Below are 54,929 nucleotides of genomic sequence, written 5' to 3'. Positions count from 1 at the left end.
CAGTGATAAGAGATGTCCTTGATCTGGGATTCCATGAACGCGCGCTTGTGCTCCACCACCAGCAAACGTTCTGTGCCACGGGCGAAATCACGCAGGCCGAGCGGCTCCAGAGGCCAGCTCATTGCCACCTTGTAAACCCCGAGGCCCAGCGCTTTGGCAAAGTCCTCGGTAATGCCCATCAGGTCGAGTGCCTGCAGCAGATCCCGGTAGGCCTTGCCGGAAGCAACGATGCCGTATTTGGGATTGGTCCTCGTTCCGAAGGTGACCCGGTCCAGACCGTTTGTCCGCACATAGGCCTGAGCCGCAGGAATACGAAGATCGCGCACCAGACGCTCTGTCTCCAGGCGGTTACCCAGAAGAAGATCGCGGTTCTGGTGATAGTCCTTGCGCGGATCGCCTTCCAGCGGACGCACCATGCGCAACCTGTTCGGAGAGATATTGATCGTTGCCGATGCATCCATCGTGTCGGCAACGCAAATCAGGGCCGTCCAGAGGCTGGTGAAGCGGGACATTTCCAGGCCGTGCAGGCCGTAGTCGAGAACATCCTGGATATCGGCCGGGTTCAGGACCGGAATTTCCGCATGCTCGAAATAGAACTCGCTCTGCGCCGGCAGGATGGAGGATTTTGCAAGGTGGTCATCACCGGCCAAGGCAAGCACCCCGCCGTTGCGGTCAGTGCCCGAAGCGTTGGCCTGACGCAGCACATCGCCGGCACGGTCGACGCCCGGCGCCTTGCCGTACCAGATGCCGAAGACACCGTCGTAAGAGGTCGCCCGTCCAACACCGCCCTCGCCGCGCAGCTTCTGGCTGCCCCACACTGCGGTCGCGCCCAGCTCTTCGTTGACGCCCGGCTTGAAGACGACGTCATACCCCTTGAGGTGGCGATGAGCCCGCATCAGCTCTGTGTCGTAACCGGCAAGCGGCGATCCCCGGTAGCCGGAAATGAAGCCGCCCGTTTTCAGGCCGGCCAACTGGTCCATGCGCGCCCGATCGAGCGCCAGCCGGACAAGCGCCTGTATGCCTGTCAGATAGACCCGTCCTTCCGTGGCGACGTATTTGTCCTCCAGGGTAACGGTTGGCATGTGCACGTTCATCCGAATTCCTCCTCAACCGACATCTGGGGCAATGTCCCCCGGCGGCAACCTCACATAATAGGTAATATCATCCTTTTCTCAGGCAATTTCTGTGCTATCGTCACGGCCAATCACCCAGAGGCAGAATAAAAATTCCTAAAATATCCAATGACAGATAAATATCTTCTCGACCCGTCGGACATACGTGTTCTGCGTGTACTGCAACGGGATGCGTCGCTCTCCATTGCCGAAGTGGCAAAGGAAGCGGGCATGAGCCAGACGCCTTGCTGGCGCCGGATCAAGCGCCTCAAGGAACAGGGAATCATCCGCCAGATCACTGCCATCATCGACCGCGAATCCGTGGGTCTTGGCTTCGTGGCCTACTCGTTCGTCAAGCTTGCGGTTCCCAGCCGCGAGAACATGGAAACATTCGACAAGCTGGTCCACCATTGGCCCGAGGTCGTGACGTGCGAGCGCATCACCGGTGCCGTCGACTATCTTATCAAGGTTGTGACGGATGATATCAAAACCTACGACAATTTTCTGCGTCTGAAGCTGCTGGACAATACGCTCGTGTCCGATGTGCAGTCTCGCATCGTCGTCAATACGGTGAAGGATACCGTCGCCCTGCCCTTGCGCGAGAGCTGACATCCGACCTTGATCGGCCACCAGGTTAGACGCTCAGGTGGCGAACCGCAACGCAGACAGCCCCGCCGGGTCCAGGAAAGGCTGCTTGCCCGCAATCATGCTGGCCAGCAGCCGTCCCGTCACCGGTCCGAGCGTGAAACCGTCATGGGCATGGCCGAAGTTGAGCCACAGGCCCGGGATCTTTGCAGACGGACCAACCACGGGCAGCGAATCCGGCAGGCACGGCCTGCTTCCCATCCACGGCTGTTCCTGTAACGCCCGTCCAAGCGGAAAAATTTCCTCGGCCCGTCGTTTCGCCAGCTTGACGATCACCGGATTGGGCGGGGCATCGCGCTCGGCCAGTTCGACGCCAGTGGTCAGGCGAATGCCATTATCCGTCGGTGTCAGGGCGAAGCCGTTTTCGACATCCACAACCGGTCGTGACAGGGACGCCCCGGATAACGGACGATAATGCATGTGGTAGCCACGCTTGACCGCAAGCGGAAAGGTTTCTCCAAGGCGTGCCAGCAGATCCGCTGACCAGGCTCCAAGGGCAACCACTGCCTGACGGGAAAACAATGTGCCGCGTTCCCCCTCGATTTGCCAGCCGCCACGCTCCTGCTTCAGCTTCATTGTATCGGCACGGAAATATCCGCCCCCGTCATGCACGAATCCCCGCCAGAAAGCATCGACCACGGCACCGGGATTGGAGACCGAACAACTTTCCGGCCAATGAACGCCTCTCAGCCCCTGCGCCGTCAGGCCAGGCTCCAGCGTTCCGATCTCGCCAGCCGACATTTCCCGATAGGAAACGCCAAACACCCGCGCGTACTGGCGTTCGGTTTCGCTTGCCTGGAAGGCAGTCTCCGAGCGGTAAAGATGCAGCCAGCCCCCTTGGCGGTAAAAGCGGTTGGCATTGGTCGCATGCGCCAGGTCCAGATGCTCCTCGACGGCGAAGGCTCTCAACGGAGCAACCGCCCGCGAATAGGCTTCAACCCCGCGGGCATTGCCTGCTGCGTGGAACTGGCGCAGCCACGGCAACATGCGCAGTACGGTGGCCATGTCCAGCGAAACGGCACTGGAGCGGCCGAAAAGGATCCCCAGAAGCGTGAGCGGATGCGTGGGCACCGCATGCGGCACGAAGCCGTTCCGCTGGACAATCCCGGCATTGCCGAAGGAAGCTTCCTCGCCCGGGTGCTTGCGGTCGATCAGCGCAACGGACAGGCCCAGCCGCTGCAGATGCAGTGCCGTCGACACGCCGACGATACCGGCGCCGAGCACCATCACGTCGAAGGATTGCGTTTGCCTGGTTTTTGCTGTCATGCCTGTTCCGGACGGTGCCCTAATACTGGCGTCCGAGGTCCGGATCCTTTAAGAGGCGCGGAAGTGCCTGCCACAACTCGCGGTTCAAAGGACAACTTAAGATGATTCGATGGTGTGGTGCAGGCTTGGCATGGATCGGGCGCAACGGAACGGCCGCCCTTGCTGTGAGTATCTTCATCGGCATGGCCTTGCCGGCGCTGTCCGCCTATCTGCGGCCCTACCTGACCGTTGCCGTCTTCAGCCTGTTGACCCTGGCTTTTCTGCGGGTCGACACCTTCGCGATCCGCATGCGCCTGCGTCGCCCCACGCTTCTGATTGCCGCCCTCCTGTGGATGATGCTCGGCGCGCCCCTGCTGACGTGGCTGCTGATCGACCTCTCCGGCCTGAAGGCTCTTGGCCCCGATGTGATGCTGGCCCTTTTCATCGCAACCGCCGCTCCCCCGGTGATGGCGGCTCCTGCCTTCATCTATTTGCTCGGCCTTGATGGCACCCTCAGTCTCGCGCTTTCTGTTGCCGCTCTGATCATCACCCCGCTGACGGCCCCCTTCATCGGCGAGTTGATGCTCGGGCCCGCCCTGCCTCTCAGCGTCGGAGGGCTAGCCATCCAGCTCTCCTTGCTGCTCACAGGCGCTTTTGCGGTCTCGGTCGCCTTTCGCAAACTGGCCGGTGAAGAGCGCCTGGCTCGCTCCTCCCACCACATCAGCGGTCTCAATGTGCTGCTGCTGCTGGTCTTTGCCATAGCTGCCATGGATGGTGTCGCCGCGAGCTTTGCCGCAAAACCACTGTTCACGCTGGGCCTTACCGCCATCACCTTCTGCCTCGCACTGGTACAGATTGCGCTCAGCCTGCTGCTGTTCTCACCGGCGAGCCGAGAAGACGCCTATGCGATCGCCCATACCTGTGGCACCAGAAACATGGGACTGATGGTCGCCGCCTTCGGTGGCACCCTGCCGGAATTCACCTGGCTCTGGTTCGCTGTCGGCCAGTTTCCGATCTACATCCTGCCCCTGTTCCTGAAACCGTTTGTACGGGTGTTCTGCCGTCTGAACGTGAAAACTGTGACGTAGCACACCTGACAGGCGAACGTGCTAGGCTTACCACTTGCCAGGTCAAACACTTCGCGTGAGGTAAGTGCCGTGCCCGTTCTGCCATCCACCGTCAAATCCCTGTGCTCATCGGCGGGCCGCAGTCTTCTGTGTGCCGCAACGCTCCTGCTTGCCGGCGCGAGCTTCGCCCCGGTTGCACAAGCCGGAGACACCGCAGAGCTTCAGCTTCTCGGCTTTTCCAGAAACGGCGACTTCTTCGCCTTTGAGCAGTTCGGCGTGCAGGACGGCTCCGGCTTTCCCTATTCGGAAATCTTCGTTGTGGACGTGATCGGCGACACCTGGGTGCCGCCGTCCCCGTTCCGCCTGCGCAAGGACGTCGACACCGGGCCGGGTGAAGCGGCCGACAATGCCCTGTCGGAGACCAGGGCGGAGAACCGTCTTGCCGCCCAGCCGCTGCTCCAGAACAAGGCCATTGCCGGTAAAGGCCAGACCGTCGGCTTCAATCCACGCACCGAATTGACATCCGATCCCCACAAGATGCTGGTTGCCACCCGTACCGCCTTCCTGTCCGGTGACGATCCAATCGACCTCACCCTGTCGGAATATCCCCTGCCGAATACCCAGTGCCAGAGCTACGGTGCCGAGACCAAGGGGTTCCGCCTGACCATGGTCCACAATGGTGTCACCCGCATCCTCAACGAGGACAACAGCGTGCCTGAAAGCCGCCGTTGCCCGCTGGCTTACCGGATTGAGCGCATCGTCACCCATTTCCCCGATGAAGCCCCGCCCGTCTTTGCCGTGCTGATCCAGATGGACAGCCTCGGCTTCGAAGGACCGGACCGCAGATATCTGGCGATAACGGGACGTCTTTGAGCTTCTAAACCGATTGAGGCCGGCTCGGGTATCTTGCCCAGTCGCATCAGAAGTGCTAGCGCGGCGGCAACATCAGAAAACGGGACGATAACGGCCCGTCTGGCCTGTCCGGGAGTTTGCCATGCCGCGCGACGTCAAGATTGCCCCCTCCATCCTCGCCTCCGATTTTTCCAAACTCGGCCAGGAAGTCCGCGACGTGGTGGAAGCGGGAGCCGACTGGATCCATCTCGACGTCATGGACGGCCACTTCGTGCCGAACATCACCTTCGGCCCGGATGTCATCGCCAAGCTGCGCCCGCACACGGACAAGATCTTCGACACCCACCTGATGATCGCTCCCTGCGATCCCTACCTGGAAGCCTTTGCAAAGGCAGGATCCGACATCATCACGGTTCATGCCGAGGCCGGCCCCCATCTCGACCGGTCTCTGCAGGCAATCCGCAATCTGGGCAAGAAGGCCGGTGTCTCGCTGAACCCGTCGACCCCGGAAAGCGTCATTGAATATGTTCTCGACCGGCTGGACCTCATTCTGGTGATGACGGTCAACCCGGGTTTCGGCGGTCAGAAATTCATCCAGTCGCAGGTCGAAAAGACCCGCCGCATCCGCCAGATGATCGGTGACCGTCCGATCGACCTCCAAATCGACGGTGGCGTCACCCCCGAAACCGCCCCCCTCGTTGCAGCGGCTGGTGCCAATGTGCTGGTGGCAGGGTCCGCAGTCTTCAAGGGCGGTACGGTGGAAAGCTATGCCGGTAATATCTCCGCGATCCGCAAGGCCGCGGAAGAGGCTTGAAGGCGGCGCTAGCTCTTATCGAGTGCCCGGGTCATACGTCGTGGACTAGGCACCCCTAAGGCAACCGTTTTTATAGAGGAAACGCCGCCACAGGCTGAGCAAGCGGCCCATCCCTCGAGACAGGCCTTTGGCCTTCCTCAGGATGAGGTGGAGGGAGGCATCAAGGCTGGGAGGCTGGGAGGCTGGGAGGCTGGGAGGCTGGGAGGCATCTTGCACCTCAGACATCCCACACAAACACCCTCATCCTGAGGAGGACCGCCAGGTCCGTCTCGAAAGATGGGCCACACCCCCAACCGGCCCGTCCATTATTTGTCCAAGCCATGATATCCAGCATCGATGAAGGTTACTTTCTATATCCTCAGATGTTCGAACGGCAGCTATTACACAGGCGTCACGCGAAAGGATCTCGCGAGCCGAATTAGTGAACATCAGCAAGGCACGTACGACGGTTACACAGCGCGCTACCGACCGGTTGAACTGGTGTTCAATTGCGAGTTCGAGCAGCTCACCGACGCGATTGCCTGCGAACGCCAGGTAAAAGGATGGCGGCGTGAAAAGAAAGAAGCCTTGATCAAAGGTGAGTTCGACCTGCTTCCCGCGCTGTCTAAACGGGGTGAAACCGCATCAAAAAATTGAGCAAGTGGCCCATCCTTCGAGACAGCGCTTCGCGCTTCCTCAGGATGAGGTGGTGGGAAGCTCTGAAGCTCTGAAGCTCTGAAAGTACTTTCACTTCAGACCTCCAACAAGCACTTCCTCATCTTGAGGAGGACCGCCAGGTCCGTCTCGAAAGATGGGCTACAGATACCGTTTTCACCCACGACTTCCAGTCGCGAAGCAATTACTTCCGCAACGCGTCTTTCCGTCGAGACATTCCCTCGGTTAAGCTCTCCCCGTTAAAGACTGGGGGAATCGTCTTGGCGCATATGCAACGCAGTATCGGTCTGCTGAGCCTCACCTTTGTGGCGATCAGCGGAATTCTCGGATCTGGCTGGCTGTTCGCGCCCTTGATGGCTGCGCAAGCTGCCGGGCCGTCATCACTCATCGCCTGGATGATCGGCGGCTTCGCGATGCTGCTTCTTGCCGCGACCTTCGCCGAGATCGCGGCGATCCTGCCGGTTGCAGGCGGCATCGGCCGTGTGCCGCATTTCTCCCACGGGTCGGTCGTCTCCATGACAATGGGCTGGACGGCCTGGGTTGGCTACAACACCACCGCCACCATCGAGGTGGAGGCAGTACTGCGCTACTCCAAGAGCCTTGCCCCCTGGCTTTACGGGTCAGACGGACTGCTCAGCCCTGCCGGTCTGGCCGTTGCCTGCGTCCTGCTGGCGGTCTTCACGGTTCTCAATGCCTTTGGCGTCCGCTTCTTTGCCCGTCTCAACACGGCGCTCACCTGGGTCAAGATCCTTGTTCCGGCCGGACTGGCCGCCGTTATCCTCACGTCCGAGTTCCGATACGCCAATTTCAGCGAATACGGTGGCTTTGCCCCCGAGGGACTGAAGGGCATCCTGTCGGCGATCTCAACCGGCGGCGTGATCTTCGCCCTGATCGGGTTCCGCCACGTGATCGACATGGCCGGGGAAGCCCGCAATCCGAAGGTGAACGTGCCGCTGGCGCTGGTGATCAGCCTGGTCGTCTGCCTGCTGATCTATGGCGGGCTGCAGCTCGCTTTCCTAGGCGCCCTTGATCAGTCACAGCTCAAGCAAGGCTGGGCGGCGCTCAGCTTCCCGGGCGAGCTGGGCCCCATGGCGGCCCTTGCGACCGCCGTCGGCGCACTCTGGATCGTCAGCATTCTGGACAGCAGTGCCCGCATCTCCAGCTTTGCCTCGGCGCTTGTGTCCGTCGGCTCGAACGCCCGCCTCGGCCTAGCCATGGCCCAGAACGGTCTCTTTCCGAAGTTCATGGAAACCCTTTCGGCGCGCGGCGTGCCGCTGTTCGCTTTGCTGATCAACTTCGTTGTCTCGGCTCTGTTCTTCTTCATTCTGCCATTCAACGAAGTGCTCGCCCTCAACACGTCATCCATCGTGTTGTCTTTCGTCGTCGGCCCTGTCGCCGTGCTGGCCTTCCGCCAGCTGATGGCCGACGCGCCGCGCGCCTTCGTGCTGCCGGCCGCTCCTGTCACCGGGTGTCTTGCCTTCGTCGTCGCCAGCCTGATCATCTACTGGAGCGGCTGGGACACCATGCTGCATCTGGGCGTCTGCCTGGTCATCGGTTTCCTGCTGATGATCTACCGCAACAGCAGAGGCGGCTTCGACAGCCTGGACTGGCGCGAGGCGGCCTGGCTTGCTCCCTATCTTGCAGGTCTTGTGCTCATTTCCTGGCTTGGTTCCTTCGGCGGCGGTGCGGGCTACCTGCCGGTCGGACCGGATATCGCCGTGGTTTCTGCTCTGGCAGTCGCGGTCTACATCCTGGCAGTGCGCCTTCGCCTTCGCCAGGACAAGTTCGATCTCTACATGGCCGAGGAAAAGGCTGACGAGCGGATGGAATACGGCGACGGCGCGTGAGGCCTTTCAGGATCCAGCCTAGCTGAAACGGCGGCCCGGCACGGGTTTCCCGGCCTGCCCTGGCAGCTTGTCCTTCAAACCGGAGGGGTAGAGCTCAAGACCCTTGGCGGCCAGTTCGTCAAGCGTGATCCAGCGTGCCGTCCCGACCGTGTCATCATTCACCTCGTAAACGATGGTATCGGTCCGGTAGTAGCTGTTGTCGGTAAAATGGGCGTGGCACAGGAAAACGATCTCGTGGCCTGCGACGCCATGATGATCGTAGATGTTCTCCATGACGATATACTCGTCGAGCAGAGTGATCCTTGCTCCCAGTTCTTCCAGGAACTCGCGCTGGAGCGTATCGCGCCAGGGCTCGCCAAACTCCACGGTGCCGCCGAGCGGCCGCATGCCGGTGATACGTCCCGTATCGTTCCGCACGTCTGACAGAAGCAGCGCGTCATCCTGCCAGATCAGGGCAAGAGCCTTGACCGCAATCGTGTTAGCCGGCCGCCAGATTGTCATCCGTGTCTCCTCAAAGACAGTCGCATCGCGCTCGTGTGCACCGTAAAATTCACATTCGGGCACTTTGCTGCAAGCAAAAACCGCGTCTCCGCATTGAAGGGGCAGCGCCCCTCTGCTATTCCGCAGCCAGATTTTCCACATACGAGGTCCATTCGCCGATGATCCCGCGCTATTCCCGTCCCGACATGGTTGCCATCTGGTCGCCGGAATCGAAGTTCCGCATCTGGTTCGAGATCGAGGCCCATGCCTGCGACGCACTGGCCGAGCTCGGGGTCATTCCGAAAGAAGCGGCCAAGACCATTTGGGAAAAGGGTGGCAGCGCCACGTTCGACATCGACCGCATCGACGAGATCGAGCGCGAGACCAAACACGACGTCATCGCCTTCCTGACCCATCTGGCGGAAATCGTTGGCCCGGATGCCCGTTTCGTGCACCAGGGCATGACCTCGTCCGATGTGCTCGACACCTGCTTCAACGTCCAGCTGGTCAAGGCAACCGACATGCTGCTGGCCGACATGGACGCCCTGCTTGCCGCGATCAAGCGCCGGGCAATGGAACACAAGGACACCGTCTGCATTGGCCGCTCCCATGGCATCCATGCCGAACCGGTAACCTTTGGCCTGAAGATGGCCGAAGCCTATGCCGAGTTCGACCGCTGCAAGAAGCGCCTGCTGGCAGCTCGTGAGGAAATCGCCACCTGCGCCATTTCCGGTGCGGTCGGCACCTTCGCAAACATCGACCCGGCCGTGGAAGAACACGTCGCCAAGGCCATGGGCCTCCAGGCCGAACCGGTCTCCACCCAGGTGATCCCGCGTGACCGTCACGCGATGTATTTCGCAACCCTCGGCGTAATCGCCTCCTCCATCGAGCGCGTGGCAACGGAAGTCCGCCACCTGCAGCGTACCGAGGTTCTGGAAGCCGAAGAATTCTTCTCCAAGGGCCAGAAGGGCTCGTCGGCAATGCCGCACAAGCGCAACCCCGTCCTGACCGAAAACCTGACCGGTCTTGCCCGTATCGTCCGCGGCTTCTCCATTCCCGCAATGGAAAACGTGGCTCTCTGGCACGAGCGCGACATTTCGCATTCGTCCGTCGAGCGCATGATCGGCCCGGACGCGACCATCACCCTGGATTTCGCTCTGGCCCGCCTGACCGGCGTCATCGACAAGCTGCTGGTTTATCCGGAGCGCATGATCGGCAACATGGACCGTCTCGGTGGCCTCGTGCATTCCCAGCGTATCCTGCTCGCTCTCACCCAGGCCGGTTCGTCGCGCGAGGACGCATACCGTCTGGTCCAGCGCAACGCCATGAAGGTGTGGGACAGCTACCAGGTGGCAGGGGCCGCCTCGGTCGACTTCCTGACCGAACTTCTGAACGACGCGGATGTGCGCAAATATCTGTCCGAAGAAGAAATCCGCGACCGCTTCGACCTCGGCTACCACACCAAGAATGTCGATGTGATCTTCGAACGGGTGTTCGGCGAAGCGTAAGGCTTCCCTGAAACGCCGTGGGTTCGTCATCCCGGACGCAGCGAAGCGAAGATCCGGGATCGGAGACCCAAAGCAGAACCAACATTGGGAGAGCCACGGCAAAACCTGCGGCTCTCCGATCCCGGCTCGCACTTCGTTTGGCCGGAATGACCCCGGAAGATAAAACGAAGGCAGCGAGGACCGGAGGCATTCGCCTCCCTTTCCTCTTTGGTCGGGAGATTGCACATGTCCGGCGAAAAATCCCTTGTTGCCTGGCAGCGCATCGAAGCGCTTTTTATCCTGATTGCTTCATTGGTCCTCTATTTCTGGACAGGGGCGCCGTGGCTGACGTTTGTCATCCTCATTCTGGTGCCGGATCTGTCGATGCTGGGCTATTTTGCCAATCCACGCGTTGGCGCCCTGATCTACAATCTCTTTCACACCTACATCGGCCCGGCCCTCCTGATGGGGCTTGGCGTCCTGCTCACGGATTATGATCTGGATCCCTACGCCTTCTGGGATTTTGCTCCGATCGCGATCATCTGGACCGCCCACATTGCGTTCGACCGGGTTCTGGGCTACGGCCTGAAGAGCCCTGAAGGGTTCAAGATCACTCACCTTGGCCGGATCGGCCGTCAGGATAGCTGAATCATGAAAATCGCTGTCGTCTCGGACATTCACGGCAATGTCCTGGCCCTTGAAGCCGTGCTTGCAGACCTGAAACTGGAAGCACCGGACCTGATCGTCAATCTGGGTGACTGCATTTCCGGTCCGCTCTGGCCGGAGGAAACTGCTGCCATCCTGCGTGAGACTGCCTGGCCGACCGTTCGCGGCAACCATGACCGCATCGTCCTGGACGATCCGATCGACAAAATGGGACCGACCGACGTCTTTGCCGCTGAGCGTCTTTCCCAGGCAAGCCGCGACTGGCTGGCAACAAGCCAGCCGACCATACGCCTGACAGACGAGATTTTCCTGTGTCACGGCACCCCGGACAACGATGACCGCTACCTGACTGAAAAGGTGGATGGGCCGAAGGGACACCTGCCGGACGAACAGACCTTGCTGGACGAGTTGAAGGGCGAACCCGCTCCCGTCATCTGCTGCGGTCACACGCATATTCCCAGGGTCATCCGACTTCAGAAAACCGGGCAGATCCTGCTCAATCCGGGCAGCGTCGGCTTGCCGTCCTACGAAGACGACCATCCGCACCGGCATGTCATGGAAGCCGGCAGTCCGCATGCCCGCTATGCCCTGATGACAAACAATCACGGAGCATGGAACTTTCAGGAAAAGATCCTGACATACGATTGGGATACGGCAGCCGCCGAAGCGGAAAAGAACGGGCGTCCGGGTTGGGCCCGTGCCCTGAAACACGGATTTTACGGCCCACTTTCCTGAGATCTTCTCGATCACAAATGACGGAGCATGACCATTTTGGGGAACGAAGCCGGGCGTTCCACGTTTTATGTCCATGATTAGCATGGAGTATGTGATGTCGATCTGGAAATCCGTTTTAAGTCACGCCGCCATCGGTGGTCTTGCCGTGAGCCTGGCTTTGCCGGCCTTCGCCGCTCCGCTGCCGCTGCTCAAGACCGCGCCGGTGCCGGTTCAGACGCACTCGGAAGCCCCGGCGAACGTCCTCAAGGTCGACCACAGAAGAGGTCATAACCCGCATCGCGGCTACAACAATCGTAACGGACGTCACTATTACAACGGGCACCGGGGTTACCGGAAATATCGCCAAGGCTATCGCCAGTATAACGGCTGGTGGTTCCCGCCGGCAGCTTTTGCCTTCGGCTTCGGCGTTGCTCCCGGCCCCCGCTATGCGGCCCCACCTCGCTACGCAGCTCCCCCGCGCTACGCCGCCCCGCCTCGCTACGGCCGTGGCTACAGCCCCGCGCACTATCAGTGGTGTGGTCAGCGTTATCGGTCTTACCGCCCTGGCGACAACAGCTTCCAGCCCTATCACGGACCACGCCGTGTGTGCGTCTCGCCCTATGGGCCGTGATTTAAGCTGACGGCGACAAACATCGAGCCGGTCCTTTGGGCCGGCTCCCTTCATTTGCCTCAGCCGTCACCTCGAAGGCTTTAAATGCAAACGGCGCTGAGATCCGAAGGCCGGTAGCTTGCCGGTTGTTTCTTCCAGCCTTCCGAACATCCGGCTCCTTCCTTGCCGCGATTGACAAGCGCCCGGAAAAACTGCGAGACAGCGGCACATCTTCGACAGCCACGCAAAAGGTGTAGCCCGTGAAAATTTCAGACACCGATATTCTGCTTGTTCCAGGTTACGGTCAGTCACTGCCGGGCCATTGGCTGTTGCGCTGGCGCGACAAGATGCCGACGGCCCGCGTCGTGAAACAGGCAGAACTGCATCGTCCGAGCAAGAAGGAATGGCTGGAAACGCTGGTGAAAGCGGTTGATGCCGCCGAACGGCCGGTTGTGCTTGTCGCACACTCGCTTGGCTGCATCCTGGTTGCCCACGGTGCCCATGCGCTGAAGGACAAGATTGCCGGCGCCTATCTCGTCGCTCCTTCCGACTGGGATCGAGAGGGGCTGGTGGCGGAATTCGATGGCGGGGACTTCAAGCCCATTCCCGAACATCCGTTGCCCTTCCCCGCGCACCTTGTCGCCAGCCGGGACGACCCATATTGTGACTACGCCCGTGCCGAGCATTTCGCCAAGGTCTGGGGCACCACCTTTCAGGACGCCGGAGCCGCCGGTCACATCAACCTGGAAAGCGGCCACGGCCCCTGGCCGGAAGGCATGATGTCCTTTGCCCATTTCATGAAGAAGCTCGGCTGACGGCTGTCAGGTCCGTGCAGAGGAAGCGTCCATCAACGCTCCGAGGCGCGTGGCCACCCAATAGCTCACCGGAACGGCGATGGCGGCGCCTGTCGCCGCGCCGCCGACCAGCAGCAGAGCATTGAATGTGCCGACACCGTAGATCGATAACGGAACCAGTGCACCAAGGCCGGCAAGCGTCGGGCCGATGATGATGAACAGGATCATTGCCAGTTTCCACATGAGGATCTCCCATCGGGAAAGCGGCGGTTCTCCGTCCTGAGCAACAGCGGCAACAGTGGTTGATTATGAGACATAATCAACTTTGTCGTTGAAGCTCAGAACCGTCGCGGTTTCGATATCTGAATACTTTCGCAATATCGAAAGTATAACATTGACCCAGGTCAAGCTTCCGCAAGAAGAGCAAATCAATATCCGGCGGCAGGTCCTGTCCCCTGCTCCGCCAGCCAGGCCACTTCCTTGAGCGCAGCCCTGGCGGAATGATCAAGAAAGAGCGTATCGACGCCGTGTGACATCAACCGGAACCCCTGATTATAGGCTTCCTCGACCTTGTCGGCGTTGAGGCAGAAAATCCCGGCAAGTTTCCCGGCTGCAAGCGCCTTTTCCGCAATCTCACCGGCAACTTCGCCGGTATGTACCCCGTTCGGATCGAGCGAAGCGCCTTTCGACAACGCAAGGGAAAGATCGCTCGGACCGACAAACACGCCATCAAGACTGTCGACGCTCAAGATCTCGTCCAGCGCGTCGATCGCGTCCTGGGTTTCGATCATGGCAAAGGCAAGGGTCTGTGCATTGGCGTTTTCGAGATACTGGTCCCGCGTCTGGCCGCTCAGCATGGCTGCCCGGAACGGCGACCAGCTGCGGTCGCCGATTGGCGGATACTTGACAGCCCGCGCAAAGGTTTCCGCGTCCCGAAGAGAATTGATCATCGGCGCGATGATGCAATCGGCCCCCATGTCGATCAGCCGCCCCGCAAGGGCGTTGTCACCGACGGGAATGCGGGCAATGCGGTGCGCCCCGGCAAGAGCAATGGCTGCCATCGCCTCGCACGCCGATGCAAAATCATACATGCCGTGCTGAAGATCGAGCGTAACCGCCTCGTATCCCGAGCGCGCGAACAACTCCGGAACCATGGGCGCGGACAATTGGGACCAGCCGGTAATGACGGCTTTTCCGGAACGCAACTTGTCGGCAAGAAAGGCATTATCTGACACGGGTCGTCTCCTCCGATAGAGGAGGTATCAAATCCGTCTGCCGACACAACCGCAAGCGCTGTTTTTGCAATTCTGGGAGCTTGGTTGACGCAAAGGGAGATGGGGATTTTCTTCTTCCAGGCCGGAAAAGCGCCAACTTGCCAAACATCATGCCCGTCAAAACAAAAACGCCCACCGTTTCCGGCGGGCGTTTGAAACTGACAATCGAAGAAAGCTTCGATCAGCCTTCTTTCTGCAACTGGTCCACAGCCGTGTGCATCAGTTCGTCCATGGTGCGACGAATCTGATGATCGGACTGCTCGACCTTGTTTGCGTCGAAATCTTCGCGAAGCTTGCGGAAAACGTCTTCCTCGCCCGGCTCTTCGAAATCGGCCCGGACAACTTCCTTGGCGTATTCGTCGGCCTTCTCGCCTTCAAAGCCCAGAAGACCTGCCGCCCACAAACCCAGCAACTTGTTGCGGCGTGCGGTTGCCTTGAACCGCAGCTCCTCGTCATGCGCAAACTTGTTTTCAAACCCCTGCTCGCGCTTGTCGAATGTGCTCATACTCATCGTCTCCTGAACTGCGCTGATGCACTTCCCCCCATATGGGGCTGATTTGGTCTCTTGCATATCCCCGCAAGCCGATCAAATCAACGCAGTACGTACACTCATGCGTCAAAAGCATAACCGCCCTGCGAACTCTCCGGAAACATAAGATTGTACTTTTGCCCGGCTTCGGTTAAGTTCCGCGCCGCAAAACAGGGCCTGCTGCCTTCAAGCATCGGCCGGTTGACGACAAACGTCCCGGTGGATTTTCAGACAAGGTAAGCATGTTCCGTCAAAGGTTTCTCTAAAAGATACGGTATAGCCTATGAACCGCCGCCGGCGCATTTACGAAGGTAAGGGCAAGATCCTTTACGAAGGTCCGGAACCGGGAACCCTGGTTCAGCACTTCAAGGACGACGCAACTGCCTTCAACAACAAGAAACACGAGATTGTTGACGGCAAAGGCGTGCTCAACAACCGGATTTCCGAATATATCTTCAATCATCTGAATGCCATCGGCATCCCGACTCACTTCATTCGCCGCCTCAACATGCGCGAACAGCTGATCCGGGAAGTCGAGATCATTCCGCTGGAAGTGGTCGTGCGCAACGTCGCCGCCGGTTCCATTGCCACTCGTCTGGGCCTGGAAGAAGGCACGCAGCTGCCGCGCTCCATCATCGAGTTCTACTACAAGAACGACGAGCTCAACGACCCGATGGTCGCCGAAGAACACATCACCGCCTTTGGCTGGGCCACCCCGCAGGAACTGGACGACATGATGGCGCTTGCCATCCGCGTCAATGATTTCCTGTGCGGCCTGTTCCTGGGTGTTGGCATCCGTCTTGTCGATTTCAAGATCGAATGTGGTCGTCTGTTCGAAGGCGACATGATGCGCATCGTCGTCGCCGACGAGATTTCCCCGGACAGCTGCCGCCTGTGGGACATCGAGACCAACGACAAGATGGACAAGGACCGCTTCCGCCGTGACATGGGCGGTATGCTGGAAGCCTATCAGGAAGTTGCCAAGCGGCTGGGGATCATGATCACCAGCGAACGTCCGGCAGGCTCCGGACCGACCCTGGTCAAGTAAGACCCGCTGCTGATGCAGTATTGACACAGGCCGGCGCAATCGCCGCTAACGGCCCTAACGTCAGTATTGCAACCAAAGGTATTGCAAACTATGACGCCCCCTTGTTCAACGAGGGGGCGTCATGTCTTTTAGATTTTCTTTCATTTTCAAAGCCGTATCGATTGCACTTCTGTGCGGCTTTCTTGCAGCCTGTCAAACCACGGGCCTGAAGCCCGGCAGCATATCCTCCAGCTTTGCACCCAAGGGTTGGGCCAGCAAGCAGAACGGCAACAAGGCCGTCTATGTTTGTCTGCCATCCACCTGCAAATCGCCTGAAGTTGTCGTTGTGGGTCCGATCGAGGTCAAGGGCGACACGGAAACAGCCATCCGGCAAAACCTGATCTCTGCCGAATTGATGAATGCCGTCGGCAACATTGCGAACGTGGCCTCGAAGGGGCAGGTCCGTCTCAAAACCAATCGCCGTGTCGTCACCAAATCCTATTCCGGCTTCGATATGACTGCCAGGTACCGGACGGACAAAGGCAACGTCTATGTTGCCGCACGCATCATCATTCAAAACGACCGCGGCAGCACCGTTGCCTCCTTTGCGACATCAAGCTCCAGGGCAAAGACAAATCTCGACCGCTTCCTGAAGCAGACAACGATCAAACGCCTGCCGTAAATCGCAGGTTTTCTGCACACAGGCCTTTCGCAAATGGGGCTCCTCGTGTATGGGGAGCCCCAAAGTCATTCAACTGCAGAATCTGCAGTCTGCTGCGGGGATCCCAATCATGAAAGCACGTGTGATCGTCACCCTGAAAAACGGTGTTCTTGATCCTCAGGGAAAAGCCATCGAAGGCGCGCTCGGCGGCCTCGGCTTCGGCGACGTCGGCTCCGTTCGTCAAGGCAAGGTGTTCGATGTCGAACTGACCGGCACCGACAAGGAAGCCGCCAAGGCTGAACTGGAGCAGATGTGCGAAAAGCTGCTCGCCAACACCGTCATCGAGAACTACGCGATCGAGATCGCCTGACCGAAACTTCGACACCGGGGCACCACCGATGGATGACGATACCCGCACGGCCCTGATCTTCATGGCCACCAAAGCGGCGATATTCATCCTGGTGCCCGCAATCGCGGCCTTGATAGCCGTACTTGTTCTGCTCTGAACCGACTGGATTGCCCACATGAAAACCGCAGTCATCGTTTTCCCCGGCTCCAACCGCGACCGTGACATGTTCCACGCACTGGAACTGATCACCGGCACCAGGCCGCAGAGCGTCTGGCACACGGAAAGCACCCTGCCGGATGTGGATCTTGTGGTTGTTCCCGGCGGCTTTTCCTACGGCGACTATCTGCGCTCCGGTGCAATTGCAGCCCGCTCCCCGATCCTCAAGGACCTTGTTGCCAAGGCCGACAGCGGCGTCGCCGTACTCGGCGTTTGCAACGGCTTCCAGATCCTGACCGAGGCAGGCCTGCTTCCCGGCGCCCTGATGCGCAACGCCGGCCTCACCTTCGTCTGCCGCGAAGTCCTGATGGAAACGGTCAACACCGCGACGAGGTTTTCCTCGAAGTTCGAAAAAGGCCAGGTCTGGCGTTGCCCGGTTGCCCATCACGACGGCAACTACTTCGCCGACGCTGACACGCTGAAGCAGATCGAAGACAACGGCCAGGTCGTTTTCCGCTATGCGGGCGACACCAACCCGAACGGCTCCATCAACAACATTGCCGGCATCATGAATTCCAAAGGCAACGTTCTGGGCATGATGCCGCACCCGGAAAACCTGATCGAGCCGCTCAATGGCGGCCTCGACGGGCGCCTCCTGTTCGAAAGCCTGCTGGAAGCGGCCTGAAGCCATCTGGGAGGCGGACATGACGGACCTGACACTCGACAAGGACGCCAGAACCCGCCTCGCCTCCAAGATCAAGCATTATCTCGAAACAGACCTGGACATCGACATCGGCAACATGGATGCCGAATTGCTGATCGATTTCCTGACGCCATCCCTCGGGGCCAGATTCTACAACCTCGGCCTCAAGGACGCCCAGGCGCTGCTCGCCCGCAAGGTCGACGACATCAACGACGAATTCTACGCCCTGGAAAAACCGGTTCAAGATCGCGGTTGAGCTGCACTGGGCGACGTGGCGTTGGTTCGTACCGTTCACATCGATTTCCGCTGCGCCGGGCGCACCCTCCCCCCCAGCCTCCTTGTCATCCCCGCGAAGGCGGGGATCCAGTAACCGGCTGCCTTGGTCACATCACACTATCTTGCCAGCTCCCACGACTACTGGATCCCGGTCCTGGCGACTTGCGCCAAACCGGGATGACAAAAACGGGGGCTAGTGAGGTTCAGCGAACAAACGGTTCAGGCCGCCTGGCTGCGCTTTTGTTTGGGGGAATAGCCGAAACGGCGGGAGAAGGCCCTGGAAAAGGCCGCCGGACTTGCGAAGCCGCAGAGGCTCGCGACGGCCTTGACCTGCCTGCCGGTTTCCAGCTCCGAGCGGGCAATATCCAACCGCCAGTTCGAGAGATAACCCATGGGTGTTGTCCCGACGAGCTCCTTGAACGTCACCGCGAACTGGGTGCGCGACATGCCGGCGGTCTCGGCCAGTTTTTCCAGTGTCCAGTGTTCTCCGGGCACCTCGTGGATTGCCACCAGAGCGGCTGCGATCCGCGGGTTTGCAAGACCGTTCAGGAGGCCGGTATCGGCCTTGCCTTCTTCCATGGCATGACGCAGCAGACGGATCACCACCACTTCGCACAAACGCTGGAAGGCTGCCTGCCCACCGCACCTGGGCATAGTCGCCTCCTCGATCAGCGGCGTCACGACAGCGGTGAGATATGGATCTTCCGACATCGGCACGGAAATGCAGTCCGGCAAGGCACTGACCAGCTGCCTGCCGACACCTGATATTGTGATCCGGGCAGCGACAAGCGACGTTTCGTCGGGGGCTGCTTCCATGCCGGCACGCACGGCAGATCCGTCCCGCTCCGGGCAGAAAACCAGTCTCAGCCCTCTCTCAGGACTGTCATAGACCCTCAGGTTGGCATCGCTTTCGCTCCCGTCCGCTGCCAGTGAAATGTCCACCTGCACGCGGAGCCGGTCGATGAGCGAAGACAGCCGGTCCAGCCTTCCATTAAAGGACGTGCGATAAGGGACCGACATTTCCGTACTCCTGAGCATATTTTTTGAATGTTTATAGCGCTTGCGTTCACTACCTTACAGCCATCCGCAGGGAAATGTGAAGCCTTGCCTAGCCAAATGAGGAAAACATGCTCGTTCCACGCCAACCGGTACCCGGCCTCACGGTCGAAACCCTGAGCTCAGACACCTTTGATCTGTCCAAGGATAACGCCGACTTTGCAACGCTGGTAGTGTTCTACCGCGGCCTTCATTGTCCGATCTGCGCCACTTACCTCAAGGAACTCGGCCGTCTAACCGCCGACTTCGCGGCCAAGGGCGTCAAGACGATCGCAATTTCGTCGGACGACAAGGACCGTGCGGAAAAGATGGCGGAAAAGGTCGGCCACGCGGATCTGCGCTTTGGCTACGGCCTGCCGCTGAGTGTTGCGAGGGAATGGGGACTTTATGTTTCAACCAGCCGCGGCACTACCTCGATCGGCATCGAGGAGCCTGCGCTGTTTTCCGAGCCGGGAGTATTTCTTGTCAGACCGGACGGCACGCTCTATTTCGCCTCCGTCCAGACCATGCCTTTCGTGCGTCCGCACTTCCAGGAAATGGTCGGTGCACTCGATTTCGTTCAGAAGAACGACTATCCGGCACGCGGCGAATATACCGGTGCAGTCTGACGGCACCTTGATACGGAATTGAAAACAAGGATGCCGGACACGGGCTGCATCGTGTCCGGCATCAACAAAGACTCGCCAGGGGTAGCAGGTCCTTGTTTGGTGGGATCGCCAAAGATCTCCGCATCAATACCGGCCCTTGCGCCGGCTTTCGGTATCCCAGAAGGGGCGCATTGCCTCGGCAAGCGCAGCTTCCCGGGTCAGTCCGAGGTCCTCAAGGGCCGCGTCTGACAATTCCAGAAGTTCCAGGCGGGTCCGGCGCCTGACAAACCAATCCTTCAGATAGCTGAAAGCCGTTTTGGTAAAACCGCCGGGAATCCGGAGCCGCGATATCGGGCGCCCGGATATTGTTTCGATTGAACTCATTTGAGACATCTCCAGGGTGACAATTGCATCAATTGGGCGCATTGTTGCGCTACAATCATATGAATTGACTCCATTCGGGATGCAATATATTAAATTGTCACCATGACAAATTGGCACCCAGAGATTCCCGAGGGCCAAGGGCCCCTCTACATCCGGCTGGCGGACCGCATCGCCGAGGATATTGCCACTGGCGCGCTTGCTGCCGGTTCCAAACTGCCGCCGCAGCGCGACCTTGCGTATGATCTGGGTGTCACTGTCGGCACCATAGGACGCGCCTACGCCCTGATCCGACAGCGTGGCCTCGTCAGCGGCGAAGTCGGGCGCGGCACATTCGTGCTCGGCAGCACGTATGAACCCTCACTCGAAGAAGACACCAAACCGGACCTAGACCGGCCGGCACAGCAGACCAACGGCTCCGCCGCGCATGACATGTCTGCCTCTTCGTGGACCCAGGGTGCGATGCACATGCCTAAGGATGTCGCCTTTGGCGGCACCAGGGTCATGGTGCCTTCGCCGGAGGCAATCCGCTTCGACAGCACATCCGCTCCCGAGATCGGCCAGGCCGGTGTCATCGGACGGCTGACGGCAGACATCACCCGTGATGCGCCGTACGAAATTGCCAGCTACACCCGCTCCGTGCCCGAAAGCTGGCGCCAGGCCGGGCGGATCTGGCTGTCCCGTGCCGGCTGGCAGCCACCGGAAGGCAGCATCGTGCCGACGACAGGCGCCCAGGCGGCAATCATGGCGATCATCGCGGCAACGACAGCGCCTGGCGATCAGGTCGCCTTCGAGGAACTGACCTACAGTTCGATTGCCCGTGGCGCGGCTCTCTCCGGCCGCCGGCCGGTGCAGATCGCAAGGGACGACGAAGGTCCCCTGCCCGAAGATCTCGCAAGGGTCTGCGCGCAGAAACACCCGAAGCTGCTGTTCGTGATGCCGACCATGCATAATCCGACCCTCGGCATGATGGGTGAACAGCGCCGCGCGGACATTGTGACCATCGCCCGTCAGTACAATCTCTGGATCATCGAGGACGAGGTCTACGGTTCCTTGCGCGAAACCTCGCCGCCCCCGCTCGCCGCACTGGCACCGGAGCGTACCTTTCATGTCGGCTCGCTGTCCAAGTCCGTGACGGCAGGCGTGCGTGGTGGCTGGGTTTCCAGCCCGCTGTCTCACGCACAGCGGATCTACACCGCCCACAAGATGCTGACCGGCGGCATATCCTTTCTCCTGTCGGAACTGTCGTCCCGGCTGGTTCTGTCCGGCGCTGCCGACGAATTCCGCCAGAAAATCCTCGCGGAAGTCTCCGCCCGTTTCGAACTGGTGCAGAAATATCTCGGCGCCTACGACATGTTTGCCGCCGCCGACGCGCCGTTTCTCTGGCTGAAGCTTCCCGAACCCTGGCTCTCCGGCACCTTCAAGGCGGCGGCCGCTGCCGCCAATGTGCTGATCGACGATGAAGACGAGTTCAAGACCGGCCGATCCGGCAAGGTCTATCACCGCGTTCGCATCGGCATCACCAACCCGATGACCCGGCAGGAAACCGCGAAGGGTCTGCTTATCCTGCAAAATTTGCTGGAGGACAGCGGCGCCTGCTACGACAGTTTCGAATAGCGACCCTCTGACGGCGGAGAAACATGTCTGAAACCAGCTTGCTCTTCTTGATCCTGCCAGCCTTCGCAGTCGTCTTCGCCCTGTTCTGGTCGCTGATCGTCTTTGTCATTGCCCATACAGGTGGCTGGGCGGGACTGGCAAAAGCCTACCCGGCCAGCCAGAAGCCGGAAGGCCGCACCTGGAGCTGGCGCACCATCCGCTTCGGTCTCTTCGGCAACTACCGCAACAGCGTGGATGTGACCCTGTCCGATGCTGGGCTCCACATGTACCCGATCTTTGTCTTCAGGATCGGCCACAAGCCGATACTCATCCCCTGGACCGCAGTCTCGGACGCATATCGCCGCGATCTCTGGTTTGCGCCAACGCTGACACTTTCAGTTCCTGTGACGGGAAACGGCAATGAAAGGCGGGTGTCCTTTTACGGTGCGGAGTTCGTCGAGGCGATCGAGGGCTGCCTGAGGCGCAATGGCAAAGGCAATGCTCTCCGCAAGTAAGCAATCCGCCGGTTTGCCTGCCTCGCACCGCTTGATACCGGACACACGTTTTCCTTGTCCTGCACCGGCGCTGCTGACAATGTGAACTGACTACCGGGAGGTTGTGATGACAGGGTCTGTGCCTTTGTGGGTGAAACTGGCCGGCGTGGCAGCGGCTGTCTATTGCATCGCCGTCTTCGGAACCGTCTACCGCTACAATCAGTCCATCCTGGAAAGCGCCAGCTTCGCCGAAATCACCGGCGGTGGCTTCATCTACAACTACCGCATCGCCGACATTCGGGCGGGCATAACGGTTGGCCTCGTAAAACCCCTGCCCCTTGGCACCCGGCTCATTGCCGAGTTTGAAAGCCCGCAAGGTGGCAAGATCGAGGTCGAAAAGGCCGTTTCCCACGCCAAGCGCAACTACAGCTTCGAAACACCGTCCCTCAGCGATGTTGAAGCCGAACGCACCTATGCGGCAGTTCTTCATGTCATCGACGCAAAGACGGGTGAGGAACTAGAGCGCCACGAAAAGGGTCTCAAATCCAGCGTCGCGCCAAAGGCGATGCCGGTAAAACCGCTTACCATCGGCCCCGGGTATCACGTCAATCCGGATATCCGGCCGGCGCCAAAGGGCTAGACCGATTGCCGCCGCGGGAAGTCCTTTTGCAATCGCGCGAAAAAAGTTTGCGCGACACCTAAAGAGCCATTGTGCGGTGCAATCCGGCACACCATCTGCCAGCGACGTGTCCTCGGGATCTCCAAAATGACTGTCTTTGAAATTGCGCTCGGCCTGGTTCTCCTCGTGGCCGGTGGTGACGTGCTTGTGCGCGGTTCTGTCGGCCTTGCAAAGCGCTTCGGCATCTCCGAACTTCTGATCGGCCTGGTCCTTGTGGGCTTCGGCACGTCGACACCGGAACTGATGACGAGCGTGCTGGCGGCACTCAACGGATCTGCTGGCCTTGCGGTCGGCAACGTCGCCGGCTCGAACATCGCCAATATCCTACTCATTCTGGGGCTGACAGCCGTCATCTCTCCGCTGCTGGTCGACCCCAAAGCGTTGCTACGCGACGGTCCGGCCAACGCTCTGGCAGCTCTCGCTTTCACGGGCCTCGCATTGTCCGGCTTGATTGGACGGGAAGCAGGCCTGGTCCTGATACTCGCACTGGCGGTCTATCTTGTTGTCACCTACCGGATGGAAAAAGGCACGCATACGCCTTCGGCGGAGCTGCACAGGGGGGAAGTCCAGCTGGTCGCTCCCAAAGCCGGACAGCTGAACCTGCTGCTCAATCTGGCGATGGCATTTGGCGGACTGGTAATGATCCTGGGCGGAGCCCACTTTCTGGTGTCCGGGGCAACCAGCCTTGCGCAGGCTGCGGGCATCAGCGACGCGGTTATCGGCGTCACCATCGTCGCGGTCGGCACGTCCCTGCCTGAGCTGGTCACCTCGGTGATCGCAGCTCTCAAGCGTCAGACAGATATTGCTCTTGGCAACATCCTTGGCTCCAACCTCTTCAATATCCTGGGCATTCTGGGCATTACCGCGGTTATCACCCCCCTCCAGGTCCCGCAGGAAATCATGAGCTTCGACATCTGGGTTTTGTTGGGGGCTACAGTGATCCTTCTGGTCTTTGCCATGACGGGCGGCCGTATCTGTCGGCGCGAGGGCGCCATCATGCTCCTGGCCTATGCCGGCTATACAGGTTACGTCCTCCACAACGCCCTCGGGTAAACCTCCTCAAAAAAGCCAGCCCTACTGCAAAAGGAAGATCTTCTCCTGCCCGCCCAAGCCGGTGGAGGCTTTTGCTCCACCGGCCAGAAGGACAGTTTCAGCGACTGCTTCTGATGGGGACCGCAATCGGGCGGATCGGCGAGCCGGTGGCGCCACGCAGTTTCAGCGGCGAGGTAATGAAGGCAAATTCATGCACCTCGTCCCTTGCCAGGTCTTCCAGCCACAAGAGCTCGATAAACGAGACACCCTTCTGTGCCAGCAGATAGGAATGAACAGGTGCGAAATTGTCCGGGTTGGTGGACGGGAAACTTTCCAGACCCAGGTTATCCGCGCCCAACACCATCGCCTTTTGCTCCTCGGCCAGCCACCTTGCGGCATCAAGGCCAAGCCCTGACTGGCTGAACAGCGCCAGTTTCGACTTGTCCGGCCAATGCTGCATCTGGCCTGTCCGGATGAGCACCACATCACCTTCCTGCAAGCTGGTTCCCTGCGCATCCAGCGCGGTTTTCAGATCATCCACCGTAATGGCGTAGGACGCCGGCAGCACATCCACACTCTTGGCCTTCGCAACGTCGATCAGCACGCCGCGCGCAATGATGGGTGGATACTTGTCCGCACCCGATTTCGCCCACCCGCGCGCGCCCTGCGCCTCGTCGGCGCTAACGTTGTTCCAGATTTTCCCGTGAAGCCCGAAGTGACTGAGCGTGTCGATATGGGTTCCCGTGTGGGTATTCATCGAAATCGCTTCGCTGGAATGCGAAAGGAGCTCCTCGCTGCCATCCCCGCGCGCCGGCGCATGAAGCATCATCATCTGGTAAGTCGGATCTCCAAAGGCGGCACTGCAACAATCGGGCATGCCGACAAAGAGATCCACACCGAGATCATAAATCCTGCCGGCATCGATGCGCTGCAAGATCTCCAACCGGGAGGCATCGCTCATCATGTTGAGCGTGCCGATCTCGTCTTCCGGTCCCCATGGACTTTCACCCACCTGATCGCCTTCCGCGAAAACCGGTGAACCGGCAAGGGTCGCGGCCATGAGCGTGGCTGCAAAAAGCTTACGGGTCTGATTCATCAAGTCTTGCACCAGTGGAATTCCTTCCTCTCAAAACCCCGTGCATGCAGGAACGACCGGCAAGGCGATTCCGTTCGCGGAGGATTGCTCCTCCACGTTTCAGCAGGACGGATTGCCTGACAGGGTTTTCGGTTTTCAGAACGGGCGTATTCGAACGCGCCCGGCACGATTAGGACAATTGCCCTAAAATCGAATTAGGACAATCGTCCAAATCTGTCAAGACTGCAACCAAATGCACTGAAACACCCGCATTGCAGCCATCTCCGCTTTGCCGGTAAGACTTTTACGAACCGTATTTTCCCTTGATACCGGGCTTGAAATCGAACTTGCGCCGGTTGGAATGCACTGCGCTGTCAGGTGGAAGAACGTCTGCAAGGCCAATCGCATCGCCCGCGATCAAATTTGTCGAATTTCTTTGCACCGCAAGGCTCCCAAATTGGGGGACAATCTGCTAAACGGCGGCATCATCGTCTGCCCGTGCCGTCGCGGCCCCACCCATTGGCCAGAAACACTGGCCAAAAACAGTGAAACGTCATGATCCCGAACGACATCAAGATCACGCCCGACCTGATTGCTTCCCACGGTCTGAAGCCGGATGAATATGAGCGCATCCTGGAACTGATCGGCCGCGAGCCGACCTTCACCGAGCTGGGCATCTTTTCAGCCATGTGGAACGAGCACTGCTCGTACAAATCCTCCAAGAAATGGCTGAAGACCCTGCCGACCGAAGGTCCGCGCGTGCTTCAGGGCCCGGGTGAAAACGCGGGTGTGGTCGATATCGGCGATGGCCAGGCCGTGGTCTTCAAGATGGAGAGCCACAACCACCCGTCCTACATCGAGCCTTACCAGGGCGCTGCGACTGGTGTCGGCGGCATCCTGCGTGACGTCTTCACCATGGGTGCGCGTCCAGTTGCGGCCATGAATGCCCTGCGCTTCGGCGAACCCGATCATCCGCGCACCCGTCACCTCGTCTCCGGCGTCGTTTCCGGTGTTGGCGGCTACGGCAACTCCTTCGGCGTTCCGACCGTCGGCGGCGAAGTCGAGTTCCACGCCCGCTACAACGGCAACTGCCTGGTCAACGCCTTTGCGGCAGGCCTTGCAAAATCGGATGCGATCTTCCTGGCCAAGGCCGAAGGCGTCGGCCTGCCGGTCGTCTATCTCGGCGCCAAGACCGGCCGTGACGGTGTCGGCGGCGCAACCATGGCCTCGGCGGAATTCGACGATACGATCGAAGAAAAGCGCCCCACCGTTCAGGTCGGCGACCCGTTCACCGAAAAATGCCTGCTGGAAGCCTGCCTTGAGCTGATGGAAACCGGTGCGGTCATCGCCATCCAGGACATGGGTGCGGCCGGTCTTACCTGTTCCGCCGTCGAGATGGGCGCCAGCGGCGACCTCGGCATCGAGCTGGACCTGGACAAGGTTCCGGTGCGCGAAGAACAGATGAGCGCCTACGAAATGATGCTTTCGGAAAGCCAGGAGCGCATGCTCATGGTCCTGCGTCCGGAAAAGGAACACGAAGCCGAAGCCATCTTCAAGAAATGGGGCCTCGACTTCGCCATCGTCGGCAAGACCACCGACACGCTGCGTTTCATCGTCAAGCACCAAGGCGAAGTCGTCGCCGATCTACCGATCAAGGAACTCGGTGACGAAGCCCCCGAATATGATCGTCCCTGGGTCGAGCCGAAAAAGCGCCCCGTTCTGTCGGTGTCCGAAATCGAGGAACCGGCGGACTATGCCGAAGCTCTCAAGACCCTGGTCGGCAACGCCAACGGCTCGTCCCGCCGCTGGGTCTATGAACAATACGACACGCTGATCCAGGGCAATTCGGCCGCGACGCCTGGTGGTGATGCCGGTGTCATCCGCGTGGAAGGCACCCGCAAGGGCCTGTCTTTCTCCGTTGACGTGACACCGCGCTATTGCGAGGCGGACCCGTTTGAAGGTGGCAAGCAGGCCGTTGCCGAAGTGTGGCGCAACCTGACCGCCGTCGGCTCCGAACCGCTGGCTGCAACCGACAACCTGAATTTCGGCAACCCGGAAAAGCCTGAAATCATGGGCCAGTTCGTCGGCTGTATCAAAGGCATCGGCGAAGCCTGCCGGGAGCTAGAGTTCCCGATCGTCTCCGGCAACGTGTCGCTCTATAACGAGACCCATGGCGAAGCGATCCTGCCGACCCCGGCCATTGGCGGTGTCGGCCTGCTGCCGGACGTCACGGTGCGCGCAGGTGCGGCCTTTGCAAACGAAGGTGACGCAATCCTGCTCATCGGTGGCAAGGGCACCCATCTGGGCGCATCCCAGTATCTCGCGGATATTCTGGGTCGTGAGGAAGGCGCTCCGCCGCCGGTCGACCTGGCGGCAGAAAAGCGCCGCGGCACGCTGGTTCGCCAGCTGATCGGCGCGGCCCGTCTGACGGCTGTACACGATATTTCTTCCGGCGGCCTGGGTGTCGCTCTCGCCGAGATGGCGATGTCCGGCGGCATCGGCGCAACGGTCAAGATCGATGGGCCGGCCCATGCCGCGCTCTTCGGTGAAGACCAGGGACGCTACGTCGTCACCGTTTCCCAGGACAAGGTGGAAGCCGTTCTGGAAGACATTCTGGACGGCGGTATCGACGTTCAACAAATCGGCACCACCGGTGGCACGGATTTGACTGTTGAAGGCATACTCACCATATCCGTTGCAAACTTGAAAAAAGCGCACGAAGATTGGTTCCCGAATTACATGGCAACGGCATAAGCCGTTTGACCTTCAGGAACTTAACAACAGGACGGACGCACGATGCCGATGAACGCAAATGAGATCGAGACCCTGATCAAGGCGGCTTTGCCCGATGCTCAGGTCGAGATCCGGGATTTGGCTGGAGACGGCGATCACTATGCAGCGAATGTTGTCTCGGAATCCTTCCGGGGCAAGAGCCGCGTGCAGCAACATCAGCTGGTTTACGAGGCGCTGAAAGGCAACATGGGCGGCGCTTTGCACGCCCTCGCGCTTCAGACCAAGGCACCGGATTGAGTTGACACATTGCCGCGCAGGCAGCGCGAGCACTTGAATCTGCCGCCGGATCTCGCCAGATAGGCGGCAAAGAGACAAAGGACGGACCCATGAGCATCCAGGACTGGATCAAGAACGAAGTCGACACCAACGACGTTGTGCTTTTCATGAAAGGCACGCCGAACTTCCCGCAGTGCGGTTTTTCCGGTCAGGTCGTACAGATCCTTGACTATGTTGGCGCTCCTTACAAAGGCATCAACGTTCTGGAAGACGACGATCTGCGCCAGGGCATCAAGGAATTCACCAACTGGCCGACCATTCCGCAGCTTTACGTGAAGGGTGAATTCGTCGGTGGCTGTGACATCATCCGCGAAATGTTCCAGAACCAGGAACTGCAGGGCCTTCTCACCGAAAAAGGCATCGAGACCACTCAGCAGACCGCCTGAGCCGGCTGCAGGTTCCGATCGAGGCTTTCAAGGGGCGGTTCTACCGCCCCTTTTTCGTGTCTCAGAGGGTTCCCGCACTGGTGATAATCCGGAAATGGAACGCCGGGCTGCGGCATGAAACGACCGGGATCCCTGACCGCAGGTGACTCTCCGATCCCGGCTCGCGCTTCGCTTGTCCGGGATGACGATGGTGAGGGAGAGGATTGGGCGACGGTTCAAGATGCGCTTTTTGGCGTATTGAGTTGCGCCTCACCTTCCCGTCATTCCGGACAAGAGAGGCAACGCCGAACGCCGATCCGGAATCCAGACATATTTCGCGCCCGAGGCGCGGCATTCGATTGAAATAAAGAGTTCGCTTTGCTCGCGATGACATCTGATTTCCGGATCGGCACGCAGTTTCGCTACACTTGTTCGGAATGACGGGTGCCATAAGGCACTCCGGAACCATTCGCCGGGTAAATCAGAATGATGCCAATCGGGCTCAAACCCCGTCAAAACCACTTGGACTTGCACTTTATCCAATGTTAACCGGAATCGGTTGCGGTCGAATGCAGGCACCATCTCGGCAAAAATTGCCGAATCACCTAAGCTGAACGCAAGGTGAATGCGGATTTCAGGGTGAGTACAGGTGCGTTCCGCCATTCTCCGACCATATCGCAGGGCTCCATCAAACAACGGGGCCGGGAAATGGGACCGGGGACAATGAACAAGATTGCAGTTGCTGCCACCTCCACTTTCGTTCTGGCACTTGTCGGAGCCGGCATCGTCATGTCTGGTGGCGTAAAGACCGATGGCGAACTGCGCCGCGTCGACTGCCAGGCGCTCACCATGTTTACACCAGCCAAAGCCAAGAGTGCCGAAGAACTTTGCGCCAACTACGGCGGCGTTGCACTGAAGGATGCCGAGCCCAGCAAGGAAGGCCTCGTAATCCTTGTCCGCAACCAGCCGATGGGCGGATTTGACGGAGAACACACCGTCCGCTGAATTCCGGCGCGCTTCAGGCTGAGCGTTCACTTGCTCAGCACCTGGCAGATGGTGACAGGCATCCCCTGAAACGTTGCCGCTTCCCGAAAAGATCTCCGAAGCAAGAGTGGCAATGGTCTTTGTAAGCTGGCCGACTTGAAGAATTCAGGTCTTTTGCTCAGTCATCCCGCGTCGTGACCGCATGCGCTGCCACAGGCCCGGCGACATTGTGCAGGTCGACCGATCCGAGCGGGATTGAAGGCAGCCCAGCTTCCAGGGCCACTTCCGCCGTCGCAACGATCTCCTGCCCGATAACCTTGCCGTAATCCCCAAGTCGTGCCGCGATGTTGGCTGCATGGCCAATTACCGTGAAATCAAGCCGCTCCCTTGACCCGACATTGCCGTAGGTGACCTCACCAAAGGCGATGCCGATCGCACAGTGCATGGAGATGCCCTTTGTATCCGGGTCTGGCACCTTCAGACGGCGAACGATCTCCTCGGCACTGGCAACTGCTTGCCGGCAGGCCTCTTCCAGGCCGACGCCCGCAGGGAAAATCGCCAGCACTGCATCGCCGATAAATTTCAGGACCTCGCCTTCATGCGCGTTGACGATGTCTGTCGTGACTTCGAAGAAACGGTTGAGTTCACCGACATAGGCTTGCCGGCCAAGCTCCGTTTCGAGCCGAGTGGAATGCCTGAGGTCGCAGAACAGGATCGCCGCGTCGATGACATCACCGTCCCCACGCCGGATATCGCCGCCCAGAACCCGCGCGCCTGTCCGCTTGCCCAGATAGGTTTCCAGAAGGGATGTCGCATTGGAGGTCAGCGCAAATACCTCGAATAGCCGGCTGATAAGGGCCGAACATTCGAAAACCAGTCCGAGGTTTGCCGTGGTGAAACCGGCAGGATGATCCGAAGCGAGGGTCATCACATTGATCCGCCCGTCGGAAAAAGGCAGCGGCATGGCGACGTAGTCGGTAACGCCCTGCTGCCTGAGGTCTTCCATGATCGGGAAATTGAACTCGTCGGGGTTCGAATCGATCTTTTGCCGAATGCCTCCCAAACCGTCGGCCACATGCTGAAGCGGGCTCAGGCGAAAGGCCGGGCTCTCCAGTGTCTCGTAGGACGGAGCAAAGCTCTGCACGGTATCGTCGTCGCGCGTCCACACATAATGACGGCCGGCAATCATCGGGTGCAGTGACCAGATCAGGATGCTGATTCGGCAGACGGCTATCCCGTCCTCCACCAGTTTCCGGCCAAGGGCGGCTGTAAGTTCTTCCGGCGTTTTCGCGGCCCAGGCTTCGCGCAGCAGCCAATCGACTGTCGGCCCCGTGATGTTCCCGACAGGCAACGGATCAATCGGGGCGCCCTGAAAATCGACCCGGCTCGCCACACCCGGCATGAAGGCCACAAGGCCATCAACCGCCTTTCCTTCCGGCAACGCATTGAGATAACTCCAGGCGCCGTTCTCCAGCGTTTCATTGCCGATCCGGACGTGGCTGTAGCTAGCCGTTCCCTTGAACGGGCAGAAGGTTCTGCGCTCCGGCGCCGGTTCGAGGTCTGCCAGAACGTCGTCGCGCGGGAAATAGATCGCAGGTGCAAGCCGGGTTTCATACATCACCCGCGCCTTTGAAGACCGCGCCAGCAACTGGTCCCCCCGCCAGGCCGTCACTTCGCCGGCAAGCGGTTCCACAAGGATCCCGTAGTCGTTCGAGGTTTGCTGCGCGTGCACGGTCATAAAAAAGAGATATGGAACACATGGCGAGCTGTCCAGTGCACATGCACGCGCCCCCTCTGCTCACACCTGTGTGGCGCCTCAGTCGCCGACACTTGCAAAAAACGCATAGGTGGTACCCGGGGCAGACTTCGTGGCAAGCCACGGTTTGACCTCAATTCGCGATTACGCGCTTGTGAGTAGCCAAGGTATGGAAATTGAGACTCCTGTCGGGTACTGAGATTGAATGCGCAACGTCTTGATCACATTGTTGATCTGCTTTTTTGCCGGGGTCACAACCGCCGCAGCCTACACGCATGTTCCAAAGAGCATTCGCGCTCTGGAACGCTCTATGGCGGTGGAAACGGACCTGGCCGCAAAGACGGTGCAATTTACCGCGCATCATGCCCAATGTTGCCAACCGGACAGCCAGACCGGAAAAACCACCAAACCCTTCGGGTGCGGCCCGGATTGCCTGTCTCATTTCTCCGTTGTGGCGCTGCAATTCCAATCCGCGGTGACCGGGCCGGAAACCACGTCACCTCCCGTCCTGACGGACGCTCTGCCGTCCGCGGAAGATCAACCTCCCATTAAAGGCTGACAATCAAACGGAACACAAAGTTCCGGCTTAGCCAACACTATTGGAAGGTTGAACGACATCTTGCCGGGGCACAATTGACCGGCATGAGAACAGTTCGCCTGAAAGACAGGAAAAAATCATGAGTCTTCAGGAAAACGGTACACAGACATCCTATGCCGCGCCTGTATTTCGAACTCAAAAATATCTGAACAGGAACAATCTCTTCATGTTCGGCTGCTGCCTGCTGATGGCGGTGGTGACCGGTCTGCTGATCGTTTCCGCACCGACCGGACTGACGGCTGGTGAAGCGTTGCTGCTGGCCGTGCCGACGTTCGGCTGCGTCGCCATGCATGTGATTCTGCATCGTGTCATGGGCAAGCCATGCCATGTGCACGCACGAAAGGAGGCCGACCATGTCTAGAAGACCTTTCGCTTTTGCACTTGCCGGTGGGTTCCTGGCGTTGACCTCGGTCGCCTGGGCTGCGGAAGACACCACAATCACGGTCTACAAGTCACCCTGGTGCGGTTGTTGCGAGCTGTGGACCGAGGCTGTCGAGGCTGCCGGCTACAAGGTCGCCGTTCACGATATGGAAGACCTGAGCTCCATCAAGGCGCAGGCAGGCATTCCGGATGACATGCAGGCCTGCCACACGGCGGTGACCGGCGGTGACCGGAAATACATCATCGAAGGACACGTGCCGCTGGAAGCGGTTGAAAAAATGCTGTCGGAGCGTCCGGACATTCGCGGTATCGCGGTTCCAGGCATGCCCCAGGGGTCGCTTGGCATGGGCGACGACCCGACGGCGCAATACACGGTTTACACCCTCGGCCAGAATCCGGCCGATCCTCCCGTCCCTTATCTAGAAACAGGCCAGTAGCCTTCAAATGACGAACCTTACAAGAAGATCATTTCTTGCCGGGTCGGCGAGCCTTACAGGGCTCGCCGTCAGCGGCTGTATGACGACCGCTCCCCAGCAGCCACTTGCCCCCTGGCAGGATCCGTCCGTCCTTGCCATGTACCGTGCGATGCCGGAAGAGCAGTTTCCGATCCCTGCTCCGGATTTGAAGAAGGTACCGGAACGCTACTATCGCAAACAGGTCGACTATCAGACCAGCGAGAAGGTCGGTACGCTGGTCGTCGATACCAGCAACTACTACCTCTACCTCGTCCAGGAAAACGGCAAGGCGATGCGCTACGGCGTCGGCCTGGGTCGTGCCGGGTTCGAATGGTCCGGCCGTGCGCGGATCGCCCGCAAGGCCGCCTGGCCCAAATGGACACCGCCGGAAGAGATGATCCAGCGGCAGCCGGAACTGGAAAAATGGAGCTGGCGTAACGGTGGCATGCCCCCGGGCATCGAAAACCCGCTGGGTGCAAGAGCGCTCTACATCTTCCAGGGCAACAAGGATACGCTCTACCGTATCCACGGCACGGGCGAATACTGGACCATCGGTTCTGCCGTTTCCAGTGGTTGTGTCCGCCTGATCAACCAGGACGTCATCGATCTTTACAGCCGGGTTGCTGACGGATCCCAGATCGTCGTTTTGTAAGGTTCAAGACACGCTTGCGGAAAAGGGGCCGGCCAGCCGGTCCCTTCGCCATCTCCAGCCATCAGCAATGGCTGGTGCGTCCGCTGCCTGGTATCAGCCTGTAATGGCTTTCAGTTCCAGAAAGTCTTCCAGGCCGAATTCCCCATATTCGCGGCCATTGCCGGACTGCTTGTAACCGCCGAACGGCACATCCCAGTCCGGGCTGTTGCCGTTGATATAGACGCTGCCCGCACGCAGTTTGCGGGCTACGCGCTTCGCCCGTTCCGGATCGCCGGTCTGGATATAGGCGGCAAGGCCGTAAGGCGTATCATTGGCAATCGCGACAGCCTCCTCTTCCGTCTCGAACGGGATCATCACCAGCACGGGCCCGAAGATCTCGTTACGGGCAATCGACATCTGGTTGGTGACATCGGCAAAGACTGTCGGCTGAACGAAATATCCTGTCTCGAACCCCTTCGGTTTGCCCGGACCTCCGGCAACAAGGCGGGCACCGTCTGCCAGACCGCGCTCGATATGACCCTGGATCTTTTCGTATTGCAGGTCACTGATCACCGGCCCGATGTGACCTCCCTCCTCCGCCGGATCCCCGACCTTGGTTTCCGCCGCAATCTTTCCGGCAAGCGCAATAGCCTCGTCATAGACGCTTCGCTCCACGAGCAGACGGGTCGGTGCATCGCAGGACTGACCGGTGTTGGAAAAGCAGCCCGACAGCGACGTGCGCAGGGCCGTTTCCAGGTCCGCATCCGCAAAGAGCAGATTGGCCGACTTGCCGCCGAGCTCCAGAGCAACACGTTTGACCGTCGGTGCAGCATTCTGACTGACCGCGACGCCGGCACGGGTCGAACCGGTAAAGGACATCATGTCGATATCCGGATGCGAGGACATTGCAGATCCGACACCCGGTCCATCGCCATTTACCAGATTGAAAACACCAGCCGGGCAGCCGGCCTCATCCAGGATCTCGGCGAAGAGAAGCCCGGAGAGAGGCGCAATTTCACTTGGCTTCAGCACCATGGTGCAACCAGCAGCAAGCGCGGGCGCGACCTTTGCCGCAATCTGGTTGATCGGCCAGTTCCAGGGTGTGATCAAGCCACAAACGCCAATCGGTTCGTGCCGCAGCACGCTGCCGCCACGCGGGCTGGGACGTTCGAACACATGATGCTTCAGGGCTTCCAGTGTCGCTTCCAGGTGGCCGGATCCGGCAGGTGTCTGGCTGCCGCGCGCAAAGCTGCGCGGCGCCCCCATTTCAAGTCGGATCGCCTCGTCCATTTCCTCCGACCGGCGTTGGTAGATCGCGATGACACGCTCAAGAAGCGCGGCACGTTCCTCGACACTTGTTTCCGACCAGCCTGCAAAAGCGGCCTTGGCTGCAGCAACCGCCTTGTCCACATCGGCGGCACTGCCCAGGGAGATCACGGCAACCGGCTTTTCCGTCGCCGGGTTGATCACCTCGAGCGTTTTTGCCTCGACCGGATCGACCCAGGATCCACCGATATAGAACTGCCGCTTTTCAATCATCCGCCTGCTGCTTCCCGTCTGTTCAGTTTCATGTCGTCGCCACTTCTTGGCATAACCTCATATCCGGCTTCTTCCGGCTCCTCGTCAACCATCTCATCCGGAAAACCCGGTGCCCGGATATCAAGACCGGTTGCATCTTCAAGGCGTTTGATGATGTTGGGCGACAATTCCCGCGGACCGTAGCGGTCGATCCCGTCTGCAAAAATCCGGTTGAGAAGCGGTGACACTTCCAGCGGCACCTGATGATCGTCTGCGATTTTCTGGAACAGGCCGATGTCCTTGGCAACAAGATCCATGGTGAAGGAGATGTCGCGCGAGCCGTTGAGGATCACCTGGCTCTCCGTTTCATGGACGAACGAATTACCTGAGGAAATCCGGATTGCCTCGTAAGCCGTGCCAAGATCCATTCCGGCTGCCTTGCAGGTGGTCAGCGCTTCGACCAAAGACACCAGATTGGCCGTTGCCAGATAGTTGGTGACGACTTTCAGAACAGATGCCGAGCCGATCTCGCCGGTGTGCAGCACGCGCCGCCCCAGAACGGTCAGGAGCGGCAGCACGCGCTCGAAGGTTTCCCGCGGACACCCGGCAAAGATCGAGATATTTCCGGTAGCAGCCCTGTGGCAGCCGCCCGACACAGGGCACTCGATCGCCTCCGCCCCTCTGGCGACAACAAGCCCTGCCAGACGGCGCACTTCGCCGGCATCCGTTGTCGACATTTCCGCCCAGATCCTGCCCGGGCCAATACCTTCCAGAATACCGTCCGGACCTTCCACGACCGCAGCACAGGCTGCCGGACTGGGCAGGCAGGTGATGACGACATCGCAGCTTTCTGCAAGCTCCTTCGGGCTTTCACCGCGTCTGGCTCCCCTGGCCGCAAAGCTTTCCATAAGCAGCGGATTGAGGTCCAGCACCATGACCTCAAGACCATTGCGCAGCAGGCTGCCAGCCAGTTTGCCGCCGACATTGCCCAATCCGATGAAACCGACCCGCATGAGAGGCGCCTTTCGTGAAACAGAGTTTGATGCCTTCACTTTGCGCCTCGCCTATGAAATAGAGAAATGATATTAATTCAGCCAATTACCAAACTAATTTTATGAATGAAAAGAATGTCGGCACTCCCCAATCTCGTATGGCTGAGAAGCTTCGAAGCCGTCAGCCGGCTGGGCGGCTTCACCGCAGCGGGCGCGGAACTCGGCCTCACCCAGGCCGCTGTCAGCACGCACATCAGCGCACTGGAAAGCCAGCTCGGCCATCAGCTTTTCGAACGCACGACGCGAAAGCTGGAGCTTACCGCCAGCGGCCGGGCTTATCTGCCGTCGGTACGCAAGGCCTTGCAGGACCTTGCCGTATCCACGGACAGGCTCTTCGGCAACCGAACGGCCGGCTCCGTAACCATTCGCGCTCCGATTTCCGAAACTGTTCTCATCATCGCCCCTGCCCTGGCGGAGTTCCAGAAGACCCATCCTGAACTGGACATCCGGCTCTTGTCGGCAATCTGGGCCGACACGGCCCTTGAGACCGGCACCGACATCGAGATCCGCCTCGGCACAGGCAATTGGCCCGGTGTGCATGCAGAACCGCTGGGACCGGAAAAGATCGTGCCGGTGTGTCATCCAGCGCTGGCCGAAAGATTGAAGGAACCGGCGGATCTGATGGATCTTCCACGCATTCACATTCTCGGCTTCGACGATCACTGGCCACGTTTTTTCGAAGCTCAGTCCCTCACGCAGCCATCCGGACACTCGGGCGTCACCGTCGACACCTCCCTCGCGGCGGTTGAACTGGCGGCTGCCGGCGGCGGTGTCGCCCTGCTGCTGGGCAAGGTTGCAGCCCGGCTGGCGGGAAGCGGACGGCTGACGACCCCTCTGGCCCCGGGGCTGCCTTCCATGCGCACCCATTACCTGCTGAACCGGGACAATTCCTCTCCGCGAAAACCGGCGGTTCAACGGGTGGAAACCTGGCTGCGAGACCTGTTTGCAGCATAGGCCCGTGGCTATTCCGGTCAGGTCAAGCGCTCACCTGCGCGCTGGAAGTGGGCAAGAGGCTCATATCGTTTTCAATAGATGCACGTCTCCGCGCTCACAGGCCTCACCCCAGCGGAAAACCGATAAGATATTGAAATACATTTCTTTTTAGAAGTCCAATTACAGGGCATACTGGATCCCGGTCTTGTCGCTGGTGCGACAAACCGGGATGACAAGCCAAGGACGTGTGACAATTATGGAGCAGGCTGAGCTGCGAGATCATCCCTTTCCGTGCCACACCCTCGTCATGCCATGGCTCGACCATGGCATCCATGCCGATGCAAAACGACACGGCAACGCCTATCCATTTTGAAAGGCCAGGGAATGGATTGCCGGATCAAGTCCGGCAATGACAGGGAGCGTGGGGGGATAGGGAATGGGGCTATCTGAACGCTGTTGTTACCGCGGATACGCCTCAGAAGGTCACTCCGCTGCGAACAGCTTTGCCGTCATCGCCAGGCTTGCGCCACAGGGCTCTTCTGCTTCGCCGCTCACCTCTACCCCACCCTCGGCAGGGCGCAGGTTGACGAAGTCGTAGAGCGAGCGGTCGAGGAGATGCGACGGCCGGGTGTGGCCGAGGGCGCGGGCCATGACGCCAAGGCGACCGGGGGTTGCCTTTTCCCAGCCCTGCAGCATGCGTTTGACTTCCTCGCGCTGCAGGCCGTCCTGCGAGCCACAGAGATTGCAGGGAATGATCGGGAACTGCATGCCGTTGGCAAAGCGTGCGATGTCGCTTTCAGCAGAATAGGCAAGCGGGCGGAGCACCAGAAGATCGCCCTCGTCGTTGATCAGCTTGGGCGGCATGGAGGCCAGACGGCCACCGTGGAAGAGGTTCATGAAGAACGTCTCCAGAATATCTTCCCGGTGATGGCCGAGCACGATGGCCTCGCAGCCCTGCTCCCGTGCGATCCTATAAAGAATTCCGCGGCGCAGGCGCGAACACAGCGAACAATAGGTGCGGTGCTCGGGGATCTTGTCGGTGACAATGGAATAGGTGTCTTCGCGCACGATGATGTGCTCGATACCGTTGTCCTCGAAGAATTTCGGCAGGATGTCCGCCGGAAAACCGGGCTGAGCCTGATCCAGATTGCAGGCGATCAGGTCGACCGGCAGCAGACCACGCCATTTCAGTTCGATCAGCACCGCCAGCAGCGTGTAACTGTCCTTGCCACCAGACAGGCAGACCAGCCACTTCGGCCGCTTTTCCTGCGAAGCCCCTTCCGGCAGCATCCCGAAGTCGGCAATCGCCTCACGCGCCTGGCGCAAAAGGCGCTTTCTCAGCTTCTTGAACTCGACGCTCGCAGGTGCATTGCGAAGCAACGCGGGTACGTCGATGTCGGTACTGTCGGCAATATCGTTCATTTGAGAAGCTCGGCGGCTTGTTGGGTTCGCTGTCTTTGCGCTGACATAGCGGATCAAGGCTGCCGGGAAAAGGGAAAAGCCGTGCGTATCAGGGGATGGCAGTTCGCTCACTGGAGCTGTTCTTGCCATTTCCCAGCGTATTGCTTCAGCCGAGAGAGACGTTCGCCGCCGCGTCCGCGTGGGCCAGCCTGCGGCCGTTTTTCCGTATCACCGTCTGCTACCAGCAACGCGGCGCCGATACTGGTTCCGGTGAGCGACCCTGCCGATGCTTCAACCGGCCGCCCGGTCGCAGCCTCCAGCATGTCAAGGTAAAGCCCGTTCTGAGCGAACGGCCCCTCCACAACAATTGGACCTTCTGCTCCGGTCATCGCCAGGCACTCTGCCGTCACCAGCGCCAGATAGAAGGACAGAGCCGCAAAGCATTCGCCGTCGCTCAGGAGCGTCTCATCCACGCTCCAGTGATACTCGCTGCCCTGGAAAGGGCCGGAACGTGGGTCGACAGCGGGAAAAAGCATGATCTCGCGAGAAAGCACGGTATCAATCTGTTCTTCCGAACAGCCCTTCTCACGTCCCTTCAGGATCATGTCGAACTCACGTCCCCCCATGAACCTTGCCGAAGGCACAGGATCACCGAAAGCGTTGACGTTGATCAGCGTGTCGCGGGACGGGTCGAGGAGCACCCGGCCGCCTCCTATCGCCAGCACGATCACCCAGGTGCCGGTAGAGACGACCGAAAACGGAGGCTGTCGCAGGATCAGATGCGGATAAAGCGAAGCGTTGGAATCGTGAATGCCGCAGGCGACCGGAATATCCTTCGGCAATCCGGTCCGGGCCACAACCTCCGGCAGGACGGACCCGAGACGATCACCCGCCTTGCGCACGGGAGCCATATTCTCCTCCAGACCGAGCCGGTCCACAAGCGAGGAGAACCGGTTTTCGGACGGGCACCAGAGGTCGGTATGGCAGCCGAGCGAAGTCACCTCGTTGGAAAGAACGCCGGTGAGCTTGAAGGTCCAGTATTGCGGATAGGTCAGAACCGTCGCCACCCGGTCAAGCAGACCCGGGTCCGTTTTCAGTTGCCAATGGAGTTGCGCCCCCAGATTGAGGCCCATGCCGAGCCTGGGTGACCCGGTTTCCGCGAAGTCCGGCCGGATCACATCATAGGCGGCCGCCAGGTCGTCCGGGCCGGCGAATTCATAGTCCAGCATCGGCGCGGTAAGGTTCCCTTCCGCGTCCAGAAGAACGGCGCTGGCACCATGCGTCGTCACCGACAGGGCATCGATACCATGGGCCTTGTGCAGCTCCGCCAGCGCCTCGCAGATGAAATCCCAGTGGCCTTCCAGGTCGAAATGCGGATAGGGCGGCCCCGGCAGGACCGAGTTGGGACGCGTCAGGACGCCAAGTTCCCTGCGCTGGTCCAGATCGACCACGGCAACCTTCGCATTGGTCTTGCCGATATCGATGACGCCCACATTCCGGATCGCTGCCATCAACGCTCAATCCATGTGAAAGACGGTTGTGAGCGGTGTTGCCACTGGTTCGTTGTCCGGCTTGGTCGCCATTACATCGGCCATATGTGCCCACCATTTCCGCATCACCGGGTGGTTCGGCAGATCGTCCATCTTGTGGCCATCCTGGCGCCAAAGCACGCCGAAGAGGATGTCGGTCTCGGGATCCAGATGAATTGAATAGTCGCTGATGCCTGCGTCTTTCAACAAGGCCACCAGTTCCGGCCAGATTTCGTCATGGCGCTTCCGGTATTCCGCTTCCATGCCCGGATTGAGCTTCATCTTGAAGGCATATTTTTCCATGGTTCAGGCCTTCCGTTTTGCGAGAACCCGGTGGGCGATGCGCGGCAAGGCAATGACGGCAATCAGCAGCAGACCGATGAAGATCGACATGACGATGCCCGGTACGTTGAGCAGGCCAAACCCGAAGGTGACCATGCCCATGACGAAGGCAGCGATCACCACACCCGGAATGGAGCCGGAGCCACCGAGAATATTGACGCCGCCCAGCACCACCATTGTCACGATCTCAAGCTCCCAGCCGAAGGCAATCGATGGTCTTGTCGCCCCGAGACGCGAGGTCAGGCATATGGCGGCAACACCCGACATAAGGCCCGTGAGCAGGAAAAGTGCGAATTTGACCCGCGGCACGCGAATACCGGAAAAAAGCGCACCGACCGGATTGTTGCCGACAACATAGACCGCCCGGCCAAAGTTCGTCTTGTGCAGAATGACAGCGAAAACAATGGCCAGCAGCGCGAACAGGACGAACTCGAAGGAGATCACCCACCAGACGTAGCCCTGCCCGAAAAAGGCAAAGTCGGACGGATAGCCGGTGTAGGCCTTGTCGCCGAGCACGATATAGGAAATGCCGCGGAACAGGCTCATGGTGCCGATGGTCACAACGATGGACGGCAGGCCGAAGCCGGTCACCAGGAAGCCGTTGAAGGCACCGCACAACAGCCCTGTGCCGAGGCCGATCAACACCAGAACCGGCGTATCGGCCCCCATCTGGACGGCAAAGCCCATGGCCGTTGACGAAAGTGCAATGATCGAGGCAACCGAAAGGTCGATCTCGCCAGAAATGATCAATAGCCCCATGGCAAAGGCGATCATCGCCTTTTCGGTGAAATTGAAGGTCGCGTCGGAGAGGTTCCACGGGTCGAGGAAATAAGGCGAGGCAAAGCTGTTCAGCGTGAAGACGGCGACGGCGACCACGAGTAGCAGCAGTTCCCAGCTCACCAGAAACCGCTGCAGCGGCGACTTCAGCCTGTCCGGAATCTGACGCCCATGCGCGCCGGTGTCTGGGGTGGCGAGGCTCATGCTGCGTGCTCCGCTTTTTTCAGGATCACCCGGCCCTTGGTCCGGTTGGACGTGGCGTTGAAGGCTACGGCGATGATGATTGCGCTGCCGGAAATCGCGAGTTGCCAGAAGGGCGAGATATTGATCACCGGAAGGGCGTTCTTGACGATACCGAGGAACAACGCACCGAGCAGGGCCCCGCCGACAGACCCGATGCCGCCGGCAATCGAGATCCCGCCGATGACACAGGCCGCGACCACCTCAAGCTCGAAGCCGCCGGCGATATCGACATAGGCAACAGCATAGCGGGCAACCCAGAGATAGCCGGTGAGACCGGCAAGCGCGCCGGAAATGACATAGGCCGCGCATTGGGTGAGGCCAACATTGATGCCCGTATAGACCGCCGCGTGCGGATTGCCGCCAACGGCAAAGAAAGCCCTGCCAAGTGGTGTCCGCCCGACCAGAACGATGAACCCGATCACGACGGCGATCGCTATCCACGACAGAACCGGCAGACCGAGCACGACCTCACGCGGGAAGCCCTTGAAGGCGTCACTCATCTCATGGGCGTTGATCCACTCCCCGCCGGAAATAACGAAGATGATGCCCCGGTAGATGGTCATGGTGCCAAGGGTGACGACAATAGGCGGAATATCCAGCTTCCAGACAAGCAGTCCGTTCGCGAGCCCCATCAAGGCCCCAAGACAGATCGCCAGGGCCAGGATAACCGGCACCGGCAGACCGGGCATGGCCATGTTGAGCATGGCGACCACCATGCCGGTGAGCGCAAGGTTCGCGGCGACGGACAGATCGATACACCGGGTGAGGATCACCACCATCTGGCCGAGTGCCAGAATGATCAGCGGAGCCGTGTCGTTGAAGACATTCGCCAGGTTGGACGGCGCGACGAAGCCGGGAAAGCGAGTGGCGATCGCGAGCACCAGAACCAGGATGGCTCCGGCGAGAATGGTCTCGCGCGATTTCATCAGCGATCGGATCATGTGCGCACCTCCGTGATGCCGGCAGCTGCCCGCACCAGATGTTCCGGCGTCAGGTCAGCACCTTCAAATTCGGCGGCGATACGCCCCTCCCGCATGACAATCACTCGGTCGGACATGCCGAGAATTTCCGGAATTTCGGACGACACCATGATGACCGCCAGACCTTCGGCGGCCAGTTCCGCCATGAATTCATGCACCGCGGCCTTGGAACCGATGTCGATGCCCTTGGTAGGTTCGTCCAGGATGATCACCCGAGGTTTGGTCGCAAGCCATTTGGCGATGACAACCTTCTGCTGGTTGCCGCCTGAAAGTTCGCCGATATCCTGGTCAAGAGCTGCTGCGCGCAAGTCCAGCCGCCGCGTGTAGTCGCGGGCCAGCTTGAATTCCTCCGCAAGCCGCAGGAACCCCTTGCGTGAGGTCTCCTTGAGCGACGGCAGCGAGACATTCTGGAAAATGGGCAGGCCTTTGATGGCCCCCTGTTTGCCCCGGTCTTCCGGGACATAGACGATGCCCTGCCGGATGGCTTCGTTGGGATCGCGAATGACGGCGATCCTGTCGTCTATCCGGATTGCCCCCTTGGAAGGCCTGGTCACCCCGAACAGCGCCTGCATGAATTCGCTGCGCCCGGCCCCCACAAGGCCGTAAAACCCAAGGATCTCTCCCGCACGAAGCGTGAAACCGATGTCCTCGAATTCCGTCGGGTGGCAATAACCGACAACCTTCAGCACTTCCTCACCCAGTTGCGATGCCCGTTTCGGGAAAACCTGGTCGACCGACCGGCCGACCATGAGCTTGACCAGCTCCTGTTCGGAAACAGCCTCGATCTTGCCCTTGCCGACCATCTGGCCGTCCCGGAAAACCGTGTAGCGGTCCGCGATGCGGAAGATCTCGTCGAACTTGTGGCTGATGAAGAGGATCGCCTTGCCTTCCGCCTTCAGGCGTTCCACCAGCTCGTAGGTTTCCTCAATTTCCTTGTGGGACAGCGAGGCGGTCGGCTCATCCATGATGACGATCTTGGCGTCGATGGAGAGCGCCCGGGCAATCGCCACCAGGTGCTTGTTGGCAATACCGAGATCCTTCAGCGTGACATTCGGATCGATCCTGGCGCCGACCCGGTCGAGCAGCGCTTGTGCCTTGCGCAGCATTTCCTTGCGGTCAATCAGCCCGAAACGGGTTTTCGGCGCATGGCCGATGAAAATGTTTTCTGCCACCGACAGGTCGTCGAACAGGACGGTTTCCTGGTGGATCGCCGTCACCCCTGCCCGGCCCGCGTCCTGGGCAGTGGGAAAGGAAACCGGTGTGCCATTGATCGCGATTGCGCCCTCGTCCGGCTGATAGATGCCGGTCAGGATCTTCACAATGGTGGATTTACCCGCGCCGTTTTCCCCCACCAGGGCAGTAACTTCCCCCGGGAACAGCTCCAGCGACACTTCGGAAAGCGCCTTCACGCCCGGGAACGATTTGGAGATACCGCTGAGCGTCAGTACCGGCCCCGCGCCGTCTTCCGTTTGCGGATGCGTGTCCGCTATGCCCTGCGTGTTCGCAAGCATGACCATTTCCCGGAGCCTGGAGTTTCGTTGCTGGTTTCAAAGACCCGGTGCGCATGGCACCGGGTCTGACATGTTTCTATAGTCCGGTCCTGGCGACTAGCTTAGAAAATGTCCTTGAAGTCGTCGATGTTGGAGCTGTCATAGACGAACGGGTCCGCCATCGCGCCTTCGTTGCTGTCGTTGAGCGTCAGCGTGCCCATACGGCCCATCGGGATTTCCGCGCCCGGCTTTGCTTCCGCGGCGCCGGTGGACAGGTTGTAGGCCAGCATGGTTGCCGAATAGCCAAGGTCGATCGGGTTCCAGATAGCGAACGACTTGGATGCACCGGATGCGATGTGGCCAGCCATTTCTGACGGCAGGCCGAGCCCGGTCACGTTGACCTGTCCTGCTTTTTCAGCGTCAGAGACCGCCTGAGCTGCGGCAACGATACCCACGGACGTCGGCGCGATGATCGCCTTCAGGTCCGGATAGGTCTGCATCAGGCCCTGGGCTTCACGGTAGGACTTGTCGGCAAGGTCGTCGCCATAGACGGTAGCAACCACGTTGATGCCCGGATAATTGTCCTTCACCTTGTTCATTTCCTCGATCCAGATGTTCTGGTTTGTGGCGGTTGCGGACGCGGACAGGACGGCAACATCACCGCCATCGGGCAGATGATCGGCGGCCAGCTTGATGATCATGTTGCCGATCAGCGGATTGGACGACGGATTGAGGTGAAGCTGGCGACCTTCCGGCGCAACGCCGCTGTCCCAGGAAATAACGGTAATGCCGCGGTCCATGGCTTTCTTCAGTGCCGGAACCAGGGCGTCCTGATCGTTGGCGGAGATTGCAATGGCATCCACCTTCTGGGCGATCAGCGCGTTGATGACCTCGATCTGACCTTCTGCGGTCGTGTCGGTCGGGCCGGTGTAGATGATCTCGACATCGCCGAGTTCCTTGGCAGCCTCTTCAGCGCCCTTCGCGGCAGCTTCAAAGAAGCCGATTCCGAGCGCCTTGACGACAAGGGCGATGCGTTTTTCCGCGGCACTGGCCGGTGCGGCGATGCAGACGGCGGCGACTGCTGTTGCCGCCAGAAGTGACTTGAGCAATTTCATGGTCTTCCTCCCTAAAGTGCTGCCGGCCCCTCCCAAGGTCCGGACAGTGTGCCGGCTACCCGTTCGAGGTTGCCTTGGTCTGTGCGGCGCTTGTTTCCGCCACGATCAGATGGATGTCGGCCTGTTCCAGCATGTTGGCCGCGCTGTCTGGGATCCTGTCATCGGTGATGACGGTGGAAATCCGCTCGAGCGGGCACAGGATCAGGCTGGAACGCGCGCTGAATTTCGATGAATCCGCCAGAACCACCAGTTCATCCGCCTGGCCGATCAGCTTCTGCTCGGCCTGAATGAGCAACGGATCGGCCTCCATGAGCCCAAGCGGCCCAAGCCCCTGGGCCCCCATGAACATGCGCGTCGCGTAGAAGTTCCGGGTCACGTCATTGTCGAAGGGGCTCAGGATGATGTTCTGTTCACGATAGATCACCCCACCCGAGAGCATGATGGTGTTCTTGGAATTCTTGAGGAGATGCTCGGCAATCGGAAACGAGTTGGTGAACACCTGGCAGCGCTTGGTTGCCAGCGGATGCACCATCTGAAAGGTGGTTGTGCCGCCGTTGATGATGATGGCATCGCCATCCTCGCACAGCTCCACCGCCTTTTGCGCGATTGCGCGTTTCTGAGCGATGTTGATCGTTTCGTTGACACTGAACGGACGCCCCGCCAGCCCGACGAACTGCGGCGGATGAATGCTCTCAGCCCCACCCCGCACGCGGCGCAGCTTCTTCTGCACATGCAGCTGGGCAATGTCGCGACGGATGGTCGCTTCTGAGGAATCCGTCAACGCCACCAGCTCCTGCACCGTCACGACCGGACGATCCTGGACTGCGGACAATATGATCCTGTGGCGTTCTTTCTCGTGCATCTGGTCCTCCCATTGATCAAACGTTTCCACCAACACCGGTCAATGTCAATCATAAAAAATCAAAAATGATCATTTTGCAGCGCAATATGATTGATATTGATCGTTTTTGATTGACAACCCGATCCGTTCAAGCGAGTTTCTAGACAACGAGACGCAAGCCGTCAGGCTTACCTGGGAGGAAAAGATGTTGAATTCCGCTGCCGGTTCCCGGCTTGCAAACCTGTGGGATGACCAGAAGGCTTCCGGCATGAGCGAAGCGGAGCTGCTGCTCTATCGCTCCAACCTCCTGGGCTCCGACAAGCGCATCACCAACTACGGTGGCGGCAACACCTCCGCCAAGGCGATGGAAAAGGATCCCCTCACCGGCGATCAGGTCGAGGTACTGTGGGTAAAGGGCTCCGGCGGCGATGTCGGCACCATCAAGATGGATGGTTTTGCGACACTCTACATGGACAGGCTGCGGGCACTTAAAGGGCTCTATCGCGGTGTCGAGTTCGAAGACGAGATGGTCGCCTGCCTACCCCATTGCACCTTCAACCTGAACCCGCGCGCCGCCTCCATCGATACGCCGCTTCATGCCTATGTGCCGAAAAGCCATGTCGATCATATGCATCCGGACGCAATCATCGCCATTGCAGCGGCGAGCGACAGCAAGGCAATCACGCAGGAAATTTTCGGCGCCGACATCGGCTGGTTGCCCTGGAAACGACCAGGCTACGAACTGGGCCTGTGGCTGGAAAAATTCTGCCTGGAAAATCCGGAGGCCCGCGGGGTCGTTCTGGAAAGCCATGGCCTCTTTACATGGGCTGACGACGCCAGGACCTGCTACGAAACCACCCTGGAGATCATCAACAAGGCGATTGCCTGGTTTGAGGAAAAGACGGCAGGAAAAGATGCTTTCGGCGGCTCGAAACACCGCGCCCTGGCTCCATCGGACCGGCGTGGGGTTGCCGCCCGCCTGATGCCTGCAATCCGGGGGATGGTTTCCGGCAAGCAACATATGGTCGGTCACTTCGACGACAGCGACGCTGTGCTGGAATTCGTCTGCGCCAATGACATGGAAGCCCTTGCCGCCCTCGGCACAAGCTGCCCGGATCATTTCCTGCGCACCAAGATCCGCCCGCTCGTGGTCGATTTCGATCCCGCGACCCCGGACATCGAGGCAACGCTTGCCGGGCTCGGTCAGGCAGCGGAAGCTTACCGTGACGACTACGCGGCCTATTATGACCGTTGCAAGCACGACGACAGCCCCGCCCTTCGCGACCCGAACGCCGTTGTCTACCTGGTGCCGGGCGTTGGCATGATCACCTTCGCCAAGGACAAGGCGACGGCACGCATTTCAGGCGAATTCTATACCAACGCCATTAACGTCATGCGCGGCGCTTCCAGCGTCTCCACCTATCGCGGCCTGCCGGAACAGGAAGCCTTCGACATCGAATACTGGCTTCTGGAGGAAGCCAAGCTGCAGCGCATGCCCAAACCCAAGAGCCTTGCAGGCAAGATCGCGCTGGTCACCGGCGGCGCCGGTGGCATCGGCTCGGCCACCGCTGAACGCTTCCTGCGCGAAGGCGCCTGTGTGGTGCTGGCCGACATCGACGCGGACGCACTCGGGGCCGCTGCCGACAATCTCACCGCCCGCTATTCCAGAGACGTTGTGCGCACGGTGACGATGGATGTCACCAGCGAAGACGCAGTTGCAGATAGCTTTGCCCGAGCGGCGCTGGAATTCGGCGGTGTCGACATTCTCGTTTCCAACGCCGGCATCGCGTCTTCCGCCCCGATCGAGGACACCACGCTCGACCTGTGGAACCGGAACATGTCGATCCTGTCGACCGGATACTTCCTGGTGTCCCGTGAGGCCTTCAAGGTCATGAAGACGCAAGGGGTCGGCGGCTCCATCGTGTTCATCGGATCGAAGAACGGCCTCGCCGCGTCTCCCGGTGCCAGCGCCTATTGCACGGCCAAGGCTTCCGAACTGCACCTCGCCCGCTGCCTTGCCCTGGAAGGTGCTCCGGAGGGAATCCGCGTCAATGTCGTCAACCCGGATGCTGTCCTGCGCGGCTCCAAGATCTGGTCCGGTGACTGGCTGAAGGAACGCGCAGAAGCCTACGGCAAGGACACGTCGGAGCTAGAGGAACACTACCGCCAGCGCTCGCTGCTGAAACTGTCCGTGCTGCCGGAAGACATCGCCGAGGCAACCTACTTTTTCGCCTCCGAGTTTTCCGCCAAGTCGACCGGGAACATCATCAACGTCGACGCCGGCAACGTTCAGGCGTTCACGCGGTAGCAATCTTCAAGGTAATCGAACCACATCTTCCCTCATCCTGAGGAGGACCGTCAGGTCCGTCTCGAAGGATGGGCCACACGATCAGAGCTTGCCGCCCATCCTTCGAGACGCGAGCAAGCTCGCTCCTCAGGATGAGGAAGTGGCTTGGGGGAAGTGATCTTGGAACAAACGGATCGAAGAAAATCCGGGAAAGGATCTTCTCATGATGATCGACACATCGCTGGTTGCCGGGGAAAACGAGACCCGCACAGCCGACCTGAAGCGTGACTATGAAACCCTGGGTGAAAGGCTCGACCGGCGCGGCGTTTCCATCGATGCGATCAAGGCGAAGGTCGCCGCCTATGGCGTCGCGGTGCCGTCCTGGGGTGTCGGCACCGGCGGCACGCGCTTTGCGCGGTTTCCCGGCAAGGGCGAACCGCGCCATATCTTCGACAAGCTGGAAGATTGCAGCGTCATCCAGCAGCTTACCCGCGCAACACCAAACGTTTCGCTGCACATTCCCTGGGACAAGGCCGACCCGGCAGAGCTGAAGGCCAAGGCAAGTTCGCTCGGGCTTGGCTTTGACGCCATGAACTCCAACACCTTTCAGGATCAGGACGGCCAGCCTCTTTCCTACAAGTTCGGCTCGCTCAGCCATACGGATGCCGGCACGCGCAGGCAGGCTGTCGAGCACAATCTGGAATGCATCGAGATCGGCAAGGCCATCGGCTCCAGGGCCCTGACCATCTGGATCGGCGACGGATCGAACTTTCCCGGCCAGGCCAACTTCACACGTCAGTTCGAGCGGTATCTGGATGCGGCAAAAGCCATTTATGCGGAACTGCCGGACGACTGGCGGCTGTTCACCGAGCACAAAATGTATGAGCCGGCTTTCTATTCCACCGTGGTGCAGGACTGGGGCACCAACTACATGATCGCGCAAGAACTGGGTGAGAAGGCCTACTGCCTTGTCGATCTCGGCCACCATGCCCCCAACGCCAATATCGAGATGATCGTTGCCCGGCTGATCCAGTTTGGCAAGCTCGGCGGTTTCCACTTCAACGACAGCAAGTATGGCGATGACGATCTGGATACAGGCTCCATCGACCCCTATCGGCTGTTCCTGGTGTTCAACGAACTGGTGGACGCCGAAACGCGGAAGGCGCCAGGCTTCGACCCGGCGCATATGCTCGACCAGTCTCACAATGTGACCGACCCCATCGAAAGCCTGATGGTCTCCGCCATGGAGGTGCAGCGCGCCTATGCCCAGGCACTGCTGGTCGACAGGTCTGCCCTGGACGGTTTTCAGGACACGAATGACGCCTTGATGGCGACAACCACGCTGAAAGCCGCTTTCCGCACCGATGTCGAGCCGATCCTGGCCATGGCAAGACTGGAAAACGGCGGCGCTGTCGACCCTGTTGCGGCCTACCGGAGTGCAGGATACCGGCAGAAGGTCGCGGAGATCCGCCCGGAAGTTTCCGGGGCCGGCGGCGGGATCGTCTGACCCAGGAGTATTGACCAGAAAAGACAGGCCGGGAGGGTTTCCCCTTCCCGGTCAGACAGAGGCGCGAATGAGCGAGACCAGGGCCTCGACTTCCGGATCGAATTCATCCTTGTTCGGGATCAAAAGCCCGTATCGGCTCATGTGCTCTTCCAGCCTGACCGGCAGAATCCGGATCAGGCCGTTTTCCTGATAGTAGTCGGCAACCGATTGCGGCAGAACGGCCAGCATGTCGCTTTTTCCGACCGCCAGCGTCGTCATCAGCATCGACGACGTTTCAAGGCCGTAATGCGGTGCGGGCAGATCCGCATGAGCAAAAGCAAGCTCGATCGACATGCGCATCGGGCTGGGCCTTGGCTGAAGGATCCAGCTGAAATCACCAAGGTCCACCAGACTGAGCTGCTTGCTTGACACCAGAGGATGCGACGGCGCCGCCACGACAGCGAGCCTCTCCTGCCAGAGCGGTTCAAACCGAATGCCGGTCATGTCGAGATGTTCCACTGGCCGCCCCAGCACGATATCCAGCGCACCTTCGTTGAGCGCGGAAATGAGATTGTCGGAAGTCGACACCATCAGGCTGATCTGCGGGCCGACGTTGGTTTCCATCAGGTTCATCAGAAGCTCGGATACCTGCCCCGGCAAGGCTTCCATGATCGCGCCAAGCCGCACCTTGCCATATTCGCCGCGCTGCATCGCCGACAATTGCGCCTTCAGCCGCCCGGTCTCGGAAATGATCTGGCGAGCATGCCGGGCAACCACCACGCCATAGGCCGTTGGTTTCATGCCCCTGGAAAGACGCTCGAACAGCGTGACCCCGAGCGTGTCCTCCACTTCCTTCAAAAGTTTTGTCGCCCCGGGCTGGGAAAGGTTCAGCTCGCGCGCGGATTCGTGCAGATTGGTCGTGACTTCCAGGCTCGCCACAAGGGCAAGCTGTTTGAACCGCAGGCGAGACAGGATCGCCATGTCGAAGGTTCCATGCATATCGATCGATCCGCTCAGTCGTTGGCGTACCCGCTTGGCGGTCTCAATCGATACCGGATTTTTTCCTTTCCAGACAGTCAAATACCCGGCCTCATGTCTTTAGGTGGATCAAACGACGGCTGATCGCCCCGGAGTTCTCCTCACTGCCCCCAGCGCAAAACCAGGGGATCGAGCCGGCGCAGAAGCGTCAGTAGCCTCTCGCGGACCGGCTGCGGCAGCGGGTCGATCGGATGCCGGCAGAAATCGGACTTGATGACACCGCCTTCGACCATCGCCGCCTTGCAGGAGCGCCAGCCGCACAAGCGGTTCTCGTGATTGATGACGGGCAGAACCCGCGCATAGGCATCTGCTGCCTCGTCGGTTTGGCCCGCGTGATAGAGCTCGATGACGGGCTTGATCTGGTCGACGATCATCCCCGAGGTCATCGATCCGCGCGCGCCTGCGTCCAGATCCGCCAGCAACGTGATGCCTTCTTCACCATCAAATGGGCCTTCGATGGCAGGGCCGCCTTCAGCAATGAGAGACCGCAACTTGTTGGCAGCCTGCGGGCATTCGATCTTGAAGAGCTTCACCATCTCGATCTCGCGGGCCATCTTCACCAGAAGCGGCACCGGCAAGTCGACGCCGGACAGGGGCGCATCCTGGATCATGATCGGAATGCCGACCTCGCCAACGGCAGCGAATTGATCGAACGTCTGCTGGGCGTTCCCTTTCAAAAGAGCACCGTGATAGGGCGGCATCATCATGACAATGGCTGCGCCAAGCGACTTCGCAAGCTGCGCCCGCTCTACCGCGATCCGTGTCGCGAAATGGCTGATCGTGACGATGACAGGAACGCGGCCGTCGATATGCTCGATGCAAAGCCGTGTCAGCAACTCGCGCTCTGCATCCGACAACAGGAACTGCTCGGAGAAATTCGCCAGGATGCAGATGCCATCCGCGCCCTGGTCGATAAGGCAATCCAGCACGCGGCGCATGCCCGGTTCATCAAGCGAACCGTCTTCGTGAAAGGGTGTCGGGGCGACAGGCCAGATACCGGAATAAGAGGTCATGGGGCTACATGCTTTTGTTTTTGAGGATAATGGATGAGCTTCCTGCCCCGGCTTGCGGGTCGGAGCAGGAAACCCGAAAGGTCACTCGGCAATGTCGAAATGCTGGAGATGCTTGTCCGAGATCGTGATGCCGAGGCCGGGCAGATCGTCGTCGAGCTGCAGATAGCCGTCCACGGCTTCCTGGTCGCCTTCGAAGATGTAATAGAAGAGCTCGTTGCCGACCTCGACGTCGAACACCGGAAAATACTCGCTGATCGGACAATTCGTGTTGGCCATGGTCAGATGGTAGTTGTGCATCTGGCCCGCATGGGGAATGACCGGGATCTGGGCAGCTTCGGCAATAGCGTTGATCTTCTGGGCCGCCGTGATGCCGCCAACCCGGTTGGTATCATACTGCAGGATGCTGACGGCCTTGCGGTTGATGAGCTCCGCACAGCCGATCACCGAAAACTCGTGTTCGCCACCGGAAATCGGCACGATGTTCATAGCATTGAGTTCGGCATACCCGGCAACGTCATCCGCAATCACGGGCTCCTCTAGCCAGCGTGGCTCGTAAGGAGCAAGTTTCGGCAACATGCGCTTGGCATAGTCGAGGTTCCAGCCCATGTAGCATTCCAGCATGAGGTCATTGTCGTAGCCGATGACCTCGCGAACCGCCTCGACCCGCTTCAGGTTTTCCCGCATGCCCGGCATGCCGTCCTTGGGGCCAAAGCCAAAGCGGGACTTGAAGGCCTTGTAGCCGCCCTTCATTGCCTCCTCGGCTTCCTTCTGCATCGCCTCGATCGACCCGGCGTAGAGCTTGGAATAATAAACCGGGATCTTTTCCTTGGTGCGGCCGCCCAGAAGCTTGAAAACCGGCTTGCCGACCAGCTTGCCCATCAGATCCCAGATCGCGATATCGATGGCCGAGATAGCCGTCATGCCGATCCCCTTGCGCCCCCAGGCGTGGCTGCGCCGGTACATCTTTTCCCAGATGTAGGCATAGTCGAACGGGTCTTCGCCGATCACCAGTGGTGCATACCAGTCGTCGATGGCCTTCTTGACGACCGAGGGAGCCAAGGCGGCGTTGCCTATGCCGATGGTGCCGTCTTCCGTCTCGACTTCACATGTCAGCCACTGGTGAAAGCGGAAGGACGACATGGCATCGCCCTTCATCCACAAGGCATCGGAAGCGTTGGTGCAGAAGTTGCCCTGCGGCGGGACCGTCGGACCTTTCCAGGTCCAGACGCGCGTGCGTACGGATTTGATTTTCATATGACTGATCCACTCAATTGGAAATTCGGGAAGTCCGGCGCCGCGTTCCCATGGCGCAGGCAATGTTCCAGGCGTTGCGCATCGGGCCGACATTGGCCGTTCCCTTGCCGCGAATGTCGAAGGCGGTTCCGTGTGCCGGTGTGGTGATCGGGATCGGCAGACCGCCCTGCACCGTCACCCCCTGCCAGAAGCCCAGCAGCTTGATCGCGATCTGCCCCTGATCGTGATAGAGCGTCACGATGGCGTCGAGTTCCTTGGCGACCGCTTTCAGGAAAATGGTGTCGGAGGGATAAGGCCCTTCCACAGGCAGGCCCAGCGCCTTGGCACGTTCGACTGCGGGCGTGATGATCTCGATTTCTTCCGTTCCGAAATTGCCGTTGTCGCCATTATGCGGATTGAGGCCACAAACACCGATCCGCGGGCTCTCGAACCCGGCATCCTTCAAGGCCGAATGGATCAGCCGCGCAGCCTCGATGATCTTGTCTTCGGTGATGAGGTCGGCAACATCGCGCAGGGCGATGTGGCTCGTCACCCGGCTGGTCCATAGACCGTCCATCACGTTGAGTTCCGAGACACTGCCATTGTGGCCCAGCCGGTCGGCAAACCAGTGCAGCTCGTCCGACTGGCTCATGCCGGCCGAATGAAGTGATGCCTTGTTGAGCGGGGCGAAGACCAGCGCATCCGCCTTGCCTGCCCGAACCATGTCGACCCCCATGCCAAGCGTTTCCAGGCAATGTGCGCCACCTTCCGCGCTCACCTCGGCACGTTTCCAGCCACCTTCCGGAGCCTTGCCAACCTGCAGGAATGCCGGAACCCCGGACCCTTGCTCGGGCAACGCAGCCGATGAGACGACCTGATAGTCGAAACGGACACCGGCGATCTCCATGCCGGTTTTCAGCTCTGCCTCGTCTCCAAGGATCAGGATATCCGCCGCCTGGCGGGCTTCCTCCTCGGCGAGAAGCCGGGCGACCAGTTCAGAGCCGATACCCGCCGGGTCGCCAAGGGTCAGAACCAAACGCGGTTTGGGCGTCGTCATTGAATAAACTCCGTCAAAGCAAGGGAAACCTGGGGAACGTAGGTCACCAGAAGCAGGATCAGGGCGAGCACGCCGATGAACGGCAGGTTGGCACGGGAGGTTTCCCAAATGCCCGCCTTGGCAATCGAGCAGGACGTGATCAGCACCGAGGCGACCGGCGGTGTCTGCTGACCGATTGCAAGGTTGAGTGTCACCATGATGCCGAAATGGATCGGGTCGATGCCAACCGCATTCACCAGCGGCATGACGACCGGTACGACCAGGATGATTGCTGCCGCCCCGTGCAGGAACATGCCGAGCACCAGCAAGAGCAGGTTGAGCAAAGCCAGCACGATGAAGGGATTGGTGGTCAGTTCGGTGATCTGCGCGGCCAGTTGCTGCGGCACCTGGGCCTGCGTCAAGAACAGCCCCAGCGCGGCGGATGTTGCCACCAGCAGCATGACCACACCCGTCTGGCTGATACCTTCCAGCATGGTCTTGCGCAGGCGCCGGACATCGAGATCCCGGTAGATGAACAGGCCGATCACCAACGCCGCCAGTACCGCCAGCCCGGCGCCTTCCGTTGCCGTCACGATACCGGAGAATATGCCGCCCAGGATGATCACCGGCATGGTGAGCGCCCAGAACGCTTCCCGGAAGGTCCTGGCAACGTGGCGAAGGTCGAAGCCTTCGGCGCGCGGCAGGTTGTAGCGAACCGCCAGAATATAGGTGACGATCATCAGCAGTCCGCCGCCGAGAACGCCTGGAACGATACCGGCCACGAACAGCTTCAGCACCGAAGTTTCGGCAATTGCACCATAAAGGATCATGGGAATGGACGGCGGAATGATGATGGCAAGGGACGCCGAAGACGAGGTGATTGCCGCCGCAAGCGTCCGGGAATAGCCGCGTTTCTTCATTTCCGGGATCAGCACCGTTCCGGTGGCGGCCACATCGGCCACGGCTGACCCGGAAATTTCGGCAAAGACCATCGAAACACCGATGTTGACCATGCCCAGCCCGCCCCGGACAAAGCCGATGAGAGCAGTGACAAAGTTGATCAGCCTGACGGAAATGCCTGACGTGTTCATCAGGTTGCCGGCAAGGATGAACAGCGGGATGGCGATCAGCGGAAATGAGGTCGAACCCGAATAGAGCGCGATGGCCATGTCGTAGAGCCGGTCCGTACCCGAAGTCAGGACGAACCCGCCGAGAGCGACAATCCCGATTGCCACGGCAATCGGCACGTTGATCAGGATCAGTCCGATGAGGACGATTGTTGTCAGAAGAAGGATCATCGCGTGCCCTCCCGTGCGTGCATGGCCTGGGCCTCTTCTTCAGCCTCGGCAATTGCGTGTTCGATTTCCGCGTGTTCCCGATCAACCCCGGCGGCAGCGTCGCGCAGCGTGCGTGGCAGCGTCAGCAGCGTTCCGATGATCATGAGACCTGAGGTGATGGGGATGACCGATTGTACGATGTCGAGCGTCATCCACGGAAGGCTGAGGAGCGAATCC

General features: G+C 59.8%; 60 protein-coding genes (2 of these 60 cut by a window edge). 33 read left to right on the top strand and 27 right to left on the bottom strand.

The features are described 5' to 3' along the window. A protein-coding gene (locus tag HEP89_RS18515; protein ID WP_168692720.1) for an indolepyruvate ferredoxin oxidoreductase family protein crosses the window boundary here: on the bottom strand, positions 1–1,094 show its beginning. The gene continues 2,428 nt to the left of window position 1, outside the view; the window shows 1,094 of its 3,522 coding nt (coding positions 1–1,094); it begins with the start codon at positions 1,092–1,094; the stop codon falls past the left edge of the window. A gap of 147 nt (positions 1,095–1,241) precedes the next feature. On the opposite strand from HEP89_RS18515, the gene HEP89_RS18510 reads away from it, so the two are divergent. Beyond that, entirely contained in the window at positions 1,242–1,721 is a 480-nt protein-coding gene (locus HEP89_RS18510) for an Lrp/AsnC family transcriptional regulator (protein WP_006939550.1), read from the top strand. Positions 1,722–1,754: 33 nt separating this feature from the next. Here HEP89_RS18510 and HEP89_RS18505 read toward each other — a convergent pair whose 3' ends face one another. Then, complete coding sequence (locus tag HEP89_RS18505; RefSeq protein ID WP_168692719.1) at positions 1,755–3,023, bottom strand: FAD-binding oxidoreductase; 1,269 nt, start codon at positions 3,021–3,023, stop codon at positions 1,755–1,757. Between the two features lie 101 nt (positions 3,024–3,124). Between HEP89_RS18505 and HEP89_RS18500 the strand changes: the two genes are divergently transcribed. From HEP89_RS18500 to HEP89_RS18480, 5 genes are all read left to right on the top strand, one after another. Beyond that, the gene (locus tag HEP89_RS18500; RefSeq protein ID WP_167579591.1) at positions 3,125–4,090 is read left to right on the top strand and encodes a sodium:proton symporter; all 966 of its coding nucleotides are present in this window, start codon (positions 3,125–3,127) and stop codon (positions 4,088–4,090) included. 69 nt (positions 4,091–4,159) lie between these two features. After that, positions 4,160–4,942 (top strand): DUF2259 domain-containing protein, encoded by a 783-nt coding sequence (locus tag HEP89_RS18495; protein ID WP_168692718.1) that lies wholly within the window; start codon positions 4,160–4,162, stop codon positions 4,940–4,942. A gap of 121 nt (positions 4,943–5,063) precedes the next feature. Further along, positions 5,064–5,735 (top strand): ribulose-phosphate 3-epimerase, encoded by a 672-nt coding sequence (rpe, locus tag HEP89_RS18490; protein ID WP_023000894.1) that lies wholly within the window; start codon positions 5,064–5,066, stop codon positions 5,733–5,735. A gap of 336 nt (positions 5,736–6,071) precedes the next feature. After that, positions 6,072–6,371: a GIY-YIG nuclease family protein gene (locus tag HEP89_RS18485; protein ID WP_077292551.1), complete on the top strand. Its 300-nt coding sequence runs from the start codon at positions 6,072–6,074 to the stop codon at positions 6,369–6,371. A 287-nt stretch (positions 6,372–6,658) separates the two neighbouring features. Beyond that, positions 6,659–8,236 (top strand): APC family permease, encoded by a 1,578-nt coding sequence (locus HEP89_RS18480; protein WP_023000893.1) that lies wholly within the window; start codon positions 6,659–6,661, stop codon positions 8,234–8,236. Positions 8,237–8,254: 18 nt separating this feature from the next. On the opposite strand, the gene HEP89_RS18475 is transcribed toward HEP89_RS18480, so the two are convergent. Further along, on the bottom strand, positions 8,255–8,737 hold the full coding sequence (locus HEP89_RS18475) for an NUDIX domain-containing protein (protein WP_031269247.1): 483 nt from the start codon (positions 8,735–8,737) through the stop codon (positions 8,255–8,257). A gap of 158 nt (positions 8,738–8,895) precedes the next feature. On the opposite strand from HEP89_RS18475, the gene purB reads away from it, so the two are divergent. The 5 genes from purB to HEP89_RS18450 all read left to right on the top strand — a co-directional run bounded on the left by purB (position 8,896) and on the right by HEP89_RS18450 (position 13,008). Then, complete coding sequence (gene purB / locus HEP89_RS18470; RefSeq protein WP_023000891.1) at positions 8,896–10,224, top strand: adenylosuccinate lyase; 1,329 nt, start codon at positions 8,896–8,898, stop codon at positions 10,222–10,224. Positions 10,225–10,449: 225 nt separating this feature from the next. Beyond that, positions 10,450–10,851, top strand: a complete 402-nt coding sequence (locus HEP89_RS18465) for a DUF4260 domain-containing protein (RefSeq protein ID WP_168692717.1) — start codon at positions 10,450–10,452, stop codon at positions 10,849–10,851. A 3-nt stretch (positions 10,852–10,854) separates the two neighbouring features. Then, entirely contained in the window at positions 10,855–11,604 is a 750-nt protein-coding gene (locus tag HEP89_RS18460; RefSeq protein ID WP_168692716.1) for a metallophosphoesterase family protein, read from the top strand. 94 nt (positions 11,605–11,698) lie between these two features. Beyond that, on the top strand, positions 11,699–12,214 hold the full coding sequence (locus HEP89_RS18455) for a BA14K family protein (RefSeq protein WP_082444564.1): 516 nt from the start codon (positions 11,699–11,701) through the stop codon (positions 12,212–12,214). Positions 12,215–12,453: 239 nt separating this feature from the next. Continuing rightward, complete coding sequence (locus HEP89_RS18450) at positions 12,454–13,008, top strand: alpha/beta hydrolase (RefSeq protein ID WP_168692715.1); 555 nt, start codon at positions 12,454–12,456, stop codon at positions 13,006–13,008. A gap of 6 nt (positions 13,009–13,014) precedes the next feature. On the opposite strand, the gene HEP89_RS18445 is transcribed toward HEP89_RS18450, so the two are convergent. The 3 genes from HEP89_RS18445 to HEP89_RS18435 form a co-directional block, all read right to left on the bottom strand. Further along, positions 13,015–13,230: a hypothetical protein gene (locus tag HEP89_RS18445; RefSeq protein WP_075284786.1), complete on the bottom strand. Its 216-nt coding sequence runs from the start codon at positions 13,228–13,230 to the stop codon at positions 13,015–13,017. Positions 13,231–13,415: 185 nt separating this feature from the next. Continuing rightward, positions 13,416–14,222: an aldolase/citrate lyase family protein gene (locus tag HEP89_RS18440; RefSeq protein WP_168692714.1), complete on the bottom strand. Its 807-nt coding sequence runs from the start codon at positions 14,220–14,222 to the stop codon at positions 13,416–13,418. Positions 14,223–14,442: 220 nt separating this feature from the next. Then, positions 14,443–14,766: a DUF1476 domain-containing protein gene (locus HEP89_RS18435; protein ID WP_023000884.1), complete on the bottom strand. Its 324-nt coding sequence runs from the start codon at positions 14,764–14,766 to the stop codon at positions 14,443–14,445. A 307-nt stretch (positions 14,767–15,073) separates the two neighbouring features. On the opposite strand from HEP89_RS18435, the gene purC reads away from it, so the two are divergent. The 6 genes from purC to HEP89_RS18405 all read left to right on the top strand — a co-directional run bounded on the left by purC (position 15,074) and on the right by HEP89_RS18405 (position 17,942). Further along, positions 15,074–15,838, top strand: coding sequence for a phosphoribosylaminoimidazolesuccinocarboxamide synthase (purC, locus tag HEP89_RS18430; RefSeq protein ID WP_006932454.1), 765 nt, complete (start codon positions 15,074–15,076; stop codon positions 15,836–15,838). Between the two features lie 121 nt (positions 15,839–15,959). Then, complete coding sequence (locus tag HEP89_RS18425) at positions 15,960–16,499, top strand: hypothetical protein (RefSeq protein ID WP_062488383.1); 540 nt, start codon at positions 15,960–15,962, stop codon at positions 16,497–16,499. 106 nt (positions 16,500–16,605) lie between these two features. Next, positions 16,606–16,848 carry a phosphoribosylformylglycinamidine synthase subunit PurS gene (gene purS, locus HEP89_RS18420; RefSeq protein WP_031269246.1) on the top strand — a complete coding sequence of 81 codons (243 nt, stop codon included), beginning with the start codon at positions 16,606–16,608 and terminating at the stop codon, positions 16,846–16,848. A gap of 28 nt (positions 16,849–16,876) precedes the next feature. Further along, complete coding sequence (locus tag HEP89_RS29885; protein WP_023000881.1) at positions 16,877–16,984, top strand: phosphoribosylformylglycinamidine synthase-associated small membrane protein; 108 nt, start codon at positions 16,877–16,879, stop codon at positions 16,982–16,984. 18 nt (positions 16,985–17,002) lie between these two features. Then, complete coding sequence (purQ, locus tag HEP89_RS18410; protein ID WP_168692713.1) at positions 17,003–17,668, top strand: phosphoribosylformylglycinamidine synthase subunit PurQ; 666 nt, start codon at positions 17,003–17,005, stop codon at positions 17,666–17,668. Between the two features lie 19 nt (positions 17,669–17,687). Beyond that, a complete protein-coding gene (locus HEP89_RS18405; protein WP_168692712.1) occupies positions 17,688–17,942 on the top strand; it encodes a DUF2164 domain-containing protein in 255 nt (84 codons plus the stop codon). Between the two features lie 239 nt (positions 17,943–18,181). Here HEP89_RS18405 and HEP89_RS18400 read toward each other — a convergent pair whose 3' ends face one another. Beyond that, complete coding sequence (locus HEP89_RS18400; protein ID WP_023000879.1) at positions 18,182–18,982, bottom strand: AraC family transcriptional regulator; 801 nt, start codon at positions 18,980–18,982, stop codon at positions 18,182–18,184. A 107-nt stretch (positions 18,983–19,089) separates the two neighbouring features. Between HEP89_RS18400 and HEP89_RS18395 the strand changes: the two genes are divergently transcribed. Then, a complete protein-coding gene (locus HEP89_RS18395) occupies positions 19,090–19,626 on the top strand; it encodes a peroxiredoxin-like family protein (protein WP_168692711.1) in 537 nt (178 codons plus the stop codon). Positions 19,627–19,749: 123 nt separating this feature from the next. Here HEP89_RS18395 and HEP89_RS18390 read toward each other — a convergent pair whose 3' ends face one another. After that, the gene (locus HEP89_RS18390) at positions 19,750–19,989 is read right to left on the bottom strand and encodes a DUF1127 domain-containing protein (RefSeq protein WP_208992478.1); all 240 of its coding nucleotides are present in this window, start codon (positions 19,987–19,989) and stop codon (positions 19,750–19,752) included. A gap of 102 nt (positions 19,990–20,091) precedes the next feature. On the opposite strand from HEP89_RS18390, the gene HEP89_RS18385 reads away from it, so the two are divergent. The 4 genes from HEP89_RS18385 (at position 20,092) to HEP89_RS18370 (ending at position 23,808) form a co-directional block, all read left to right on the top strand. Beyond that, positions 20,092–21,603 (top strand): PLP-dependent aminotransferase family protein, encoded by a 1,512-nt coding sequence (locus tag HEP89_RS18385; RefSeq protein ID WP_168692710.1) that lies wholly within the window; start codon positions 20,092–20,094, stop codon positions 21,601–21,603. 23 nt (positions 21,604–21,626) lie between these two features. Beyond that, positions 21,627–22,097: a hypothetical protein gene (locus HEP89_RS18380; protein WP_168692709.1), complete on the top strand. Its 471-nt coding sequence runs from the start codon at positions 21,627–21,629 to the stop codon at positions 22,095–22,097. 106 nt (positions 22,098–22,203) lie between these two features. After that, positions 22,204–22,716 carry a hypothetical protein gene (locus tag HEP89_RS18375; protein ID WP_168692708.1) on the top strand — a complete coding sequence of 171 codons (513 nt, stop codon included), beginning with the start codon at positions 22,204–22,206 and terminating at the stop codon, positions 22,714–22,716. Between the two features lie 126 nt (positions 22,717–22,842). After that, a complete protein-coding gene (locus HEP89_RS18370; protein WP_023000873.1) occupies positions 22,843–23,808 on the top strand; it encodes a calcium/sodium antiporter in 966 nt (321 codons plus the stop codon). Positions 23,809–23,905: 97 nt separating this feature from the next. Here the strand turns inward: HEP89_RS18370 and HEP89_RS18365 are convergent, their stop codons facing one another. Further along, positions 23,906–24,883 carry a cyclase family protein gene (locus HEP89_RS18365; protein ID WP_168692707.1) on the bottom strand — a complete coding sequence of 326 codons (978 nt, stop codon included), beginning with the start codon at positions 24,881–24,883 and terminating at the stop codon, positions 23,906–23,908. Between the two features lie 534 nt (positions 24,884–25,417). On the opposite strand from HEP89_RS18365, the gene purL reads away from it, so the two are divergent. From purL to grxD, 3 genes are all read left to right on the top strand, one after another. Continuing rightward, on the top strand, positions 25,418–27,616 hold the full coding sequence (purL, locus tag HEP89_RS18360; protein ID WP_168692706.1) for a phosphoribosylformylglycinamidine synthase subunit PurL: 2,199 nt from the start codon (positions 25,418–25,420) through the stop codon (positions 27,614–27,616). A gap of 42 nt (positions 27,617–27,658) precedes the next feature. Continuing rightward, positions 27,659–27,892: a BolA family transcriptional regulator gene (locus HEP89_RS18355; RefSeq protein ID WP_006932469.1), complete on the top strand. Its 234-nt coding sequence runs from the start codon at positions 27,659–27,661 to the stop codon at positions 27,890–27,892. An 89-nt stretch (positions 27,893–27,981) separates the two neighbouring features. Further along, complete coding sequence (gene grxD / locus HEP89_RS18350) at positions 27,982–28,317, top strand: Grx4 family monothiol glutaredoxin (RefSeq protein ID WP_023000869.1); 336 nt, start codon at positions 27,982–27,984, stop codon at positions 28,315–28,317. Positions 28,318–28,566: 249 nt separating this feature from the next. Here grxD and HEP89_RS18345 read toward each other — a convergent pair whose 3' ends face one another. Continuing rightward, a complete protein-coding gene (locus HEP89_RS18345; protein ID WP_168692705.1) occupies positions 28,567–28,959 on the bottom strand; it encodes a hypothetical protein in 393 nt (130 codons plus the stop codon). A gap of 60 nt (positions 28,960–29,019) precedes the next feature. On the opposite strand from HEP89_RS18345, the gene HEP89_RS18340 reads away from it, so the two are divergent. After that, a complete protein-coding gene (locus HEP89_RS18340; protein WP_023000868.1) occupies positions 29,020–29,301 on the top strand; it encodes a hypothetical protein in 282 nt (93 codons plus the stop codon). A gap of 157 nt (positions 29,302–29,458) precedes the next feature. Here the strand turns inward: HEP89_RS18340 and HEP89_RS18335 are convergent, their stop codons facing one another. Then, a complete protein-coding gene (locus tag HEP89_RS18335; RefSeq protein ID WP_209014752.1) occupies positions 29,459–30,973 on the bottom strand; it encodes a DUF427 domain-containing protein in 1,515 nt (504 codons plus the stop codon). A gap of 268 nt (positions 30,974–31,241) precedes the next feature. On the opposite strand from HEP89_RS18335, the gene HEP89_RS18330 reads away from it, so the two are divergent. From HEP89_RS18330 to HEP89_RS18315, 4 genes are all read left to right on the top strand, one after another. Beyond that, positions 31,242–31,595, top strand: coding sequence for a hypothetical protein (locus tag HEP89_RS18330; RefSeq protein WP_062488373.1), 354 nt, complete (start codon positions 31,242–31,244; stop codon positions 31,593–31,595). A 118-nt stretch (positions 31,596–31,713) separates the two neighbouring features. Beyond that, positions 31,714–31,995, top strand: a complete 282-nt coding sequence (locus tag HEP89_RS18325; RefSeq protein WP_168692703.1) for a hypothetical protein — start codon at positions 31,714–31,716, stop codon at positions 31,993–31,995. Further along, a complete protein-coding gene (locus HEP89_RS18320) occupies positions 31,988–32,452 on the top strand; it encodes a DUF411 domain-containing protein (protein ID WP_168692702.1) in 465 nt (154 codons plus the stop codon). Before HEP89_RS18325 ends, HEP89_RS18320 begins: the two co-directional genes overlap by 8 nt. A gap of 79 nt (positions 32,453–32,531) precedes the next feature. Further along, positions 32,532–33,122: a L,D-transpeptidase gene (locus HEP89_RS18315; RefSeq protein ID WP_077292536.1), complete on the top strand. Its 591-nt coding sequence runs from the start codon at positions 32,532–32,534 to the stop codon at positions 33,120–33,122. A 93-nt stretch (positions 33,123–33,215) separates the two neighbouring features. Here HEP89_RS18315 and HEP89_RS18310 read toward each other — a convergent pair whose 3' ends face one another. Both HEP89_RS18310 and HEP89_RS18305 read right to left on the bottom strand, forming a co-directional pair. Beyond that, positions 33,216–34,640: an aldehyde dehydrogenase family protein gene (locus tag HEP89_RS18310; RefSeq protein ID WP_168692701.1), complete on the bottom strand. Its 1,425-nt coding sequence runs from the start codon at positions 34,638–34,640 to the stop codon at positions 33,216–33,218. Next, the gene (locus tag HEP89_RS18305) at positions 34,637–35,632 is read right to left on the bottom strand and encodes an NAD(P)-dependent oxidoreductase (protein WP_168692700.1); all 996 of its coding nucleotides are present in this window, start codon (positions 35,630–35,632) and stop codon (positions 34,637–34,639) included. Before HEP89_RS18305 ends, HEP89_RS18310 begins: the two co-directional genes overlap by 4 nt. 114 nt (positions 35,633–35,746) lie before the next feature. Between HEP89_RS18305 and HEP89_RS18300 the strand changes: the two genes are divergently transcribed. Beyond that, positions 35,747–36,625, top strand: a complete 879-nt coding sequence (locus HEP89_RS18300) for a LysR substrate-binding domain-containing protein (RefSeq protein ID WP_168692699.1) — start codon at positions 35,747–35,749, stop codon at positions 36,623–36,625. A 462-nt stretch (positions 36,626–37,087) separates the two neighbouring features. Here the strand turns inward: HEP89_RS18300 and ttcA are convergent, their stop codons facing one another. From ttcA to HEP89_RS18260, 8 genes are all read right to left on the bottom strand, one after another. Then, entirely contained in the window at positions 37,088–38,026 is a 939-nt protein-coding gene (ttcA, locus tag HEP89_RS18295) for a tRNA 2-thiocytidine(32) synthetase TtcA (RefSeq protein WP_023000859.1), read from the bottom strand. A gap of 107 nt (positions 38,027–38,133) precedes the next feature. Then, a complete protein-coding gene (locus HEP89_RS18290) occupies positions 38,134–39,516 on the bottom strand; it encodes an FGGY-family carbohydrate kinase (RefSeq protein ID WP_077292532.1) in 1,383 nt (460 codons plus the stop codon). 6 nt (positions 39,517–39,522) lie between these two features. Then, positions 39,523–39,837: an L-rhamnose mutarotase gene (gene rhaM, locus HEP89_RS18285; RefSeq protein ID WP_055655087.1), complete on the bottom strand. Its 315-nt coding sequence runs from the start codon at positions 39,835–39,837 to the stop codon at positions 39,523–39,525. Positions 39,838–39,840: 3 nt separating this feature from the next. Beyond that, positions 39,841–40,857 carry an ABC transporter permease gene (locus HEP89_RS18280; RefSeq protein ID WP_168692698.1) on the bottom strand — a complete coding sequence of 339 codons (1,017 nt, stop codon included), beginning with the start codon at positions 40,855–40,857 and terminating at the stop codon, positions 39,841–39,843. Then, on the bottom strand, positions 40,854–41,837 hold the full coding sequence (locus HEP89_RS18275) for an ABC transporter permease (RefSeq protein WP_168692697.1): 984 nt from the start codon (positions 41,835–41,837) through the stop codon (positions 40,854–40,856). Before HEP89_RS18275 ends, HEP89_RS18280 begins: the two co-directional genes overlap by 4 nt. Further along, positions 41,834–43,387, bottom strand: a complete 1,554-nt coding sequence (locus HEP89_RS18270) for a sugar ABC transporter ATP-binding protein (protein WP_168692696.1) — start codon at positions 43,385–43,387, stop codon at positions 41,834–41,836. Before HEP89_RS18270 ends, HEP89_RS18275 begins: the two co-directional genes overlap by 4 nt. Before the next feature lie 101 nt (positions 43,388–43,488). Continuing rightward, positions 43,489–44,481: a rhamnose ABC transporter substrate-binding protein gene (gene rhaS / locus HEP89_RS18265; RefSeq protein ID WP_023000853.1), complete on the bottom strand. Its 993-nt coding sequence runs from the start codon at positions 44,479–44,481 to the stop codon at positions 43,489–43,491. A 55-nt stretch (positions 44,482–44,536) separates the two neighbouring features. After that, positions 44,537–45,343, bottom strand: coding sequence for a DeoR/GlpR family DNA-binding transcription regulator (locus HEP89_RS18260; RefSeq protein ID WP_031269240.1), 807 nt, complete (start codon positions 45,341–45,343; stop codon positions 44,537–44,539). 184 nt (positions 45,344–45,527) lie between these two features. On the opposite strand from HEP89_RS18260, the gene HEP89_RS18255 reads away from it, so the two are divergent. Both HEP89_RS18255 and rhaI read left to right on the top strand, forming a co-directional pair. Continuing rightward, a complete protein-coding gene (locus tag HEP89_RS18255) occupies positions 45,528–47,630 on the top strand; it encodes a bifunctional rhamnulose-1-phosphate aldolase/short-chain dehydrogenase (protein ID WP_168692695.1) in 2,103 nt (700 codons plus the stop codon). A 202-nt stretch (positions 47,631–47,832) separates the two neighbouring features. Further along, on the top strand, positions 47,833–49,116 hold the full coding sequence (gene rhaI, locus HEP89_RS18250; RefSeq protein ID WP_168692694.1) for an L-rhamnose catabolism isomerase: 1,284 nt from the start codon (positions 47,833–47,835) through the stop codon (positions 49,114–49,116). Positions 49,117–49,167: 51 nt separating this feature from the next. Here the strand turns inward: rhaI and HEP89_RS18245 are convergent, their stop codons facing one another. From HEP89_RS18245 to HEP89_RS18220, 6 genes are all read right to left on the bottom strand, one after another. After that, positions 49,168–50,175, bottom strand: a complete 1,008-nt coding sequence (locus tag HEP89_RS18245; RefSeq protein WP_168692693.1) for a LysR family transcriptional regulator — start codon at positions 50,173–50,175, stop codon at positions 49,168–49,170. Between the two features lie 59 nt (positions 50,176–50,234). Next, positions 50,235–51,146 carry a dihydrodipicolinate synthase family protein gene (locus HEP89_RS18240; RefSeq protein ID WP_168692692.1) on the bottom strand — a complete coding sequence of 304 codons (912 nt, stop codon included), beginning with the start codon at positions 51,144–51,146 and terminating at the stop codon, positions 50,235–50,237. A gap of 81 nt (positions 51,147–51,227) precedes the next feature. Continuing rightward, the gene (locus HEP89_RS18235; protein ID WP_168692691.1) at positions 51,228–52,400 is read right to left on the bottom strand and encodes an L-rhamnonate dehydratase; all 1,173 of its coding nucleotides are present in this window, start codon (positions 52,398–52,400) and stop codon (positions 51,228–51,230) included. 13 nt (positions 52,401–52,413) lie between these two features. Next, positions 52,414–53,436 (bottom strand): 4-hydroxythreonine-4-phosphate dehydrogenase PdxA, encoded by a 1,023-nt coding sequence (locus HEP89_RS18230; protein ID WP_168692690.1) that lies wholly within the window; start codon positions 53,434–53,436, stop codon positions 52,414–52,416. Then, entirely contained in the window at positions 53,433–54,713 is a 1,281-nt protein-coding gene (locus HEP89_RS18225) for a TRAP transporter large permease (RefSeq protein ID WP_023000845.1), read from the bottom strand. Before HEP89_RS18225 ends, HEP89_RS18230 begins: the two co-directional genes overlap by 4 nt. Further along, a protein-coding gene (locus tag HEP89_RS18220) for a TRAP transporter small permease subunit (protein WP_023000844.1) crosses the window boundary here: on the bottom strand, positions 54,710–54,929 show its 3' portion. It continues 344 nt past the right edge of the window; the window shows 220 of its 564 coding nt (coding positions 345–564); the start codon falls outside the window, past its right edge — the gene reads right to left on this strand; its stop codon occupies positions 54,710–54,712. The genes HEP89_RS18225 and HEP89_RS18220 overlap by 4 nt, the downstream gene beginning before the upstream one ends.

The organism is Labrenzia sp. 5N (genome assembly GCF_012395805.1).
GTDB lineage: Bacteria > Pseudomonadota > Alphaproteobacteria > Rhizobiales > Stappiaceae > Roseibium > Roseibium algicola.
This window is presented reverse-complemented; position numbering and strand designations above follow the sequence as displayed.

What these genes read in the sequence shown, in the direction of transcription:
- HEP89_RS18510 (WP_006939550.1), top strand. Translation starts at nt 1,242, where the DNA reads ATGACAGATAAATATCTTCTCGACCCGTCGGACATACGTGTTCTGCGT.
- HEP89_RS18505 (WP_168692719.1), bottom strand. Translation starts at nt 3,023, where the DNA reads ATGACAGCAAAAACCAGGCAAACGCAATCCTTCGACGTGATGGTGCTC.
- HEP89_RS18500 (WP_167579591.1), top strand. Translation starts at nt 3,125, where the DNA reads ATGATTCGATGGTGTGGTGCAGGCTTGGCATGGATCGGGCGCAACGGA.
- rpe (WP_023000894.1), top strand. Translation starts at nt 5,064, where the DNA reads ATGCCGCGCGACGTCAAGATTGCCCCCTCCATCCTCGCCTCCGATTTT.
- HEP89_RS18485 (WP_077292551.1), top strand. Translation starts at nt 6,072, where the DNA reads ATGAAGGTTACTTTCTATATCCTCAGATGTTCGAACGGCAGCTATTAC.
- HEP89_RS18480 (WP_023000893.1), top strand. Translation starts at nt 6,659, where the DNA reads ATGCAACGCAGTATCGGTCTGCTGAGCCTCACCTTTGTGGCGATCAGC.
- HEP89_RS18475 (WP_031269247.1), bottom strand. Translation starts at nt 8,737, where the DNA reads ATGACAATCTGGCGGCCGGCTAACACGATTGCGGTCAAGGCTCTTGCC.
- purB (WP_023000891.1), top strand. Translation starts at nt 8,896, where the DNA reads ATGATCCCGCGCTATTCCCGTCCCGACATGGTTGCCATCTGGTCGCCG.
- HEP89_RS18465 (WP_168692717.1), top strand. Translation starts at nt 10,450, where the DNA reads ATGTCCGGCGAAAAATCCCTTGTTGCCTGGCAGCGCATCGAAGCGCTT.
- HEP89_RS18460 (WP_168692716.1), top strand. Translation starts at nt 10,855, where the DNA reads ATGAAAATCGCTGTCGTCTCGGACATTCACGGCAATGTCCTGGCCCTT.
- HEP89_RS18455 (WP_082444564.1), top strand. Translation starts at nt 11,699, where the DNA reads ATGTCGATCTGGAAATCCGTTTTAAGTCACGCCGCCATCGGTGGTCTT.
- HEP89_RS18445 (WP_075284786.1), bottom strand. Translation starts at nt 13,230, where the DNA reads ATGTGGAAACTGGCAATGATCCTGTTCATCATCATCGGCCCGACGCTT.
- HEP89_RS18435 (WP_023000884.1), bottom strand. Translation starts at nt 14,766, where the DNA reads ATGAGCACATTCGACAAGCGCGAGCAGGGGTTTGAAAACAAGTTTGCG.
- purC (WP_006932454.1), top strand. Translation starts at nt 15,074, where the DNA reads ATGAACCGCCGCCGGCGCATTTACGAAGGTAAGGGCAAGATCCTTTAC.
- HEP89_RS18425 (WP_062488383.1), top strand. Translation starts at nt 15,960, where the DNA reads ATGTCTTTTAGATTTTCTTTCATTTTCAAAGCCGTATCGATTGCACTT.
- HEP89_RS29885 (WP_023000881.1), top strand. Translation starts at nt 16,877, where the DNA reads ATGGATGACGATACCCGCACGGCCCTGATCTTCATGGCCACCAAAGCG.
- purQ (WP_168692713.1), top strand. Translation starts at nt 17,003, where the DNA reads ATGAAAACCGCAGTCATCGTTTTCCCCGGCTCCAACCGCGACCGTGAC.
- HEP89_RS18405 (WP_168692712.1), top strand. Translation starts at nt 17,688, where the DNA reads ATGACGGACCTGACACTCGACAAGGACGCCAGAACCCGCCTCGCCTCC.
- HEP89_RS18400 (WP_023000879.1), bottom strand. Translation starts at nt 18,982, where the DNA reads ATGTCGGTCCCTTATCGCACGTCCTTTAATGGAAGGCTGGACCGGCTG.
- HEP89_RS18395 (WP_168692711.1), top strand. Translation starts at nt 19,090, where the DNA reads ATGCTCGTTCCACGCCAACCGGTACCCGGCCTCACGGTCGAAACCCTG.
- HEP89_RS18390 (WP_208992478.1), bottom strand. Translation starts at nt 19,989, where the DNA reads ATGAGTTCAATCGAAACAATATCCGGGCGCCCGATATCGCGGCTCCGG.
- HEP89_RS18385 (WP_168692710.1), top strand. Translation starts at nt 20,092, where the DNA reads ATGACAAATTGGCACCCAGAGATTCCCGAGGGCCAAGGGCCCCTCTAC.
- HEP89_RS18380 (WP_168692709.1), top strand. Translation starts at nt 21,627, where the DNA reads ATGTCTGAAACCAGCTTGCTCTTCTTGATCCTGCCAGCCTTCGCAGTC.
- HEP89_RS18375 (WP_168692708.1), top strand. Translation starts at nt 22,204, where the DNA reads ATGACAGGGTCTGTGCCTTTGTGGGTGAAACTGGCCGGCGTGGCAGCG.
- HEP89_RS18370 (WP_023000873.1), top strand. Translation starts at nt 22,843, where the DNA reads ATGACTGTCTTTGAAATTGCGCTCGGCCTGGTTCTCCTCGTGGCCGGT.
- HEP89_RS18365 (WP_168692707.1), bottom strand. Translation starts at nt 24,883, where the DNA reads ATGAATCAGACCCGTAAGCTTTTTGCAGCCACGCTCATGGCCGCGACC.
- purL (WP_168692706.1), top strand. Translation starts at nt 25,418, where the DNA reads ATGATCCCGAACGACATCAAGATCACGCCCGACCTGATTGCTTCCCAC.
- HEP89_RS18355 (WP_006932469.1), top strand. Translation starts at nt 27,659, where the DNA reads ATGCCGATGAACGCAAATGAGATCGAGACCCTGATCAAGGCGGCTTTG.
- grxD (WP_023000869.1), top strand. Translation starts at nt 27,982, where the DNA reads ATGAGCATCCAGGACTGGATCAAGAACGAAGTCGACACCAACGACGTT.
- HEP89_RS18345 (WP_168692705.1), bottom strand. Translation starts at nt 28,959, where the DNA reads ATGGCGGAACGCACCTGTACTCACCCTGAAATCCGCATTCACCTTGCG.
- HEP89_RS18340 (WP_023000868.1), top strand. Translation starts at nt 29,020, where the DNA reads ATGAACAAGATTGCAGTTGCTGCCACCTCCACTTTCGTTCTGGCACTT.
- HEP89_RS18330 (WP_062488373.1), top strand. Translation starts at nt 31,242, where the DNA reads ATGCGCAACGTCTTGATCACATTGTTGATCTGCTTTTTTGCCGGGGTC.
- HEP89_RS18325 (WP_168692703.1), top strand. Translation starts at nt 31,714, where the DNA reads ATGAGTCTTCAGGAAAACGGTACACAGACATCCTATGCCGCGCCTGTA.
- HEP89_RS18320 (WP_168692702.1), top strand. Translation starts at nt 31,988, where the DNA reads ATGTCTAGAAGACCTTTCGCTTTTGCACTTGCCGGTGGGTTCCTGGCG.
- HEP89_RS18315 (WP_077292536.1), top strand. Translation starts at nt 32,532, where the DNA reads ATGACGACCGCTCCCCAGCAGCCACTTGCCCCCTGGCAGGATCCGTCC.
- HEP89_RS18310 (WP_168692701.1), bottom strand. Translation starts at nt 34,640, where the DNA reads ATGATTGAAAAGCGGCAGTTCTATATCGGTGGATCCTGGGTCGATCCG.
- HEP89_RS18305 (WP_168692700.1), bottom strand. Translation starts at nt 35,632, where the DNA reads ATGCGGGTCGGTTTCATCGGATTGGGCAATGTCGGCGGCAAACTGGCT.
- HEP89_RS18300 (WP_168692699.1), top strand. Translation starts at nt 35,747, where the DNA reads ATGTCGGCACTCCCCAATCTCGTATGGCTGAGAAGCTTCGAAGCCGTC.
- ttcA (WP_023000859.1), bottom strand. Translation starts at nt 38,026, where the DNA reads ATGAACGATATTGCCGACAGTACCGACATCGACGTACCCGCGTTGCTT.
- HEP89_RS18290 (WP_077292532.1), bottom strand. Translation starts at nt 39,516, where the DNA reads ATGGCAGCGATCCGGAATGTGGGCGTCATCGATATCGGCAAGACCAAT.
- rhaM (WP_055655087.1), bottom strand. Translation starts at nt 39,837, where the DNA reads ATGGAAAAATATGCCTTCAAGATGAAGCTCAATCCGGGCATGGAAGCG.
- HEP89_RS18280 (WP_168692698.1), bottom strand. Translation starts at nt 40,857, where the DNA reads ATGAGCCTCGCCACCCCAGACACCGGCGCGCATGGGCGTCAGATTCCG.
- HEP89_RS18275 (WP_168692697.1), bottom strand. Translation starts at nt 41,837, where the DNA reads ATGATCCGATCGCTGATGAAATCGCGCGAGACCATTCTCGCCGGAGCC.
- HEP89_RS18270 (WP_168692696.1), bottom strand. Translation starts at nt 43,387, where the DNA reads ATGCTTGCGAACACGCAGGGCATAGCGGACACGCATCCGCAAACGGAA.
- rhaS (WP_023000853.1), bottom strand. Translation starts at nt 44,481, where the DNA reads ATGAAATTGCTCAAGTCACTTCTGGCGGCAACAGCAGTCGCCGCCGTC.
- HEP89_RS18260 (WP_031269240.1), bottom strand. Translation starts at nt 45,343, where the DNA reads ATGCACGAGAAAGAACGCCACAGGATCATATTGTCCGCAGTCCAGGAT.
- HEP89_RS18255 (WP_168692695.1), top strand. Translation starts at nt 45,528, where the DNA reads ATGTTGAATTCCGCTGCCGGTTCCCGGCTTGCAAACCTGTGGGATGAC.
- rhaI (WP_168692694.1), top strand. Translation starts at nt 47,833, where the DNA reads ATGATGATCGACACATCGCTGGTTGCCGGGGAAAACGAGACCCGCACA.
- HEP89_RS18240 (WP_168692692.1), bottom strand. Translation starts at nt 51,146, where the DNA reads ATGACCTCTTATTCCGGTATCTGGCCTGTCGCCCCGACACCCTTTCAC.
- HEP89_RS18235 (WP_168692691.1), bottom strand. Translation starts at nt 52,400, where the DNA reads ATGAAAATCAAATCCGTACGCACGCGCGTCTGGACCTGGAAAGGTCCG.
- HEP89_RS18230 (WP_168692690.1), bottom strand. Translation starts at nt 53,436, where the DNA reads ATGACGACGCCCAAACCGCGTTTGGTTCTGACCCTTGGCGACCCGGCG.
- HEP89_RS18225 (WP_023000845.1), bottom strand. Translation starts at nt 54,713, where the DNA reads ATGATCCTTCTTCTGACAACAATCGTCCTCATCGGACTGATCCTGATC.